General features: G+C 60.8%; 43 protein-coding genes, 5 tRNA genes and 1 pseudogene (2 of these 49 cut by a window edge). 28 read left to right on the forward strand and 21 right to left on the reverse strand.

Annotated elements, in window-relative coordinates; translation table 11 throughout:
- Positions 1-475, reverse strand: the 5' portion of a protein-coding gene (locus GKN89_RS17750) for an MBL fold metallo-hydrolase (protein ID WP_019455702.1). 410 nt of this gene lie to the left of the window's left edge; 475 of the gene's 885 nt are visible here — the first part of the coding sequence; the start codon lies at positions 473-475; the stop codon falls past the left edge of the window.
- 108 nt (positions 476-583) lie between these two features.
- Here GKN89_RS17750 and GKN89_RS17755 point away from each other — a divergent pair, with 108 nt between their 5' ends.
- Both GKN89_RS17755 and GKN89_RS17760 read left to right on the forward strand, forming a co-directional pair.
- Complete coding sequence (locus GKN89_RS17755; RefSeq protein ID WP_019455703.1) at positions 584-1,492, forward strand: LysR family transcriptional regulator; 909 nt, start codon at positions 584-586, stop codon at positions 1,490-1,492.
- 317 nt (positions 1,493-1,809) lie between these two features.
- Positions 1,810-2,964 (forward strand): MFS transporter, encoded by a 1,155-nt coding sequence (locus tag GKN89_RS17760; protein ID WP_154747467.1) that lies wholly within the window; start codon positions 1,810-1,812, stop codon positions 2,962-2,964.
- Here the strand turns inward: GKN89_RS17760 and GKN89_RS17765 are convergent.
- The gene (locus tag GKN89_RS17765; protein ID WP_154747468.1) at positions 2,954-3,877 is read right to left on the reverse strand and encodes a LysR family transcriptional regulator; all 924 of its coding nucleotides are present in this window, start codon (positions 3,875-3,877) and stop codon (positions 2,954-2,956) included. The genes GKN89_RS17760 and GKN89_RS17765 overlap by 11 nt on opposite strands.
- Positions 3,878-4,011: 134 nt before the next feature.
- Here GKN89_RS17765 and lysA point away from each other — a divergent pair, with 134 nt between their 5' ends.
- Positions 4,012-5,274: a diaminopimelate decarboxylase gene (lysA, locus tag GKN89_RS17770; RefSeq protein WP_154747469.1), complete on the forward strand. Its 1,263-nt coding sequence runs from the start codon at positions 4,012-4,014 to the stop codon at positions 5,272-5,274.
- Between the two features lie 27 nt (positions 5,275-5,301).
- On the opposite strand, the gene GKN89_RS17775 is transcribed toward lysA, so the two are convergent.
- The 3 genes from GKN89_RS17775 to galR all read right to left on the reverse strand — a co-directional run bounded on the left by GKN89_RS17775 (position 5,302) and on the right by galR (position 7,132).
- Positions 5,302-5,604: a helix-turn-helix domain-containing protein gene (locus GKN89_RS17775; RefSeq protein WP_025160230.1), complete on the reverse strand. Its 303-nt coding sequence runs from the start codon at positions 5,602-5,604 to the stop codon at positions 5,302-5,304.
- A 5-nt stretch (positions 5,605-5,609) separates the two neighbouring features.
- Positions 5,610-5,906, reverse strand: coding sequence for a type II toxin-antitoxin system RelE/ParE family toxin (locus tag GKN89_RS17780; RefSeq protein WP_230329011.1), 297 nt, complete (start codon positions 5,904-5,906; stop codon positions 5,610-5,612).
- Positions 5,907-6,112: 206 nt separating this feature from the next.
- Positions 6,113-7,132 (reverse strand): HTH-type transcriptional regulator GalR, encoded by a 1,020-nt coding sequence (gene galR / locus GKN89_RS17785; protein WP_025160231.1) that lies wholly within the window; start codon positions 7,130-7,132, stop codon positions 6,113-6,115.
- A 220-nt stretch (positions 7,133-7,352) separates the two neighbouring features.
- Here galR and GKN89_RS17790 point away from each other — a divergent pair, with 220 nt between their 5' ends.
- The 3 genes from GKN89_RS17790 (at position 7,353) to lplT (ending at position 13,299) form a co-directional block, all read left to right on the forward strand.
- Positions 7,353-9,611 (forward strand): molybdopterin guanine dinucleotide-containing S/N-oxide reductase, encoded by a 2,259-nt coding sequence (locus tag GKN89_RS17790; protein ID WP_154747470.1) that lies wholly within the window; start codon positions 7,353-7,355, stop codon positions 9,609-9,611.
- 350 nt (positions 9,612-9,961) lie between these two features.
- On the forward strand, positions 9,962-12,115 hold the full coding sequence (gene aas / locus GKN89_RS17795; RefSeq protein ID WP_154747471.1) for a bifunctional acyl-ACP--phospholipid O-acyltransferase/long-chain-fatty-acid--ACP ligase: 2,154 nt from the start codon (positions 9,962-9,964) through the stop codon (positions 12,113-12,115).
- The gene (lplT, locus tag GKN89_RS17800) at positions 12,115-13,299 is read left to right on the forward strand and encodes a lysophospholipid transporter LplT (protein ID WP_154747472.1); all 1,185 of its coding nucleotides are present in this window, start codon (positions 12,115-12,117) and stop codon (positions 13,297-13,299) included. Before aas ends, lplT begins: the two co-directional genes overlap by 1 nt.
- Positions 13,300-13,333: 34 nt before the next feature.
- Here lplT and GKN89_RS17805 read toward each other — a convergent pair whose 3' ends face one another.
- The 4 genes from GKN89_RS17805 to mutH all read right to left on the reverse strand — a co-directional run bounded on the left by GKN89_RS17805 (position 13,334) and on the right by mutH (position 16,459).
- Complete coding sequence (locus tag GKN89_RS17805) at positions 13,334-14,374, reverse strand: NADP(H)-dependent aldo-keto reductase (RefSeq protein WP_019455713.1); 1,041 nt, start codon at positions 14,372-14,374, stop codon at positions 13,334-13,336.
- Between the two features lie 206 nt (positions 14,375-14,580).
- Positions 14,581-14,799 (reverse strand): YgdI/YgdR family lipoprotein, encoded by a 219-nt coding sequence (locus GKN89_RS17810; RefSeq protein ID WP_019455714.1) that lies wholly within the window; start codon positions 14,797-14,799, stop codon positions 14,581-14,583.
- Between the two features lie 156 nt (positions 14,800-14,955).
- A complete protein-coding gene (locus tag GKN89_RS17815) occupies positions 14,956-15,672 on the reverse strand; it encodes a TerC family protein (RefSeq protein WP_019455715.1) in 717 nt (238 codons plus the stop codon).
- 100 nt (positions 15,673-15,772) lie between these two features.
- The gene (gene mutH / locus GKN89_RS17820) at positions 15,773-16,459 is read right to left on the reverse strand and encodes a DNA mismatch repair endonuclease MutH (protein ID WP_019455716.1); all 687 of its coding nucleotides are present in this window, start codon (positions 16,457-16,459) and stop codon (positions 15,773-15,775) included.
- A gap of 696 nt (positions 16,460-17,155) precedes the next feature.
- Here mutH and rppH point away from each other — a divergent pair.
- The 12 genes from rppH to recD all read left to right on the forward strand — a co-directional run bounded on the left by rppH (position 17,156) and on the right by recD (position 35,799).
- Entirely contained in the window at positions 17,156-17,683 is a 528-nt protein-coding gene (gene rppH, locus GKN89_RS17825; protein ID WP_025160232.1) for an RNA pyrophosphohydrolase, read from the forward strand.
- A gap of 12 nt (positions 17,684-17,695) precedes the next feature.
- Positions 17,696-19,942, forward strand: coding sequence for a phosphoenolpyruvate--protein phosphotransferase (gene ptsP, locus GKN89_RS17830; RefSeq protein ID WP_019455718.1), 2,247 nt, complete (start codon positions 17,696-17,698; stop codon positions 19,940-19,942).
- A 222-nt stretch (positions 19,943-20,164) separates the two neighbouring features.
- A complete protein-coding gene (lgt, locus tag GKN89_RS17835; RefSeq protein ID WP_019455719.1) occupies positions 20,165-21,037 on the forward strand; it encodes a prolipoprotein diacylglyceryl transferase in 873 nt (290 codons plus the stop codon).
- Positions 21,038-21,044: 7 nt separating this feature from the next.
- Positions 21,045-21,839 carry a thymidylate synthase gene (gene thyA / locus GKN89_RS17840; protein ID WP_016929918.1) on the forward strand — a complete coding sequence of 265 codons (795 nt, stop codon included), beginning with the start codon at positions 21,045-21,047 and terminating at the stop codon, positions 21,837-21,839.
- 175 nt (positions 21,840-22,014) lie between these two features.
- Entirely contained in the window at positions 22,015-22,518 is a 504-nt protein-coding gene (locus tag GKN89_RS17845; protein WP_154747473.1) for a prepilin peptidase-dependent protein, read from the forward strand.
- Positions 22,512-23,090: a prepilin peptidase-dependent protein gene (locus GKN89_RS17850; RefSeq protein WP_154747474.1), complete on the forward strand. Its 579-nt coding sequence runs from the start codon at positions 22,512-22,514 to the stop codon at positions 23,088-23,090. The genes GKN89_RS17845 and GKN89_RS17850 overlap by 7 nt, the downstream gene beginning before the upstream one ends.
- Entirely contained in the window at positions 23,087-23,533 is a 447-nt protein-coding gene (locus GKN89_RS17855; protein ID WP_063917945.1) for a YgdB family protein, read from the forward strand. Before GKN89_RS17850 ends, GKN89_RS17855 begins: the two co-directional genes overlap by 4 nt.
- On the forward strand, positions 23,523-23,879 hold the full coding sequence (locus GKN89_RS17860) for a prepilin-type N-terminal cleavage/methylation domain-containing protein (protein WP_156785438.1): 357 nt from the start codon (positions 23,523-23,525) through the stop codon (positions 23,877-23,879). The genes GKN89_RS17855 and GKN89_RS17860 overlap by 11 nt, the downstream gene beginning before the upstream one ends.
- A gap of 32 nt (positions 23,880-23,911) precedes the next feature.
- Positions 23,912-27,283 carry an exodeoxyribonuclease V subunit gamma gene (gene recC / locus GKN89_RS17865; RefSeq protein ID WP_154747475.1) on the forward strand — a complete coding sequence of 1,124 codons (3,372 nt, stop codon included), beginning with the start codon at positions 23,912-23,914 and terminating at the stop codon, positions 27,281-27,283.
- A 232-nt stretch (positions 27,284-27,515) separates the two neighbouring features.
- The gene (gene ptrA, locus GKN89_RS17870) at positions 27,516-30,404 is read left to right on the forward strand and encodes a pitrilysin (protein ID WP_154747476.1); all 2,889 of its coding nucleotides are present in this window, start codon (positions 27,516-27,518) and stop codon (positions 30,402-30,404) included.
- On the forward strand, positions 30,401-33,952 hold the full coding sequence (gene recB, locus GKN89_RS17875; RefSeq protein WP_154747477.1) for an exodeoxyribonuclease V subunit beta: 3,552 nt from the start codon (positions 30,401-30,403) through the stop codon (positions 33,950-33,952). Before ptrA ends, recB begins: the two co-directional genes overlap by 4 nt.
- Positions 33,949-35,799 (forward strand): exodeoxyribonuclease V subunit alpha, encoded by a 1,851-nt coding sequence (recD, locus tag GKN89_RS17880; protein WP_154747478.1) that lies wholly within the window; start codon positions 33,949-33,951, stop codon positions 35,797-35,799. Before recB ends, recD begins: the two co-directional genes overlap by 4 nt.
- A gap of 42 nt (positions 35,800-35,841) precedes the next feature.
- Here recD and argA read toward each other — a convergent pair whose 3' ends face one another.
- A complete protein-coding gene (gene argA, locus GKN89_RS17885) occupies positions 35,842-37,185 on the reverse strand; it encodes an amino-acid N-acetyltransferase (protein WP_154747479.1) in 1,344 nt (447 codons plus the stop codon).
- 221 nt (positions 37,186-37,406) lie between these two features.
- On the opposite strand from argA, the gene amiC reads away from it, so the two are divergent.
- Positions 37,407-38,660: an N-acetylmuramoyl-L-alanine amidase AmiC gene (gene amiC / locus GKN89_RS17890; protein ID WP_019455729.1), complete on the forward strand. Its 1,254-nt coding sequence runs from the start codon at positions 37,407-37,409 to the stop codon at positions 38,658-38,660.
- A 90-nt stretch (positions 38,661-38,750) separates the two neighbouring features.
- Here amiC and GKN89_RS17895 read toward each other — a convergent pair.
- The 5 genes from GKN89_RS17895 to GKN89_RS17915 form a co-directional block, all read right to left on the reverse strand.
- A tRNA-Met gene (locus GKN89_RS17895) sits at positions 38,751-38,827 on the reverse strand.
- A gap of 65 nt (positions 38,828-38,892) precedes the next feature.
- A tRNA-Met gene (locus tag GKN89_RS17900) sits at positions 38,893-38,969 on the reverse strand.
- 65 nt (positions 38,970-39,034) lie between these two features.
- Positions 39,035-39,111: transfer RNA gene (locus tag GKN89_RS17905), tRNA-Met, on the reverse strand.
- A gap of 65 nt (positions 39,112-39,176) precedes the next feature.
- Positions 39,177-39,253, reverse strand: a tRNA-Met gene (locus tag GKN89_RS17910).
- 58 nt (positions 39,254-39,311) lie between these two features.
- Positions 39,312-39,388 (reverse strand) — tRNA-Met (locus GKN89_RS17915).
- 216 nt (positions 39,389-39,604) lie between these two features.
- On the opposite strand from GKN89_RS17915, the gene mltA reads away from it, so the two are divergent.
- Together mltA and tcdA are read left to right on the forward strand one after the other, a co-directional pair.
- Positions 39,605-40,741: a murein transglycosylase A gene (gene mltA / locus GKN89_RS17920; protein WP_019455730.1), complete on the forward strand. Its 1,137-nt coding sequence runs from the start codon at positions 39,605-39,607 to the stop codon at positions 40,739-40,741.
- A gap of 84 nt (positions 40,742-40,825) precedes the next feature.
- Positions 40,826-41,632, forward strand: a complete 807-nt coding sequence (gene tcdA, locus GKN89_RS17925) for a tRNA cyclic N6-threonylcarbamoyladenosine(37) synthase TcdA (RefSeq protein WP_154747480.1) — start codon at positions 40,826-40,828, stop codon at positions 41,630-41,632.
- On the opposite strand, the gene csdE is transcribed toward tcdA, so the two are convergent.
- Entirely contained in the window at positions 41,623-42,057 is a 435-nt protein-coding gene (gene csdE, locus GKN89_RS17930; RefSeq protein WP_019455732.1) for a cysteine desulfurase sulfur acceptor subunit CsdE, read from the reverse strand. The genes tcdA and csdE overlap by 10 nt on opposite strands.
- 19 nt (positions 42,058-42,076) lie before the next feature.
- The gene (gene csdA / locus GKN89_RS17935; protein ID WP_063917941.1) at positions 42,077-43,282 is read right to left on the reverse strand and encodes a cysteine desulfurase CsdA; all 1,206 of its coding nucleotides are present in this window, start codon (positions 43,280-43,282) and stop codon (positions 42,077-42,079) included.
- A gap of 196 nt (positions 43,283-43,478) precedes the next feature.
- Here csdA and GKN89_RS17940 point away from each other — a divergent pair, with 196 nt between their 5' ends.
- The 4 genes from GKN89_RS17940 to rlmM all read left to right on the forward strand — a co-directional run bounded on the left by GKN89_RS17940 (position 43,479) and on the right by rlmM (position 46,549).
- Positions 43,479-43,703, forward strand: coding sequence for a YgdI/YgdR family lipoprotein (locus GKN89_RS17940; RefSeq protein WP_004931891.1), 225 nt, complete (start codon positions 43,479-43,481; stop codon positions 43,701-43,703).
- 385 nt (positions 43,704-44,088) lie between these two features.
- A complete protein-coding gene (locus tag GKN89_RS17945) occupies positions 44,089-45,006 on the forward strand; it encodes a transcriptional regulator GcvA (protein ID WP_004931894.1) in 918 nt (305 codons plus the stop codon).
- 51 nt (positions 45,007-45,057) lie between these two features.
- Positions 45,058-45,453, forward strand: coding sequence for a DUF423 domain-containing protein (locus GKN89_RS17950; RefSeq protein WP_154747481.1), 396 nt, complete (start codon positions 45,058-45,060; stop codon positions 45,451-45,453).
- Complete coding sequence (gene rlmM, locus GKN89_RS17955) at positions 45,446-46,549, forward strand: 23S rRNA (cytidine(2498)-2'-O)-methyltransferase RlmM (RefSeq protein WP_019455735.1); 1,104 nt, start codon at positions 45,446-45,448, stop codon at positions 46,547-46,549. The genes GKN89_RS17950 and rlmM overlap by 8 nt, the downstream gene beginning before the upstream one ends.
- A 39-nt stretch (positions 46,550-46,588) precedes the next feature.
- On the opposite strand, the gene xni is transcribed toward rlmM, so the two are convergent.
- The 3 genes and pseudogenes from xni to queF form a co-directional block, all read right to left on the reverse strand.
- A complete protein-coding gene (gene xni / locus GKN89_RS17960; RefSeq protein WP_063917940.1) occupies positions 46,589-47,347 on the reverse strand; it encodes a flap endonuclease Xni in 759 nt (252 codons plus the stop codon).
- Between the two features lie 55 nt (positions 47,348-47,402).
- Positions 47,403-48,767 (reverse strand): nucleotide 5'-monophosphate nucleosidase PpnN, encoded by a 1,365-nt coding sequence (ppnN, locus tag GKN89_RS17965; RefSeq protein WP_019455737.1) that lies wholly within the window; start codon positions 48,765-48,767, stop codon positions 47,403-47,405.
- A 192-nt stretch (positions 48,768-48,959) separates the two neighbouring features.
- Positions 48,960-49,172 (reverse strand): annotated as a pseudogene (gene queF, locus GKN89_RS17970) (NADPH-dependent 7-cyano-7-deazaguanine reductase QueF); the annotation flags it as partial.
- A gap of 67 nt (positions 49,173-49,239) precedes the next feature.
- On the opposite strand from queF, the gene syd reads away from it, so the two are divergent.
- Positions 49,240-49,788, forward strand: coding sequence for a SecY-interacting protein (gene syd, locus GKN89_RS17975; RefSeq protein WP_154747482.1), 549 nt, complete (start codon positions 49,240-49,242; stop codon positions 49,786-49,788).
- A 609-nt stretch (positions 49,789-50,397) separates the two neighbouring features.
- On the opposite strand, the gene GKN89_RS17980 is transcribed toward syd, so the two are convergent.
- Positions 50,398-51,636, reverse strand: coding sequence for an MFS transporter (locus GKN89_RS17980; protein WP_025160236.1), 1,239 nt, complete (start codon positions 51,634-51,636; stop codon positions 50,398-50,400).
- 178 nt (positions 51,637-51,814) lie between these two features.
- On the opposite strand from GKN89_RS17980, the gene GKN89_RS17985 reads away from it, so the two are divergent.
- Together GKN89_RS17985 and GKN89_RS17990 are read left to right on the forward strand one after the other, a co-directional pair.
- Positions 51,815-52,141 (forward strand): YqcC family protein, encoded by a 327-nt coding sequence (locus GKN89_RS17985; RefSeq protein ID WP_025160237.1) that lies wholly within the window; start codon positions 51,815-51,817, stop codon positions 52,139-52,141.
- 146 nt (positions 52,142-52,287) lie between these two features.
- Positions 52,288-57,671 carry the 5' portion of an alpha-2-macroglobulin gene (locus GKN89_RS17990; protein WP_154747483.1) on the forward strand. Its footprint extends 592 nt past the window's final position, so only the first 5,384 of its 5,976 coding nucleotides appear in the window; it begins with the start codon at positions 52,288-52,290; its stop codon lies off the right edge, out of view.

Here is a 57,671-nt window from a genome sequence, read left to right on the forward strand (position 1 = left end):
CCACTTTTTGGCCGTCGATGGTGAAGCTGTCGCCCTGCAGCGGCTGCGGCACGATCACGGTTTTAGGCGCGTTGTCTTTCAGGATTGGGCCCCAGTAGGCGACTTTACCGTCTTTGGTGGCGTTGATGTCCTTGATGGTGCCCGGCGAAGCGATGATTTTCGCCTCCGGGAAGGCGGCCTTAATCACGTCCAGACCGAAGTAGAAATCCGGATCCGAATGGCTGATGTAGACGGTGGTCAGTTTTTTGCCGGTCGCCTTGATCTTTTTCACCAGCTCTTCGGCATCGTTGCGCTGGAACTGAGCGTCGATCAGCGCCACTTCATGTTTGCCGCTGACGATCTCGGAAGACACCGGGAACACGCTTTTCTCGCCCGGGTTATACACTTCCATGGTCAGGGTGTCGGCAGCGGTGGCGTAAGCGCTCAGGGTGGCAACGCCGGTGAAGGCCAGAGTTAACAGTGATTTCTTAAACATGGGCAGAGGTCCTTAGGTATCGGTTAATGTTGTAATGATGTTAGGTTGCATAAAGCGATAGAAAAACCGGATAATAAGCAATTATTCGTTGCATAAATCGGACTAATCATGGATCGCATTACCGCCGCTGAGGTTTTTGTCACCATCGTCGATCGCGGCAGCATGATCGCCGCCGCGGAAACGCTGGAGATGTCGCGCGCGATGGTGACGCGCTACCTGGCGCAAATGGAGCAGTGGGCCGGAGCGCGTTTACTGCATCGCACTACCCGTAAGCTTAGTCTGACCGACGCCGGTGAGCGCACTCTTGAGCGATGTCGGCAAATGTTGGCGTTGGCGGGGGAGATCGATCTGGTGGAGGAAGGGCAGAGCGATGAGCTGCGTGGCCTGCTGCGCATCACCTGTTCGCAGTCGCTGGGGCAAACGGCGCTGGTGGGGGCCGTCGCTCAATATCTGAAGCGTCACCCGCAGGTGGCGGTCGATCTGCAGATGAACAACCGGGCGGTGAATCTGGTGGAGGAACGCATCGATCTGGCGCTGCGCATCACCAATGAGCTGGATCCCAATCTGATCGCCCGGCCGCTGTCCAGCTGCGCGTCGGTGGTGTGCGCCGCGCCGGCTTATCTGGCGGCGCACGGCACGCCGCGTCAGCCGCAGGATCTGGCGTTGCACAACTGCCTGACCTACTCCTATTTCGGCAAAAGCCTGTGGCATTTCGACGCGCAGGGGGTGAAATCGGCGGTGGCGGTCAGCGGTAACCTGAGCGCCAATGAGTCGGTGGTGTTGATGGCCGGCACGGTGCAGGGCGCAGGCATTTCCATGCAGCCCTATTATTCGGCGGCGCCGCTGCTGGCCAGCGGCGAGCTGGTGGAACTGTTGCCGGGCTATCGGCCGCAGTCGATGGGCATCTACGGCATCTACACTTCACGTCGACAAATGCCTGCTACCCTGCGCACCATGCTGGACTTTCTGGTGGAGTGGTTCGCCAGCGATCCGCAGTGGCAGGCGACGCTTCGCTGATGAAATTAACAATGCGGTAACATTTGCACACATTTTTCATCGTCAGCGCATTCAAGCGCTTAGCGCCCAGCGCTGAATGATTTGTGCGCTGTCCGCCTGTCTCTGCTGGTCTTCGCTCTGCACCGCGTGCTATTTCTGTGGGGCGAAAAGCGAGAATAAAACTTATTAATTATAGGGTTAAGTATTATCCCTCCGCTTGGAACATCTCATCTGACTCCGCTTGTTCGGGCCGCCCTGCGGGTGGCCCGGGATTATGCTTGTTTATTGAATAGCCCTGAGCGTCTGACGCCGGGCTGTGTTGACCGGGAGCGTTACCCATGCCTGTTTCTTTGCTCGCACTGGCATTAAGTGCATTTGCCATCGGCACCACCGAATTCGTCATTATGGGGCTGCTGCCTGACGTGGCGGGGGATCTGCAGGTGTCGATCCCGTCGGCCGGCTGGCTGATCAGCGGCTATGCGTTGGGCGTGGCGATTGGCGCGCCGATCATGGCGCTGTTGACCGCCAAACTGCCGCGCAAGAATACGCTGCTGCTGCTGATGGTGATCTTCATCATCGGCAACGTGATGTGCGCGTTGGGATACAGCTATAACTTCCTGATGCTGGCGCGCATCATCACCGCACTGTGCCACGGCGCGTTTTTCGGCATCGGCGCCGTGGTGGCCGCCAATCTGGTGGCACCCAACCGACGGGCTTCGGCGGTGGCCTTGATGTTCACCGGCCTGACGCTGGCCAACGTGCTGGGCGTGCCGCTCGGCACCGCCTTGGGGCAGGCGCTGGGCTGGCGTTCCACCTTCTGGGCGGTGGCGCTGATCGGCGTGCTGTCGTTGTTGGCGCTGTATGCCAAGCTGCCTGCGTTAAAAGATGAGGCGCCGACCGATCTGAAAAAAGAGCTGGCGGCGTTGCGCGGCGGCGGCATTTGGCTGTCGCTGCTGATGACGGTGGCGTTCGCCGCCTCAATGTTTGCGCTGTTCACCTATATCGCGCCGTTGCTGACCGAAGTGACCGGTGTCTCGGCGAGCGGCGTAAGCTGGACGCTGCTGCTGATGGGCGTAGGCCTGACGGTGGGCAATATCGTTGGCGGTCGCTTGGCTGACTGGCGGTTGGCGCTGACGCTCAGCTGCACTTTCCTGGCTATTGCGCTGTTCGCCGCCTTGTTCCACTGGACCAGCCATGCGCTGGTACCGGCGGAAATGACTCTGTTCCTGTGGGCCGCCGCCGCTTTCGCCGCGGTGCCGGCGCTGCAGATCAACGTGGTGACTTACGGCAAGAAAGCGCCGAATCTGGTTTCCACACTGAATATTGCGGCGTTTAACGTCGGCAATGCACTCGGCGCCTGGGTAGGCGGAGCGGTGATTGCGCAGGGGCTGGGGTTGACCCGCGTTCCTCTGGCGGCGGCGGCGATAGCGCTGCTGGGGCTGCTGCTGTGCCTGGTGACCTTTAAACGCGCCAAGCGCCCGGCTAGCGCCTGATCGCCGCGTCGAGCCGAGCGGGGAAACCGGCCGCCTGCTGATGCAGATGGTCGATAAAGGCCGTGACCAGCGCAGAAGAAGGGCGATGCAGCGGCCGGATCAGGCTGACGGTGAACAGTACCTCGATGCTGAACGGCCGCACGTGCACCCCGCTGCCGGCATAGTCGAGCGCCGTCAACGGGTTGACGATCGATACGCCCACGCCGGCCCTCACCATGGCGCACACCGATGCTGCGCTGTGGGTCTCCATCACCATGCGCCGTTCGACGCCCTGTTCGGCGAACAGCGCATCCAGCAAGTGACGATAGCTGTCGGTGCTCGACAGGCTGATAAAGTTTTGCCCGGCGAAATCCTGCGGCGTCAGCTGGTCTTTCGCCGATAAAGGGTGACCCGCCGGCAGCACGCAAACTTCGTTCAACGTCATCAGCGTCATTCGCTCGGTACCCGCCGGCGTCAGGGCGGTTTCCGTCAGCCCAAGGTCGTGGCGCTGGGCCGACAGCCACTCCTCCAACAGCGGTGACTCCTGCGGGATCACGCTGAAGCTGACTTCCGGATAACGTTCGATAAAGGGCCGACACACCGCCGGCAGCAGCGATTGAGAAAATACCGGCAGGCACAGGATCGACAGCTGCGCCTGCTGAAACTGGCGAATGCCGGCGGCGGCGTTGACGATGCGATCGAGGCCGTAATAGGAGCGTTGCACTTCTTCAAACAGCCGCAGCCCCTGCACGGTAGGGGACAAACGCCCCCGCACCCGGTCGAACAGCTGCAGCCGGATCAGCTTCTCAAAGCGCGCTAGCTCGCGGCTGACGGTCGGTTGCGAGGTTTGCAGCAGGGCCGCCGCTTCGGTCAGGTTGCCGGTGGTCATCACCGCCCGAAAGATTTCGATCTGTCGCAAAGAGATGTTGTGCATGGCGAGGCTGCTTGGCTGGGGAAGAAAGCCATATCATAAATGAATAGACTACGGCTAAATAGATATTTTCCAGTCGATTCAGCGTGCGGCACTATGGCTTTATCCGCCGTTACTTTCGAATTGGGAATATCGCCATGCCACGCCCGTTGCACGACACCTCCACCGCGTTGAACGCCGCTAACCTGCTGGCCTTGCCGCAGCGTTTCGGTTGCCCGGTCTGGGCCTATGATGCCGACATCATCAGCCAGCGCATCGCTCAGCTGCGCCACTTCGACACCATCCGCTTCGCGCAGAAGGCCTGTTCGAACATTCATATTTTGCGCTTGATGCGCGAGCAGGGCGTGAAGGTGGATTCGGTATCGCTGGGTGAAATCGAGCGGGCACTGCAGGCCGGTTTTCAGCCGGGCGGCGAACCGAGTGAGATCGTCTTTACCGCAGACGTGCTGGATCACGCCACGCTGGCGCGCGTCAGCGAATTGAAGATCCCGGTCAACGCCGGTTCCATCGATATGCTGGATCAACTCGGTCAGGTTTCTGCGGGGCACCCGGTGTGGCTGCGCATTAATCCGGGATTTGGCCACGGCCACAGCCAGAAAACCAACACCGGTGGCGAGAACAGCAAGCACGGCATCTGGTATGCCGATCTGCCGCAGGCGGTGGAGAAGATCCGCCGCTATGGCCTGAAGCTTGTCGGCGTGCATATGCATATCGGTTCCGGCGTCGATTACCAGCATCTGGAGCGAGTTTGCGACGCGATGGTGCAGCAGGTGATCGATCTCGGCCATGACATCAGCGCCATTTCTGCCGGCGGCGGCCTGTCTATCCCCTATCAGTACGGCGAAGAAGCGATCGATACCGAGCACTATTTCGGTTTGTGGAACCGGGCGCGTGAGCGCATCGCCGCGCATTTGGGGCACCCGGTGCAGCTGGAGATTGAACCCGGGCGCTTCCTGATGGCGGAGGCGGGCGTGCTGGTGGCCGAAGTGCGGGCGGTGAAAGACATGGGCAGCCGCCACTTCGTGCTGGTGGACGCCGGCTTTAACGATCTGATGCGTCCGGCGATGTACGGCAGCTACCACCATATTTCGCTGTTGCCGGCCGATGGCCGCGACACGTCGGGGCAGCCGCTGCGCGAAACGGTGATCGCCGGGCCGCTGTGCGAATCCGGCGACGTGTTCACCCAGCAGGCGGGCGGCGGCGTGGAAACCCGCGAGCTGCCGCCGGTGCAGATCGGCGATTATCTGGTGTTCCACGATACCGGCGCCTACGGCGCGTCGATGTCTTCCAACTACAACAGCCGTCCGCTGTTGCCTGAAGTGCTGTTCGAAAACGGCGAACCGCGTTTGATCCGCCGCCGCCAAACCATCGAAGAGCTGATCGCGCTGGAGCTTATCTGATAAGCGGGCGGGCGCCTGGCGCCCGCTTCACAGCGTCATGCGGCGGTGCTGGCCATTGGGCAATTGCACGTCCAGCGACAGCGTGCCGCCCATCGCCTCGATATAGCGTTTGAGTGACGACAGTTTTATTTCGCTGCCGCGCTTTTCCAAATTGGCGACGGAGGGTTGGCTGATGCCGAGCCGCTTCGCCAATTCAACCTGAGAGACCGCCAGCTCTTCCCGCAGCATCGCCAGCCGCAGTTCGAAAATTTCCTTGTCCGCTTTTTGCCTGGCTGCGCTAACGACGGCGGGATCGAGCTTGTCGATCAATTGGGATAAAGGTTTAGCCATCTGCACTACCTCCGGGTGGCCAGATAATGTGAAAACTCCATGGCGGCGATGGGCAACATGCGCTGGTAAAAGCGCTTGTCGCCGGTTTTATCGCCACCGCACAACAGCACCGCTTGCCGCTGTGGGTCAAAAGCGAAAAACACTCTGAAAGGGCGCCCGCGATGTTGAACGCGCAGCTCCTTCAACTGCCGGGCCGCGTCGGAAAAATGCAGCGTATCGGCGTGCGGCCGCGCCAACTGCGGGCCGAACGTCTGTAATTTGAAGATCGCCGCCAGGATGCTGGTTTGCTGGGCGTTGTTCAGCGCTAAAAATCAGTCGTCGAACCGTTCGACGGTCACCACTTGCCACATGATTCGCTCCGAATATAGCGTTTATGCTATATAGTGTAAAGGTTATTATTCGAACAATATGCACGAACGCAGGGAGCGGAAAAAATCAACAGTCGGGAAATGTGGAGGGCTGCGCAATATGAACGCATGGGTGACGGCTCACCCATGCAGCGATGTCATTACGGCTGTTCGTGCGCGTTGTTGAGGGTGGCGACCGAGTGGCGGCGCACCAGCGTCGGGCTGAACATGTTGGTGACTTCCGGCAGCGGCTGCCGATTGGCCAGCGCCAGCGCCAGCTCAGCCGCCTGGGTGGCCATCGCCACGATCGGATAGCGAATGGTGGTCAGGCGGGGCCGCAGATAGCGCGAAATCAGCACGTCATCGAAACCGATCAGCGAAATTTGCCCCGGCACGTCGACGCTGTTATCGCTCAGTACTGACAGCGCACCGGCGGCCATCGGATCGTTGTAGCAGGTGATGGCGGAGAACGAGCGGCCGCGGCCGAGCAGCTCGGTCATCGCCTGTTCGCCGCCGATCTCGTCCGGCTCGCCGTAGGCGATCAGCTTTTCATCCACCGCAATGCCATGCTCTTGCAGCGCGTCGAGATAGCCTTGCAGGCGATCGGTGGCGTCGGAAATCTGGTGGGTGGAGCAGATGATGGCAATGCGCTGATGCCCTTGCTGGATCAGATGGCGGGTCGCCAACCAGGCGCCGTAGCGATCGTCGAGCGCCACGCAGCGCGCTTCAAAACCCGGCAGCGTGCGGTTGATCAGCACCATGCCGGGGATTTGTTGCATCCAGTCGCAAAGCTCCCGATCGCTCAGCCTTTTGGCGTGCACCACCAGGGCTTCGCAGCGGTGCCGCACCAGCTGTTCTATCGCCTGGCGCTCTTTTTCGGCGTCGTGGTAACCGTTGCCAATCAGCAGAAAATTGCGGGTGGCGTAGGCCACCTGTTCGACTGCTTTGACCATCGCGCCGAAGAAGGGATCGGAAACGTCGGAGACGATCAGGCCTAGCGTCTCGGTGGATTGCTGCGCCAGCGCCCGCGCGTTGGCGTTGGGGTGATACTGCAGCTGTTCCATGGCGGCCAGCACGGCGGTGCGCGATCCTTCGCTGGCCTTGGGGGAATGGTTTATCACGCGGGATACCGTGGCCACGGAAACACCCGCCAGCCTGGCAACATCCTTTATCGTAGCCATATCAGTCAACACATCCTGGGTAATCGCTTACATCCCCCAGTCTTGCGGAAAAAAACCGGGGCTGCAAGCGGTGTCGTGCGCAACTTGTGGCGGCCGTTGCAGAATCTGTTCGCGGCTGCGCGCATAACCACCACCAGCCGAACGATAGCGCAATTTGTACGTTGGCGCTGGCGACAGGCTGAGGTAACGTCTGTGGATTCCGATTTGCGCCGAGAACGCCATGTCCATTAAACGCTATCCGCAGCTCGCCCATTGGGGCGCCTATACCGCCGTGGTTGAAGACGGCCGGCTTATCCGTTGTGAACCCTTCGTCGACGATCCTGACCCTTCGCCGCTGCTCGATTCCATCGCGCCGATGGTTTATTCCGACAAGCGCATCCGCAAGCCGGCGGTGCGCCGTTCGTGGCTGCAAAAGCGCGAGGGCAGCGATCGCACGCTGCGCGGCAGAGAAGATTTCATCGAGGTGGACTGGGATTTGGCGCTCGATCTGGTGGCGGAGGAAAACCGTCGGGTGCGCGACCGTTACGGCGCTTCCGGGCTGTTTACCGGCTCATACGGTTGGTCATCGGCCGGGCGGCTGCACCATGCGCGTTCGCTGGTGCGGCGGTTCTACTTCAGCGGCGGCGGCGGCGTCGATCAGCAGGGCAACTACAGCTGGGGCGCGGCGCAGTTCTTCCTGCCGTATGTGATCGGCACTTTCTCGCCGCTCACCGGCCGGGTCACCAGCTGGCCGAGCGTGGTGGAACACTGCGAACTGTTTGTGGCGTTCGGCGGGCTGGCGCTGAAAAACGCCCAGGTCTCTTCCGGCGGCGCGGCGGAGCATGCGCTCAAGCCCTGGCTGCAAAAGCTGGCGTGCAAGGGCACGCCGGTGATCAACATCAGCCCGATGCGCGACGATTGCCCCGAGTTCGTCAATGCGGAATGGATCCCGATCCGGCCGAATACCGACGTGGCGCTGATGTTGGCGCTGGCTTACGAAATTCAACGGCTGGGCGCTCAGGACGAAGCCTTCCTGCACAGCCACTGCGTGGGTTATCAGCAGCTGGCGGATTACCTGAACGGCGCCGGCGACGGCGTGGCGAAAACCCCCGTCTGGGCCAGCGCCATCACCGGCATTCCGGCAGCCCGCATCGCGCTGTTGGCGCGGCAGCTAATCGGCGTGCGCAGTTTCATCACTTGTTCTTACTCGGTGCAGCGCGCGCACCGCGGCGAGCAACCCTATTGGATGATGATCGCACTGTCGGCGATGCTGGGGCAGGTGGGGTTGCCGGGCGGCGGTTTCTCGTTCGGCCACGGTTCGATGAACGGTGTCGGCAACCCGCGCGTGGACACGCCCGCGCCGACCATGCCGGTCGGGGACAACCCAGCCGGGCTGGCGATCCCGGTGGCGCGTATCTGCGACATGCTGCTGCACCCCGGCGAAGCCTATCAATTTTGCGGCGAGACGCGGCACTACCCGGATATTCATTTGGTGCACTGGGCCGGCGGCAACCCATTCCATCATCATCAGCAGTTGAATCGGCTGGTGGAGGGCTGGCAGAAGCCGGACACGGTGATCGTCCAGGATATCTGGTGGACGGCGGCGGCCAAGATGGCGGACATCGTGCTGCCGGTCACCAGTTCGCTGGAGCGTAACGATATCGGCGGCTCGTCGCGCGATCGCTACGTGCTGGCGATGCATCAGGCCATTGCGCCGCAGCACCAGGCGCGCAACGATTTCGATATCTTCGCCGATCTGGCGGAGCGTCTCGGCTATCGCGAACGCTTCACCGAGAACCGCGACGAACGGGCCTGGATCGAAGAGATCTACCGGCAATGCGGCGTAGCGCAGCAGCGCGCCGGCGTCGCTTGGCCGGAGTTTGAGGCGTTTTGGCGGCAGGGCTATGTCGAACTGCCCGCGCCCGCCAAAGAGTTTGTGTTTTTCGAAGCGTTCCGCGCCGATCCGCAGGCCAATCCGTTGCAAACGCCCAGCGGCAAGATTGAACTGTTCAGCGAGCGGATCGCCGGTTATCGCTATCAGGATTTCGCCCCGCACCCGCAGTGGCAACCGCCGGTGGAGTGGTTGGGGGCGCCGCAGGCCAAAAACTGGCCGCTGCATCTGATCTCCATCCAACCGAGCGATCGTCTGCACAGCCAGATGGATGCGGCGCCGCTGGCGCAGGGGAACAAAACCGCCGGACGCGAAACCCTGTATATGCATCCGGACGACGCCGCGCCGCGCGGTGTGCTGGACGGCGCCGAAGTGCTGGTCAGCAACGCGCGCGGCGGTTGCCTGGCGGGAGTATCGCTGACCGACGGCGTAACGCGCGGGGTGGTGCTGATGGCGACCGGCGCCTGGTTCGATCCGGGCGTTGGCGCGCAGCGTCAACCGATTGAGCAGGCGGGCAACCCGAACGTGCTGACGCTGGATATCGGCACCTCGCCGCTGACGCAGGGGCCGAATGCCATGAGCTGTCTGGTGGAGGTTAGCGCTCGCTGAGCGAGGCGTACCCGATCGCGTACCTGTAGAGGGGGCTCTGCGGCGATTATTTATCTTTTGGTCGCCGTGAAGGTTTAAGTTTCATTGAGTTATTACAGCCGGTCGCGGGAAATTTACAGCTGGTTGCATTTGGAGCAGAACTCTTGCGATTCGGCGGTAGTTTCCTGCACGGCATCTCTCTAGAGTAGGTGATCCCAGAGGTATTGATTGGTGAGAAATCAGCGTGCCTTGCATGCTGAAGCCATTTTCAATTGCACCAACCTACGCGGATGCGTAGGTTTTTTTTTGCCCGCCATATAGTATTCTTTTCCCTACAACGATTTACGCCTCCATGGCCAAGGGAGAAGGGCATGATATTTTCACTGCTGCGCGCGCTGTTTCGCCTGTTGTTTCGGGTACGGGTCGAAGGGGACGTCCAGCACTTCGAACGGCAAAAACTGCTGATTACGCCGAACCACGTCTCTTTTCTTGACGGCGTGCTGTTGGCGCTGTTCCTGCCGATTAAACCGGTGTTTGCGGTTTACGCCAGCATCGGCGAGAGCTGGTTTATGCGCTGGCTGCGGCCTTACATCGATTTTGTCTCGCTCGACCCCACCAAGCCGATGGCCATCAAGCAGCTGGTGCGCATGGTCGAACAGGGGCGGCCGATCGTGGTGTTCCCTGAAGGGCGCATCACCGTGACCGGCGCGCTGATGAAAATTTACGACGGCGCGGCGTTTATTGCCGCCAAATCGGGCGCCACCGTGGTGCCGGTGCGGATCGACGGCCCCGAATTCAGTCCGTTCGGCCGCATGGCCGGGGTGTTCAAGATCCGCTGGTTCCCGCGAATCAGCATCCGCATCTTGCCGCCGACCACGCTGCCGATGCCGGAGGCGCCGCGTGCGCGCGAACGCCGTGCGCTGGCGGGCGATCGCCTGATGCAGATCATGATGCGGGCGCGGATGGATACGCGTGAACCGCAGACCCTGTTCCATGCCTTGCTGGCGGCGCAGCACCGCTACGGGCGCCGCAAGCCCTGCATCGAAGACATCGCTTTCAAAGAAGACAGTTACCAGACGCTGATCAAGAAATCGCTGGGCGTCAGCCGCATTCTGCAGCGCTTTACCGCCGAAGGGGAGCACGTCGGGCTGCTGTTGCCGAATGCCACCATCACCGCGGCGGCGATCTTCGGCGCTTCGCTGCGCAACCGTATTCCGGCGATGCTCAACTACACCGCCGGTGCCAACGGCCTGAACAGCGCGATGCTCGCCGCCGGCATCAAGACCATCGTCACCTCGCGTCAGTTTCTGGAAAAGGGCAAGCTGACCCACCTGCCGGAGCAGGTGACGCAGGCCAACTGGGTGTATCTGGAAGATCTGAAAGACACCGTCACGCTGGCGGACAAGCTGTGGATCCTGCGGCATTTGCTGCAGCCGCAGCGCGCGGTGTTGCCGCAACGCCCGGAGGATGCGGCGCTGATCCTGTTCACTTCAGGTTCTGAAGGCCACCCCAAGGGCGTGGTGCATTCGCATGCCAGCCTGCTGGCCAACGTAGAACAAATCCGCACCATTGCCGATTTCACGCCGCGCGACCGCTTCATGTCCTCGCTGCCGTTATTCCATTCGTTTGGCCTGACGGTGGGGCTGCTGACGCCGCTTCTCACAGGCAGCCGCATTTTTCTCTACCCCAGCCCGCTGCATTACCGCGTGGTGCCGGAGCTGGTATATGACCGCAACTGCACGGTGTTGTTCGGTACGGCGACCTTCCTCAACAACTATGCGCGCTTCGCCCATCCGTATGATTTTGCACGCCTGCGCTACGTGGTGGCCGGTGCAGAGAAACTGGCGGACAGCACCAAACAGATCTATCAGGATAAATACGGCATTCGCATCCTGGAAGGCTATGGCGTAACCGAGTGCGCGCCGGTGGTGTCGATCAACGTGCCGCTGGCGACCAAGGTAGGCACCGTCGGCCGCATCATGCCGCAGATGGAGGCGCGTCTGATCGCGGTGCCGGGGATCGATAACGGCGGCCGCCTGCAGCTGAAGGGGCCGAATATCATGAAAGGCTATCTGCGGGTTGAGCGCCCCGGCGAACTGGAGCCGCCGGCGGCGGAAGATGCCAACGGCGTGCTGCAGCCGGGCTGGTACGACACCGGCGATATCGTCAGCCTGGATGAGCAGGGCTACTGCACCATTCGCGGGCGCGTGAAGCGCTTCGCCAAGCTGGCGGGCGAGATGGTGTCGCTGGAGAGCGTCGAACTGCTGGCGCAGCGGCTGTCGCCGGAAAAATTGCATGCCGCCACGGTCAAAAGCGACAGCAGCAAAGGCGAGGCCTTGGTGCTGTTCACCACCGATCCCGGCATCACCCGCGAGGCGTTGCTGCGGGTGGCGCGTGAACTGGGCAGCCCGGAGCTGGCGGTGCCACGCGATATCCGCCTGCTGAAAACGTTGCCGGTGCTGGGCAGCGGCAAACCCGATTTCGTCACCCTGCGTCACATGGCCGAACAGCCGGAGAGTGCCTGATGAATCCTTCGACCGAGTCCCCTTTGTTGTCACGCGGCATGATCGCGGTGATCAGCGCGCAGTTCCTCTCGGCGTTCGGCGACAATGCGTTGCTGTTCGCCACGCTGGCGTTGATCAAACAGCAGCTTTATCCGGACTGGAGCCAGCCGATCCTGCAGATGGCCTTTGTCGCCACCTACATCATTCTTGCGCCGTTCGTCGGCCAGGTCGCCGACAGCTTCGCCAAAGGGCGGGTGATGATGTTCGCCAACGCCCTGAAACTGGCGGGGGCGTTGGTGATCTGCTTTGGGTTCAACCCGTTCCTCGGCTACAGCCTGGTCGGGGTAGGCGCTGCCGCATATTCACCGGCCAAATATGGCATTCTGGGCGAGATCACTAGCGGCGAGAAGCTGGTCAAGGCTAACGGCCTGATGGAAGCCTCGACCATTGCCGCCATTCTGACCGGCTCGGTGGCCGGCGGCATGCTGGCGGATTGGCATGTGGTGGCGGCGCTGGCGGCCTGCGCCTTGGTTTACGCGGGGGCGGTGGTTGCCAACCTGTCTATTCCGCGTCTGGCGGCGGCGCGCCCGGGGGCCTCCTGGCGCCCGCGGACCATGACGAACAGCTTCTTTACCGCCTGCGTTACGCTATGGCGCGATGGGCAGACGCGTTTCTCCCTGATCGGCACCAGCCTGTTTTGGGGTGCCGGCGTGACGCTGCGTTTTCTGCTGGTGCTGTGGGTGCCGGTGGCGCTCGGCATCGCCGATAACGCCACGCCGACGCTGCTGAACGCCATGGTGGCCGTCGGCATCGTGGTGGGCGCTGGCGGTGCCGCGCGTTTCATTACGCTGAAGACGGTGAAGCGCTGTATGCCGGCTGGGATCCTGATCGGCGTCGCGGTCGCGGTATTCGCGCTGCAAACCACCATGCTCAATGCCTATGTCTTGTTGGCGATCATCGGCATGCTGGGGGGCTTCTTCGTGGTGCCGCTCAATGCGCTGCTGCAGGAGCGGGGCAAGCATTCGGTCGGCGCCGGCAATGCGATCGCGGTGCAAAATCTGGGTGAAAACGCCGCCATGTTGCTGATGCTGGCGCTGTATTCGCTGGTGGTGAAGCTGGGCGTGCCGGTAGTGGGCGTCGGCGTCGGATTTGGCGTGGTGTTTGCGCTGTCGATTAGCGCACTGTGGTGGTCGCAGCGGCGGTGAAACGGGGCGCAGCGCAGGCTGCGCCCTCGCTGTATTAAGGCGCCGGAATGGTAAACCGGGTATGGATCTCTTCAAGCGCCTGCAGCACGTCCTCATCCAATACCACATCGAGGCTGCCGAGGTTGATTTTCAACTGCTCCACCGAGGTGGCGCCCAGCAGGGTGCTGGCGACGAACGGCTGTTGGCGCACGAAGGCTAAGGCCATCTGCGAAGGATCCAACCCGTGTTTTTTGGCCAGCGCCACGTATTCGGCGATCGCCAGCTGGGTTTGCTGCCCTGAATAACGGTTGAAGCGGGTGAACAGCGTATTGCGCGCACCGGCCGGTTTTGCACCGTTGAGGTATTTACCGCTCAGGGTGCCGAACGCCAGGCTGGAATAGGCCAGCAGCTCCACCCCTTCGTGCTGGCTGATCTCGGCCAGGCCAATCTCAAAGCTGCGGTTCAGCAGGCTGTACGGGTTTTGAATCGACACGATGCGCGGCAGCTCGTGCTTCTCCGCCAGCTGCAGGTAGCGCATCACGCCCCAGGGCGTTTCGTTGGAAACACCGATATAGCGAATTTTGCCGGCGCGCACCTGTTCGGTCAGCGCTTCCAGCGTTTCCAGCAGCGTGACCGTGGCTTTGTCATCGGTGTATTGATAATTGAGTTTGCCAAAGCAGTTGGTGGCGCGCTGCGGCCAGTGCAATTGGTAGAGATCGAGATAGTCGGTATTCAGCCGCTTGAGGCTGGCGTCGAGCGCGGCGCGGATGTTTTTGCGATCCAGCGCCTGCTGCGGACGGATGCTGCTGTCGGTGCCGCGCACCGGGCCCGAGACTTTGCTGGCCAGGACGATTTTTTCGCGGTTGCCGCGCGCCTTGATCCAGCTGCCGATATAGCTCTCGGTCAGGCCCTGGGTTTCCGGGCGGGGCGGCACCGGGTACAGTTCGGCGGTGTCTATCAGGTTCACGCCTGCGGCCAATGCATAGTCCAGTTGCGCATGGGCGTCGGCTTCGCTGTTCTGTTCGCCAAAGGTCATGGTGCCCAGTCCCAGCACGCTCACTTCTAAAGAACTGTGGGGAATACGGTGGTATTGCATTAACGGCCTTCCTTTCTTGTTAGCGCTGACGGGCCGCGCGGCCCGGTAAAACAGGAGCCCAATGTCAGAAGACGGCGCGAAGTCCGTCGGGCGGCGATGTCGCCTTTCCTGACTATAACCAAGCGGTGAAGATGGGGGAAGCGGATTCCGTGCGGACACGAATGAGGGCTACCGCGCTTGAATGGGCGATAGCCGGCGAGCGGTAATTAGCGTTCGATAACCTGAGAAACCTGATCGCCGTTGATCTGGCGGTGATTGCCTTTTTCATCTTTATAGCTGATGAGGCCGGTGTCTTTGTCGATCTCCGGTTTGCCCTGCGTCAGGATCATGTTGCCATCCTTGGTCGCCATTACGTAGTCGCTGGAACATCCCGCCAAACCGGCGGCCATGACCAGCGCAGACACTGCCATTACCCACTTTTTCATCCTGCGGATCCTCGATTGTGCAGAAAACATTGTTATTTCAAGATTAGCAAACTCTCGGCGAAGGGCGTCTCAGATAAGTCTTTATCTGATAAGAAAAAGTGAAATGAGAGGTCAACGAAGGGACGAAAGCCGCCGGGGGCGGCTTTCGTATAGGGTTTATTCCGGCGAGCGGTTTTTCTTGCTGCGCATCAGATTGAGCGCTTCTACCGACATGGAGAAGAACATGGCGAAGTAGATGTAGCCTTTCGGCACGTGCACCTGGAAACTTTCCAGCATCAGCGTGAAGCCCACCAGGATCAGGAACGCCAGCGCCAGCATTTTTACCGACGGATGGCGATTGACGAATTCACCGATCGGCCGGGCGGCGAACATCATCACGCCGACGGCGATCACCACCGCCGCCATCATGATGAACAGGTGGTCGGAAAGGCCCACGGCGGTAATCACCGAATCCAGGCTGAAGATAATATCGAGCAGCATGATCTGCACGATAGCGCCGAAGAAGCTGTGCACCTTGGTGTGGTGTTCTTCCTCCGAACCTTCGATAGTTTCGTGGATCTCTTTGCTGGCTTTCCAGATCAGGAACAATCCCCCCAGCAGCAGGATGAGATCGCGGGCGGAAACGGCGTGATCCAGCACGGTGAACAGCGGGTGCGTCAAGCGGATCACCCAGGCGATAGAGGCCAACAACGCCAGACGCATCAGCATGGCGGCGGCCAGACCTAGTCGGCGAGCTTTGTTCTGTTGCGCTTTAGGCAGCTTGGCCACCACCAGCGACAGAAAAATGATGTTATCAATACCCAGTACGATCTCAAGAATGGTTAGCGTGCCTAACGCTAACCAGGCATTGGGATCCATAATCCATTCGAACATTGCCCGGCACACCTTAATACTTAATAAATGCAAAGCGTGAATTATACGCGTTTATCGTGGCGCTGACAGGGTTAGCTAAACCAGAGTTAAACGAAATCGCTTAGATCGAGAAATGTCTTGCCAGCAATGCGCCGGTAAAACCCTTTTTCAGATAGAAACCGCGCGGCAGCGTCATGATGGGTTGCCCCTGCTCGCCGATGGCTTCGGTGAGCGCCTTGCTGTTGGCCGCTTTGGGTCGCAGTTGCAGCACCTCGCCGTGGCGTGCGGTGATGTGCTCTACGTGGCCGAGTACGATCAGATCCATCAACTCTTCCCAATCGCGGCGCAGCCTCTCTTCTTCTGCGGCGCTCGGGCTCCACAGCAGCGGCGAACCGACGCGGCGTTCGGCCAGCGGGATTTGGCGCTCGCCTTCAACCGGGATCCACAGGACGCGCGCCAGTTTGTGGCGAACGTGGCTGCTGGCCCAGGTAACGCCGCTGTTGCCGGTGAGCGGGGCCACGCAGACGAAAGTGGTCTCCAGCGGTTTGCCTGCGGCGTCGACAGGGATGGTTTTCAGCTCGATGCCCAGTTCGGGAAAATCCTGCTCCGGCTTGCTGCCGGCCATGGCGCCGAGGTACAACTCCAGCAACATGCCCACCCAGCCCTTATCGCGTTTCAGATCCTTGGGGATCGGTAACTGTGCGCGGGCGGCCAGTTCGCCGAAGCTGAAGCCGGCCAGCGCCTGAGCGCGCTCGAACAGCTGCCGTTCATTTTCCGGCGGGGGCGGCAAAGGGGATAAAAACGCCATAAATCAAGCCTGTCGAATTTGGTTGAAAAATGTACTGCGATTATACACGGCGGACGATGGCCGCTATCGCCTGGGGAAAAGAATAATAGTAGCATGATTTTACATGACTTTTTTTCTTTCCCGATGTGAGCGGCAATGCGCGTGCGGGGCTTGTTCACCTGAAGCCACCGACAATAAACAGGATCTTACACCTATTTATCCACAGATTTATGGGATAACCCAAATTTTTACCGATCACTGGTTCAATTTACAGCCTTGACTCGGGCGGGTTTTTACGAATTTGTCCGTTTTGTGCGTAACTTGCCCGGATAATCTGTGGATAAAAACGGCGTTGGTGGATCTTTCGCCAGGGTAAGATCCTTACCGTGCATAGATCACATTTTTGCCCTGTACATAACTGCGATTCATTGGTTAACTTTTTGTTTTTAAACTTAATGTCTGTTTTCGGCGATAAAGGTCGATTTTAGGGTTTGAGAGTTTTACCGGCTTATTCCTCGAGTTCTGCACACACCTATCCACAGAAAAAGTGAATAAAACCGCTCTGAAATGCTGGGGTATGTTTATAACTTTGCCCATATCTGTGAGTTATCCCAATGTTATCCGGCCTGCAGCACCGTAAAGCAGTGGTTTACCGCCTGTAGCTTGTGTGAAACAATCAGGATATCTATGCGAATTTAAGCTTATCGAGGTAGTCCGGTGATCGATGATGATGGCTACCGCCCGAATGTTGGTATCGTAATCTGTAATCGTCAGGGGCAGGTCTTATGGGCCCGCCGTTACGGTCAGCACTCCTGGCAGTTTCCCCAAGGTGGGATTAACCCTGGTGAAACTGCGGAGCAGGCGATGTACCGTGAGCTGTTCGAAGAAGTGGGGCTGAATAAAAAGGATGTGCGCATCCTGGCTTCGACCCGCAACTGGTTGCGCTATAAATTGCCGAAACGTTTGGTGCGTTGGGACACAAAGCCGGTTTGTATCGGCCAAAAGCAAAAATGGTTTTTGTTGCAGCTACTGTGCAATGACGCTGATATCAACATGCAGCGCAGCAGCACGCCGGAGTTCGACGGTTGGCGCTGGGTGAGCTTCTGGTATCCGGTGCGCCAGGTGGTGTCGTTTAAACGCGACGTCTACCGCCGGGTGATGAAAGAATTCGCCGTGACCGTGATGCCGATGCAAGAGCAAGCGGCGCCGCGGCAGGCTCCCGCTTATCGCCGAAAGAGAGGTTAAGTTAAGCAGACTATGCTCACGCGCTTGCGAGAAATTGTAGAGAAGGTGGCCGCGGCGGCCAGTCTGACGGATGCGCTGGATCTGCTGGTCAATGAAACCTGTCTGGCGATGGACACTGAAGTCTGTTCCATCTACCTGGCGGATAATGACCGTCGCTGTTATTACCTGATGGCCACGCGCGGGCTGAAAAAGCCGCGCGGGCGCACTATCGCATTGGCGTTTGACGAGGGCGTCGTCGGGTTGGTCGGCCGCCGGGCCGAGCCCATCAACCTGGCCGATGCCCAAAGCCACCCCAGCTTCAAATACGTTCCGCAGGTGAAAGAGGATCGCTTCCGATCCTTCCTTGGGGTGCCGATCATTCATCGGCGCCAGCTGTTGGGGGTGTTGGTGGTGCAGCAGCGTGAGCTGCGCCAGTTCGACGAAAGCGAAGAGTCATTCATGGTGACTCTGGCCACGCAGATGGCCGGGATCCTTTCACAATCGCAGTTGAATGCTATTTTCGGCCAGTATCGCCAAACGCGCGTGCGCGCGCTGGCGGCCTCGCCAGGCGTGGCCGTAGCGGAAGGGTGGCAGGACAGCAGCCAACCGTCGCTCGATCAGGTTTACCGCGCGTCGACGCTGGACACCGCCAGCGAACGCGAGCGCTTGACGCTGGCGCTGGAAGAGGCCGGCGCGGAATTTCGCCGTTTCAGCAAGCGTTTTGCCGCCAGCTCGCAAAAAGAGAGCGCGGCGATCTTCGATCTTTATTCTCACCTGTTAAACGACGCCCGCCTCAAGCGCGAACTGTTCGCCGAAATCGACAACGGTTCAGTGGCGGAGTGGGCGGTGAAACAGGTGATAGAAGCCTTTGCCGAGCAGTTCGCCAAATTGCAGGACACCTACATGCGCGAGCGCGGCAGCGACCTGCGCGCGCTCGGCCAGCGCCTGCTGTTCCATCTCGACGACACCACTCAGGGCGCCACCCAGTGGCCGGCGCGTTTCGTGCTGGTGGCGGATGAACTGACCGCGACATTGCTGGCCGAGGTGCCGCAGGATCGCCTGGTCGGCGTGGTGGTGCGCGACGGCGCCGCCAACTCGCATGCGGCGATTTTGGTGCGGGCGATGGGGGTGCCGACGGTGATGGGCGCCGACATCCAACCTTCTCTGCTCAGCCAACGGCTGCTGATCGTCGACGGTTATCGCGGCGAACTGCTGGTCGATCCTGAGCCGGTGTTGGTGCAGGAATATCAGCGGCTGATCAGCGAAGAGCTGGAGCTGAGCAAACTGGCGGAAGATGACGTCGAGCAACCGGCGCAGCTGAAAAGCGGCGAACGCATTCAGGTGATGCTGAACGCCGGTCTCAGCCCGGAACATGAGCAGCTGTTGGGCGGCCGAGTGGATGGCGTGGGGCTATACCGCACCGAAATCCCGTTCATGTTGCAAAGCGGCTTCCCTTCCGAAGAGGAGCAGGTCGCGCAGTACCAGGGCATGCTGCAGCTTTACCCGAGCAAACCGGTCACGCTGCGCACCTTAGACATCGGCGCCGACAAGCAACTGCCCTATATGCCGATCAGTGAGGAGAACCCTTGCCTGGGCTGGCGCGGCATCCGTATCACCCTGGATCAGCCGGAAATTTTTTTGATTCAGGTACGCGCCATGCTGCGCGCCAATGCCGGCACCGGCAATTTGGGCATTCTACTGCCGATGGTCACCAGCCTGGAAGAGGTCGACGAGGCCAAACGCCTGATTGACCGCGCTGGGCGCGAGGTGGAAGAGGTGCTCGGCTACGGGATACCGAAACCGAAAATCGGCGTGATGCTGGAAGTGCCGTCGATGATTTTCCTGATCCCGCATTTGGCCGGGCGCGTTGACTTCATCTCGGTTGGCACCAACGATTTAACCCAGTATCTGTTGGCGGTGGATCGCAACAACACCCGGGTGGCTTCGCTGTATGACAGCCTGCATCCCGCGATGCTGCAGGTGCTTAAGCTGATCGCCGAACAGGGGAAGGCGGCGGGGTTGCAGCTTAGCCTGTGTGGCGAACTGGCCGGCGATCCCATGGGCGCGCTGTTGCTGGTGGGCATGGGCTACCGCAATCTGAGCATGAACGGCCGCAGCGTGGCGCGCATCAAATACCTGCTGCGGCATATCGAGCTGTCCGACGCCGAAGTGCTGGCGCACCGGGTGTTGAACACCCAAATGACCACCGAAGTGCGCCATTTGGTGGCGGCTTTTATGGAACGACGCGGCATGGGCGGGTTGATTCGCGGCGGTAGATAACCGCCGCAGGCGGTAATTTTTTTACAGAACTTTTCCCGCTTAGCCGGACCGGACCGCGTTAAGCCTATGTTATGATGCGCAACCTCAGCGCGGCGCATGCTCGTCGCCCTGCAAACCGCAGCGGTCAACGCTGCCGCTTGAAGGGTGCGGGATAACCTGCGTCGCCGTTTGGCACCTGCCGCCCCCGCATGGGGAAAAATAACAGACATGTTGTGGTGATAGATGAGCAATAGCTATCTGGCGTTTCCTAAATTTGATCCGGTCATTTTCTCCATTGGCCCGGTTTCTCTGCATTGGTACGGCCTGATGTACCTGGTCGGCTTCGTTTTTGCCATGTGGCTGGCGGTGCGCCGCGCCAACAAGCCGGGTAGCGGTTGGACCAAAGATGAAGTGGAAAACCTGCTCTACGCCGGTTTCCTGGGCGTATTCGTCGGCGGCCGCGTAGGCTATGTGCTGTTCTACAACCTGCCGCTGTTCCTGGATAACCCGCTCTATCTGTTCAAGGTCTGGGATGGCGGCATGTCGTTCCACGGCGGTTTGATGGGGGTGATTCTGGTGATGTTCTGGTTCGCTCGCCGCACCAAGCGCACCTTCTTCCAGGTTTCCGATTTTATCGCGCCTTTGATTCCGTTCGGTTTGGGCGCCGGCCGCCTCGGCAACTTTATCAACGGCGAGCTATGGGGCCGCGTGACCACCGACACCCCTTGGGCGATGTTGTTCCCAAGCTCGCGCAGCGAAGACGTGGCCCTCGCCGCCGCCGATCCTTCCCTGCTGCCGCTGCTGAATCAGTACGGCGTGCTGCCGCGCCATCCGTCGCAGCTGTATGAGCTGCTGCTGGAAGGCGTGGTGCTGTTTATCATTCTGAACCTGTTCATCCGCAAGCCGCGGCCGATGGGCGCCGTATCGGGCCTGTTCCTGATCGGTTATGGCGCATTCCGCATCATCGTCGAAGCGTTCCGCCAGCCGGATGCTCAGCTCGGCCTGTTTGACGGCGTGATCAGCATGGGGCAGATCCTGTCCATCCCAATGGTGGTGGCCGGTGTTATTATGATGATTTGGGCGTACCGTCGTCGCCCGCAGCAACAAGTGTCGTGAGGGACAAATGAAACAGTATCTGGATTTGATGAACAAGGTGCTCGCCGAGGGCACCCCTAAAGCCGACCGTACCGGCACTGGCACGTTGTCGATTTTCGGCCACCAGATGCGTTTCAATTTGCAGGAAGGTTTCCCGTTGGTGACCACCAAGAAATGTCACCTGCGTTCGATCATTCATGAGCTGTTATGGTTCCTGAACGGCGATACCAACATCGCCTACCTGCGTGACAACAAGGTCACCATCTGGGACGAGTGGGCCGATGAAAACGGCGATCTCGGCCCGGTTTACGGCAAACAGTGGCGCGCCTGGGGCGCGGCGGACGGCCGTCAGATCGATCAACTGAGCAACGTGCTCCAACAGCTGAAGCAAGATCCGGACTCGCGCCGCATCATCGTTTCCGCCTGGAACGTCGGCGAGCTGGACCAGATGGCGCTGGCGCCGTGCCACGCGTTCTTCCAGTTCTACGTGGCGGACGGCAAGCTCTCTTGCCAGCTGTACCAGCGTTCCTGCGATGTGTTCCTTGGCCTGCCGTTCAACATCGCCAGCTATGCGCTGTTGGTGCACATGATGGCGCAGCAGTGCGATCTGGAAGTGGGCGACTTCGTCTGGACCGGTGGCGATACTCACCTGTACAGCAATCACATGGAGCAGACTCAGCTGCAGCTGACGCGTGAACCGCGCCCGTTGCCGAAGCTGGTGATCAAACGCAAGCCGGCTTCGCTGTTCGATTACCGCTTCGAAGACTTCGAGATCGAAGGTTACGATCCGCATCCGGCCATCAAGGCGCCGGTCGCGATCTGACCTTAACCGCATCACACCAGGGGGCGCACGATTGCGCCCCCTTTTTTTATCCGCATTGCGCGCCGCGCCGCATTTTATTGTCGCCACTTGTCGCTACAGAAAAAACCTTGCGCAGCTTGCCGCAAGGCTTGCGCATACGGCTTTACCGCCTTGTGGCCCTCCGTACACTGGCCGCATGAACGAAAATACGCTATCGAACATCGACGATCGCCAGCGCGGCATGACGCTGATTGAGCTGCTGGCGGCGCTCCTGATCGCCGGCATGCTCACCGGTTGGGGCGTCGGCCAATGGCGCCACCATCAGCAAGCGCTGCGGCTGGAGCACACCGGCCAGCAGCTGCTGGCGTTTTTACTGCGATTGCAGGCGGAGGCTAACGGGCGCAACCGCACGACGCTGCTGTGGTTCAAGCACGGCGTCCCCTGGTGCCTGGGCGGTGGTGCGCCGCCGCCGGATTGCGCTTCCGCCGAGGGGCCGGTCTTTTCATCGCCTTATCCCGACGTCGTTTTGAGGGGCTACACCGGCAAAGAGATCGGGTTTTACGGTTTGCGCAATACCGCCCAGGCGGGGCACATTCTTCTCAGCAACGATGCCGGCGGCCTGCGGCTGGTGCTGTCCGCGCGGGGAAGGCTGCGTTTGTGCAGCGAAGGGCATCGGATAAGGGGCATCGGGCAATGTTGACCTTAGAACGCGGTTTTACTTTGCCGGAGGTGATGCTGGCACTGGTGTTCGGCAGCGTGATCGCGCTCGGCGCGGCGAAAACCTACCCGCTGCTGCGCCAGCAAAACGTGGCCGTCGGCCAGCATTTCCGGCTGGAGTCAACGCTGCGGCAGCTGGCGTTCAACATCGAGAAAGACCTGCGCCGCGCCGGTTTTTGCGCCGGACAGTGCGCCGGGCGTCCGCTGTTGATCGGTCAGGCAGCGGGAGAGGCGGCGGGGAGCTGCGTCATCGTCGCCTACGACATCACGCGCAGCGGGCAATGGCTCACGTCGGGTGAAGATGCGGGCTACTTCGGTTATCGGCTGCGTAATGGCGGCTTGGAAGGGCAGCGCGGCGTAAACCAATGCGATGGCGGCGGCTGGGAGCGGTTGCTCGATCGTGACGAAGTGCGCATTGAGCGGTTTCATGTGGCGATCGAACGGGGGGAGCACGGGGCCGTGTTGGCCCGTTTGAGCCTGGCGGGGAGCTCTGTCGGCGATGCGCGTATCGGGCGCAGCCTGAACGGGAGCGTTGAGATGGCGGCGTTGCCATGAACCGGCGTACTCAGCAAGGCGGCAGCACCCTGGCGGCGGTGATGTTGCTGCTGGCGTTGGGGCTGATGTTGCTCAATGCTCAGCATCGGCAATTGGACAACGCTCTGTTGCTGGCGGCCGATCAGCAACGTTACCTCCAGGCTTACAATCAGGCCGCTTCGGCGCTGAGTTGGGGCATGATCCAGCGCTGGCCACGCGCCGATTTGGCTACAGGGGCCTGGTCATGCCGGCAACGCGCGGAACTGACGGCCTGCGCCCGGTTATCTGCCAGAGCGGGCGTAGTGATGGTGCGCGGCCGGGGCGAGATGCGCGGCGGTGAGCCGTTATGGCTTTATCAGTTGGGTGCGTTTGAGGGGGCGGAGGTTGCCAGCAGGATCTTGGCGCAGCCCGATGGCCGGCTGGATTTTTGCCCTGAGAAAAGGCTGGCCGACTGTGACGGCTAATGCTCGCGTACGGCGGATATCCCGCAACGGCTTCAGTTTGCCGGAGGTGCTGGTGGCGGCTTTGCTGTTCTCGGTGTCGCTGCTTGGCTTGTTACAGTATCATCAGGTGCTGTTGCAGTCGTTCCAGCGCCAGTGGCACTACCGGCAAGCCTGGATATTGGCGCACCAGCAGCTTGAAGCGTTTGCCGTCACCGGGCGGCCCGATGCTGAACCGCCGCCGGAAGGCTGGCGACGCGAGACGGTGCTCGAGGGTGCTGATGTGGGGTGCCGCCGATTGACGGCCAGTATACAAACGCCGCAGCGGCAGTGGGCGACGCTGAGCCGCTGGTATTGCACCCGTTTTTGAGCCGGTACGTATCTTGTTTTAAAGGAGCCTTCATGTTCACGGTTTATCATTCCAATCAGCTGGATTTATTGAAAACGCTGACCAGCGCGCTGATAGCCAGAGATCCGTTGGCCGATCCTTTTCAACAGGAAGTGGTACTGGTGCAGAGCCCCGGCATGGCGCAATGGCTGCAAATGCAGCTGGCGGAACAGTTCGGCATCGCCGCCAATGTCGCGTTTCCGCTGCCGGCGACCTTCATTTGGGACATGTTCACCCGGGTATTGCCGGATATCCCGAAAGAGAGCGCCTTCAGCAAGGACGCCATGACCTGGAAGTTGATGTGGCTGCTGCCGGAGATGCTGACCCAGCCGGCGTTCGCGCCGCTGCAGCACTATCTGACCGATGACGGCGACAAGCGTAAAATCCACCAGTTGGCCGGCCGGGTAGCTGACCTGTTCGACCAATACTTGGTTTACCGCCCGCAGTGGCTGGAGAGCTGGCAGCGCGGCGAGCGCATCGACGGTCTGGCGGAGGCGCAGCAATGGCAGGCGCCGCTCTGGGTGCGTCTGGTGGAATACACGCGCGAGCTGGGGCAGCCTGAATGGCATCGCGCCAATTTGTACAGTCGCTTTATCCACGCGCTGGAGCAGGCGACAACGTGTCCGGCCGGTTTGCCGCCGCGGGTGTTTATCTGCGGTATTTCAGCGCTGCCGCCGGTTTATCTGGAGGCGCTGCAGGCGCTGGGGCGGCATATCGATATCCACCTGATGTTCACCAACCCCTGCCGCTACTATTGGGGCGACATTCAGGATTACGCTTTCCTGGCCCGCTTGCAGAGCCGCAAGCGTCGTCACTACCATCAGGCGCGCGAACAGGGGTTGTTTCGCGAGCCTGGCGACGCGGCGCATCTGTTTGACGCCGAAGGGCAGCAGCAGCTCAGCAACCCGCTGCTGGCCTCCTGGGGCAAGCTGGGGCGCGATCACCTCTATTTGCTGTCGCAGATGGAGGGGGCGCAAGAGGTCGACGCCTTTGTCGATATCCCGGCCGATACCATGCTGCACGCCGTTCAGCGCGATATGCTGGAGCTGGAGGACCATGCGGTAATCGGCATTACGGCGGATACGCTGGAAAGCAGCTTCAGCAAGCGCCCGCTCGATCCGCAAGACCGTTCCCTCAGCCTGCACGCCTGTCACAGCCCGCAGCGGGAAGTGGAGGTATTGCACGATCGGCTGCTGACCATGCTGGCGGAGGATCCCTCGTTGACGCCACGGGATATCATCGTGATGGTGGCGGATATCGACAGCTACACGCCTTACATTCAGGCGGTGTTCGGCAATGCCCCCGCCGAGCGCTACCTGCCGTTCGCCATTTCCGACCGTAAGGCACGTCAGGCGCATCCGGCGCTGCAGGCGTTCATTTCTCTGCTCGATCTGCCGCAAAGCCGCTTTACTTCGGAGCAGGTGCTGGCGCTGCTGGAGGTGCCGGCCCTGGCCGCCCGTTTCGCCATTGGCGAAGAGGGGTTACGCCTGCTGCGTCATTGGGTGGGTGAATCCGGCGTACGCTGGGGCCTGGACGACGATAACGTGCGCGAACTGGATCTGCCCGCCACTGGCCAGCATACCTGGCGCTTCGGCATTACGCGCATGCTGCTCGGCTACGCGATGGACAGCAATGCCGGCGATTGGCAGGGCATTTTGCCTTACGACGAGTCGAGCGGATTGGTCGCCGAACTGGCGGGACAACTGGCGGATCTGCTGGCGCAGCTCAGCCATTGGCGGCAAATCTTGAGCGAGGCGCGCTCGCTCGACGCGTGGCTGCCGCTGTGCCGGCAACTGCTGGATGCTTTCTTCGTTGCGGACAGCGACACCGAAGTGGTGCTGGCATTGATCGAGCAGCAATGGCAGCAGGCCATCAATTTTGGCCTGGCGGCCCGCTATCCCGATGAGGTGCCGTTGACCATTCTGCGCGACGATCTGGCGGCGCGGCTCGATCAGGAGCGCATCAGCCAGCGCTTCCTCGCCGGGCAAATCAACTTCTGCACGCTGATGCCGATGCGCTCCATTCCGTTCAAGGTGGTGTGCCTGCTGGGCATGAACGACGGCGTGTATCCGCGTACGCTGCCGCCGCTGGGCTTCGATCTGATGGCGCAACAGGTCAAACGCGGTGACCGCAGCCGCCGCGATGACGACCGCTATCTGTTCCTCGAGGCGATTCTGTCCGCGCAGCAGCGGCTGTATATCAGCTTCATCGGCCGTTCCATCCAAGACAACAGCCCGCGCTATCCTTCAGTATTGGTGACCGAGCTGCTGGAGTACCTCGAACAAAGCTATTGTCTGCCGGGAGATGAAGAGCTCAGCGCGGACGACAGCGCCCAACGGGTTGGCGAGCACTTGTTGACGTGGCACGCGCGCATGCCGTTCGCCGCCGAGAATTTCTTGCCAGGCTCGGAGGAGCAAAGCTATGCCGCCGAGTGGTTGCCCGCCGCCGACGGGCGCGGCGCGGCGCATCCGGCCTTTAACCAACCGCTGCCCGCCGAGGCGTTGCAGCAGGTCTCGTTGGATGAGCTGCTGCGGTTTTACCGTCATCCGATTCGCGCCTTCTTCCAGCTGCGGTTGGGCGTCAGTTTCATCCTGGAAGAGACCGAACTGCCGGACGAAGAGCCCTTCACGCTGGATAATCTCAGCCGCTACCAATTCAACAGCCAACTGCTGAATACCCTGATCGACGGCGACGATCCCGAGCGGCTATTCCAGCGGGTGCGCGCCGCCGGCGGCTTGCCTTATGGCGCTTTCGGCGAAATCTATTGGCAAAAGCAGCAGGAAGAAATGAGCGAACTGGCCGAGCAGGTGCGTGCGGAGCGCACACCGAGCCATAGCCTGGAGCTGGATATCGAGATAGCCGGCGTGCGCCTCAGCGGCTGGTTGCATCAGGTGCAGGATGACGGCCTGCTGCGCTGGCGGCCCGCCACGCTATCGGCGGTGGACGGCATATTGCTGTGGTTGGAGCATCTGGTGTACTGCTGCGCCGGCGGTACCGGCGAGAGCCGCATTTACGGCCGCAAGAACTCCGCCTGGCGCTTTGCCGCGCTGGCGCCTGAAGATGCGCAAGCGCAGCTGGCGGAACTGCTGGCGGGCTATCAGCGCGGTTTGTGTCAGCCGCTGTTGCTGCTGAACAAGAGCGGCTGGGCATGGCTGAGTCAGTGCTATCAGCCGGAAACACAGCAAATCGACTGGGAGGAAGAAGCGCAAATTAAGGCCCGCGCCAAATTGCTGCAGGCCTGGCAGGGCGATCAGCGCATTCCCGGCGAAGGGGAAGATCCCTACGTGCAGCGAGTGTTCCGTCAGTTAGACAATGACTACTTAGCGCAAATACTGGCCGAAACAGAGCGTTATCTGCTGCCGGTGGCGCGACATAACCTGGGGTAACAATCCCCCGGTGGTGCTGTGCGGCGCGAGGTGGTAAAAATAACGAAGGTTATATTCAACCATTGGGGTGATTCCCGGTCTTACATAACGTACAGGCATATACCCGCCGTTTCTCAGGCCGACATACTGGCGGAGAACTCGGCGAGTACAGATTTGGTTATGTGATTTTGATGCACGTCGCCAACGTCAGGGAGTGGGCGTAGCGACGTCGGAATAGGGGTTTATTTTGGATATGCGCAGACAGTTGGCCCGTATCGCCGGGCTGGTATTATTGGCTATGTGTTGGGCACCGTTGAGTTGGGCCGCGCAAGGATGGCAACCGCTGGCGGAGAAGATCAACAAGAGCGAGCACGATCCGCGCCAGTACGAGGCGATCAAGCTGGCTAACGGTATGACGGTGCTGCTGGTGTCAGACGCCCAGGCGCCGAAGTCGCTGGCGGCGCTGGCGTTGCCGGTCGGTTCTCTCGAAGATCCGAACAGCCAACTGGGGTTGGCGCACTATCTGGAGCATATGGTGCTGATGGGCTCCAAACGCTATCCAGAGCCGGAAAACCTGTCCGAATTCCTGAAAAAGCACGGCGGCAGCCACAACGCCAGTACGGCCTCTTATCGCACCGCCTTCTATCTGGAAGTGGAAAATGACGCGTTGGAGCCGGCGGTCGATCGCATGGCCGACGCCATTGCCGAGCCGCTGCTCGATCCGGGCAACGCCGATCGCGAGCGCAACGCGGTGAATGCCGAATTGACGATGGCGCGTTCGCGCGACGGCATGCGTATGGCGCAGGTCGGCGCGGAAACTCTTAACCCGGCGCACCCAAGCGCGCGCTTCTCCGGCGGCAATCTCGACACGCTGAAAGACAAGCCGGACAGCAAGCTGCATGATGAACTGACCGGCTTCTATAAGCGCTACTATTCCGCCAACCTGATGATGGGCGTTTTGTACGGCAATCAGCCGCTGTCGCAGCTGGCTGACATTGCGGCGAAAACCTTTGGCCGCGTGCCGAATCACGACGCCAGCGTGCCGCCGATCACCGTGCCGGCCGTCACGCCGGAACAGCAAGGCATCATCATTCACTATGTCCCGGCGCAACCGCGCAAGCAGCTGAAGATCGAGTTTCGCATCGATAACAACAGCGCCGCGTTTCGCAGCAAAACCGATACCTACATCAGCTACCTGATCGGCAACCGCAGCAAGAACACGCTGTCCGACTGGCTGCAGAAACAGGGGTTGGCGGACGCCATCAATGCCGGCGCCGATCCGATGGTGGATCGCAACGGCGGCGTCTTCGCCATCAGCGTTTCCCTGACCGACAAAGGCCTGGCCAAGCGCGACGAGGTCGTCGCCGCCATCTTCAATTACCTGAAAATGCTGCGCAGCGAAGGCATCAAGCAGAGCTACTTCGATGAAATCTCGCATGTTCTGAACCTGGACTTCCGTTATCCCTCGATCACGCGCGACATGGACTATATCGAATGGCTGGTGGACACCATGCTGCGCGTGCCGGTTGAGCATGCGCTGGACGCGCCTTACCTGGCCGATCGCTATGATCCTAAGGCGATCGCCGAACGCCTGGACGCCATGACGCCGCAAAATGCGCGCATCTGGTTCGTCAGCCCGGATGAACCGCACAACAAGACGGCCTATTTCGTCAATGCGCCTTACCAGGTCGACAAAATCACGCCGCAGCGTTTCACGCAGTGGCAGCAACTGGGCAGCGGCATTTCCCTGTCATTACCGGCGCTCAACCCGTACATTCCGGATGACTTTACCCTGACCAAGCCGTCGCACGAGTTCAAAAAGCCGGAAATGGTGGTGGATAAACCCGGTCTGCGCGTGCTGTACATGCCGAGCCGCTACTTTGCCGACGAGCCGAAGGCCGACGTCACCGTCGCTTTCCGCAACGCCAAAACCATGGATTCCGCGCGCAACCAGGTATTGTTCTCGCTGACGGATTATCTGGCCGGTCTCGCGCTGGATCAACTGAGTTATCAGGCGTCGGTCGGCGGGTTGAGTTTCTCGACCTCACCGAATAACGGCCTGATGTTTAACGCCAACGGCTTTACCCAGCGTCTGCCGCAGTTGCTGACGGCGCTGATCGAGGGCTATTCCAGCTTCACGCCGACGGAAGATCAGCTGGCGCAGGCCAAGTCCTGGTATCTGGAGCAGTTGGACGCCGCCGAGAAGGGCAAGGCGTTCGAGCTGGCCATTCAGCCGGTGCAAATGATTTCACGCGTGCCGTACTCCGAGCGCAGCGAGCGCCGCGAGGTGCTGAAGACGCTGACGCTGAAAGACGTGCTGGCCTATCGCGACAGCCTGCTGGCCGAGGCCACGCCGGAGCTGCTGGTGGTGGGCAACATGAGCAAGCAACAGGTCGATACGCTGGCGTCGACGCTGAAACATCGTCTGGGCTGTACCGGCATCGAATGGTGGCACGGCGAAGACGTGGTGGTGGACAAGGATCAGCTGGCCAACCTGCAACAGGTGGGCAGCAGCACCGATTCGGCGCTGGCGGCGGTCTACGTGCCGACCGGCTACGGCGAAGTGACCGGCATGGCCTACAGCTCGCTGCTGGGGCAGATCATTCAGCCGTGGTTCTACAGCCAGCTGCGTACTCAGGAGCAATTGGGGTATGCGGTCTTCGCCTTCCCGATGTCGGTGGGGCGCCAGTGGGGCGTCGGCTTCCTGCTGCAGAGCAACAGCAAGCAGCCGGCCTACCTGTACCAGCGCTATCAGGATTTCTACCCGAAAACCGAGAAGCGTCTGCGTGAAATGAGCGAGGCCGATTTTGAGCAATACAAACAGGCGCTGATCAATGAACTGAAGCAGCGGCCGCAAACGTTGAGTGAGGAAGCCAGCCGGTTCGCCAACGATTTCGATCGCGGCAATTTCGCTTTCGATACCCGGCAGAAGCTGATCGCGCAGGTGCAACAGCTGACGCCGGCCAAACTGGCGGATTATTTCCATCAGGCGGTGATCCAGCCGCAAGGGCTGGCGGTGCTGTCGCAGGTCAGTGGCAGCGGGCAAGACAAAGCGGATTACGCGGCGCCTAAGGATTGGGTCACCTATCCGAACGCCTCTGCATTGCAGCAGATCCTGCCGCGCAAAGTGGCGACGCCATGACGGAAATCGCCCCGCAAAGGCTGGAGCCGCTGACGTTACCGCTGTTCGGCGAACGCCTGATCGAGGCGTCGGCGGGCACCGGCAAAACCTTCACCATCGGCGCGCTGTATCTGCGTTTGCTGCTGGGGTTGGGCGGTGAAGCGGCGTTTCCCCGTCCGCTGACGGTCGAAGAAATCTTGGTGGTGACCTTTACCGAGGCCGCCACCGAGGAGCTGCGCGGGCGCATCCGCGACAATATTCACGGGCTGCGCATCGCCTGCGTGCGGGGCGTCAGCGCCAATCCGCTGTTTTCGGCGCTGATGGAAGAAATTGACGATTTGAGCGACGCCGCCTCACAGTTGCTGGCGGCGGAGCGGCAAATGGACGAAGCGGCGATCTACACCATCCACGGTTTTTGCCAACGGATGTTGACCCACAACGCTTTCGAGTCCGGCATGCTGTTTGAACAAACGCTGGTGCAAGACGAATTGCCGCTGCGGCGGCAGGCCTGTGCAGATTTCTGGCGCCGTCATTGCTATCCGTTGCCGCTGGGCGTGGCGCGTGCGATCAGCCAGGAGTGGAGCGGCCCGGAAGCGTTGCTGGCAGATCTTGCCGGTTATCTGCACGGCGAAGCGCCGGCGCTGCGTCGGCCGCCGAAAGACGAAGAAACCGTATTGATGCGCCATGAGCAGATCGTTGCGCGCATCGACGCCATCAAGGCGCAATGGCGGGCGGCGGCGGGCGATCTGGAGGCATTGATCGCTCAGTCCGGCGTCGATAAGCGCAGCTACAGCAGCAAGCACCTGCCGAACTGGCTGAACAAGGTCGGCGAATGGAGCGGGCAGGAAACCCAGGATTACCAGTTGCCGAAGGAGTTGGACAAGTTTCGCCAGTCGGTGCTGTTGGAGAAGACCAAGAAAGGCGAACCGCCGCGCCATGCGCTGTTTACAGCGATCGACGAGCTGTTCGATGAGCCGTTGACGTTGCGTGATTTAATCATGGCGCGTGCCCTCAGCGAAATCCGCACCTCCATTCAGCAGGAAAAGCGCCAGCGCGCCGAGTTGGGTTTTGACGACCTGCTCAGCCGGTTGGACGGCGCCCTGCAAAGCGGCGGTGGCGAACAGCTGGCGCAGGCGATCCGCCAGCGTTACCCGGTGGCGATGATCGATGAATTCCAGGATACCGATCCGCAGCAATACCGTATTTTCCAAAAGCTTTACGTCGGCCGGCCCGATTGCGGCCTGCTGTTGATCGGCGATCCCAAGCAGGCTATTTACGCCTTTCGCGGCGCCGACATCTTCACCTACATGCGTGCGCGTTCAGAGGTGAGCGCCCACTATACGCTGGAGACCAACTGGCGCTCGTCGCCGTCGATGGTCGCCAGCGTCAATCACCTGTTTTCTCAGGTAGAAAAACCTTTCCTGTTCGGCCAAATCCCCTTTATCGAGGTCAACGCGGCGGAAAAGAACCAAGGGCTGGCGTTTGAGCTGCACGGCAAGCCGCAACCGGCGATGCAGTTCTGGCTGCAGCAGGGAGAAGGCGCGGGTGTAAGCGATTACCAACAGCTGATGGCGCGCCTGTGCGCCACGCAAATTCGCGACTGGCTTAGCGCCGGGCAGCAGGGGCTGGCGCGGCTGCATGGCGGCAAGGAATCTCGGCCAGTACAAGCCTCCGATATTACGGTGCTGGTGCGCAGCCGGAATGAAGCGGCGTTGGTGCGTGATGCGCTAAGCGCATTGTCCATTCCGTCGGTCTACCTGTCCAACCGCGACAGCGTGTTCGACACCCCGGAAGCCAAAGACCTGCTGTGGTTGCTGCAGGCGGTGTTGGCACCGGAGCAGGAACGCACGCTGCGCAGCGCTATGGCCACCGGGCTGATGGGGCTGGATGCGCCGACGCTGGACGGCCTGAGCCGCGATGAGCGCGCCTGGGACGCGCTGGTTAACGAATTCGATAATTACCGCACGCTTTGGCTGCGCCGTGGCGTATTGCCGATGCTGAGCGAGGTGATGAAAGCGCGCCAGCTGGCGGAGAACCTGTTGGCCAGCCCCGGCGGCGAGCGGCGTTTGACCGATGTGCTGCATCTGGGAGAGCTGTTGCAGGAAGCGGCGGCGCAGCTCGACAGCGAGCATGCGCTGGTGCGCTGGCTGGCGCAGCAGATCGCCCAGCCCAATCGCCAGTCCGACAATCAGCAGCTGCGGCTGGAGAGCGACCGGCATCTGGTGCAGGTGATCACTATTCACAAGTCCAAGGGGCTGGAGTTCGATCTGGTGTGGTTGCCGTTCGTCGGCAATTTCCGCCAGCAGCAGCAGGCGCTGTATCACGATCGCCACAGTTTCCAGGCGTTGCTGGATCTCGATGCCAATGAAGAGAGCCAGGCCTGGGCGGAGGAGGAGCGCTTGGCGGAAGACCTGCGTCTGCTGTACGTGGCGCTGACCCGCTCGGTGTACCACTGCAGCATCGGCATCGCGCCGCTGTTCCAGGGCACGCGCAAGAAGCAGGGCGATACCGATCTGCATCGCAGCGCATTGGGTTATCTGGTGCAGGGCGGGCAGCCCGGCGACGCCGTGTATCTGCAGGAGCGCCTGCAGCAATTGGCGGGTGGCGGCATTGCGCTGTCGCTGGTTGAATCGCCGGACGAGGTGCCCTGGCAGCCCCAGACGGCGTTGGCCGAAGCGCTGGCGGCGAAAAGCTTTACCCGGCGGATCCAGGATTTTTGGCGGGTGACCAGCTATACCGGTTTGCAGCAGCACGGCGCGAGCCTGATGCAGGATCTGCTGCCGCGTCTGGATATCGACGCCGCCGGCGAGCGGGGGGAAGAAAGTGAGCCAGCGCTTACACCGCATACCTTCCCGCGCGGCGCGACGCCCGGCACCTTCCTGCACAGCCTGTTTGAAACGCTGGACTTCACCCAGCCGCTCGACGAACAGTGGCTGCTGGAACAGCTGCAACAGCAAGGGTTCGCTGAACACTGGCAGCCGATTTTGCTGACGTGGATGCAGGTGTTGCTCAACACGCCGCTCGATGGCAGCGGCGTGACGCTGGCGGCGCTAACGCCGCAGCACAAGCAGGCGGAGTTGCAGTTCTATTTGCCGATTAACCGGCTGTTGCAGGCGCAGGAGCTCGATGCTCTGGTGAAGCGTTACGATCCGCTTTCCGCTCGCTGCCCGGCGCTGGATTTCCATCAGGTGCAGGGCATGCTGAAAGGCTTTATCGACCTGGTGTTCTGTTGGCAGGGCAAATACTACCTGCTGGACTACAAGTCCAACTGGCTGGGGGAAGACAGCAGCGCTTATACCCGGCCGGCGATGGAGCAGGCGATGGCGGAGCATCGTTACGATCTGCAATACCAGCTCTACACGCTGGCGTTGCATCGCTATCTGCGTCATCGGCTGCCGGATTATGATTACCGGCGCCACTTCGGCGGGGTGATTTATCTGTTCCTGCGCGGCGTGGATGCGGCGCACCCGGGCAACGGCATTTTCACCTGTCTCCCAGAATTTGAGCTGGTGGCGGGAATGGATCGCTTGTTCAGCGGTGAAGCTGCGGCGGCGGAGGAAGAATCATGATCGCACTGCTGGAGCAGGCGGTGGCGCTTGGCGCGCTGCGGCCGCTGGACGTGCAGTTTGCCCGCGTGGTGGCGAGCGAAGACGAACCCGATATTTTGCTGGCCGCTGCCTGCCTGAGCGCAGAGGCGGGGGCCGGTCACGTCTGCCTGATGCTGGATCAACTGCAGGCGGACACCCTGTTTGAAGGGCGCCAGCCGGCGCTGGCGCTGGCGATGTGGGAAGCCGCCGGGCGACCGGATAGCGCGCGTTGGCAACAGCGTTTGACGGCCAGTGCGGCGGTCGGAGACGGCAGCGGCGCTACGCCGTTGGTGCTGCGCGGGCCGCGTTTATATCTGCAGCGCATGTGGCAAAACGAAGGCGAAGTGGCGGCGTTTATCGGCGGTGAAGGCGAATCGCTGGCGGTGCCGGAGGCGGAGCTGCGTGCCATTCTCGATCGCTTGTTCGGCGCGGCGAGCGACGAGCCCGACTGGCAGAAAATCGCCGCAGCGGTGGCTGCAACGCGGCGCATTGCGGTCATTTCCGGCGGGCCGGGCACCGGTAAAACCACCACCGTCGCCAAACTGTTGGCGGCGCTGGTGCAGCTCGATGAAAGCGCCCGCTTGCGCATTCAGCTGGCGGCGCCGACCGGCAAAGCGGCGGCGCGCCTGACGGAGTCGCTCGGCAGCGCCAGCCGTCAGCTGGCGCTGGCCCCGGCGCAGCAGGCGCTGTTCCCGACCGAGGCGGCGACGCTGCACCGTTTGTTGGGGGCGCAGCCGAACAGCCAGCGCATGCGCTATCACCGCGGCAACCGGCTGCATTTGGATGTGTTGGTGGTGGATGAGGCCTCGATGGTCGATCTGCCGATGATGGCGCGCCTGATTGCCGCGCTGCCCGACCAGGCACGGGTGATTTTCCTTGGCGACCGTGACCAGTTGGCCTCGGTGGAGGCCGGTGCGGTGTTGGGGGATATTTGCCGTTTTGCCGAGCAGGGATACAGCGATGCGCGCGCGGCGGAGCTGAGCCGCCTGACCGGTTGTGCGATCAAAGGGCAGCAGGCTGACGCGGAAGCGGCGGTGCGTGACAGCCTGTGCCTGCTGCGCAAGAGCTATCGCTTCGATGCCCGCTCCGGCATCGGCCAACTGGCGTTGGCGGTTAACGCCGGTGCCGGGGATCGCGCGCTGGTGGCACTAAACGGCAGTTTCGGCGATGTCGCGGGCTATGCGCTGGCGACGAGTGAAGAGTATCAGGCGCTGTTGGATGCCTGCGTAGCGGGCTATCGCGATTCTCTACGGCTGACCGCCGAAGGCGCGGACGCGGCGACGGTGCTGGCGGCCTTTGGCCGTTTCCAGGTGCTGTGCGCGTTGCGTGAAGGGCCGTTCGGCGTCGCCGGCCTGAACGAGCGCATTGAGCTCGGGTTGCAGCGCGCCGGTCTGATCGACCGTAAGCCGGGCGTGCTAGGCCGCTGGTACCGAGGGCGGCCGGTGATGATCGGCCGTAACGACAGCGCGCTGGGGCTGTTCAATGGGGATATCGGCATTACGCTGCCGGATGAACAGGGGGAACTGCGCGTGCATTTTCAACTACCGGATGGCAGCATCAAATCGGTGCAGCCGAGCCGTTTACCGGCGCATGAAACCGCCTATGCCATGACGGTGCACAAGTCCCAGGGATCGGAGTTTGACCATACGGTCCTGGTATTGCCGAATCACTTCCTGCCGGTGCTGACGCGCGAGCTGGTTTATACCGCGATCACCCGTGCGCGCAAGCAGCTCTCGCTGTACGCTACGGAGGCGGTGCTGTTGCGGGCCATTCGCACGCCGACCCAGCGTCGCAGCGGGCTGGCTGAACGGCTGCAGACAGCGGAATAAGCGACAAAAGGGCGCGGCAATGAACGGCCGCGCCCGCAGGGATTACAGATCGGCCAGCAGGATTTTGGAACGGCGCTGGTAGTTGTACAGCGCCTGTTTTTGCATCGGCAGCACGTCGACCTCCGCCGGAGTGAATCCGCGCTCCTGGAACCAGTGGATGCTGCGGGTGGTCAGCACGAACAGCTTCTTCAACCCCATCTGCCGCGCCTGGTTTTCTACCCGCTGCAGCAGCATTTCGCCGCGCGAAGAGCTGCGGTAATCGGGATGCACCGCCACGCAGGCCATTTCACCGATTTTTTCCTCCAGGAACGGGTACAGTGCCGCGCAGGCGATAGTCAGGTTATCGCGTTCGATAATGGTGAATTTGTCGATCTCCATCTCCAGCTGTTCACGCGAACGACGCACCAGGATGCCCTGCTGCTCGAGCGGCCGGATCAGCTCCAGGATGCCGCCGATGTCGTTGATCGTCGCCCGGCGCACCTGTTCGGCACTCTCCATCACGATTTGGGTGCCGATGCCGTCGCGCGAGAACAGTTCCTGCACCAGCGCACCGTCTTCCTGATAGCTGATCAGGTGGCTGCGGCGCACGCCGCTGCGGCAGCCTTTCACCGCGCCGCGCAGGAAACGCACGGTGCCGGAATGGTAATCGCCGCCTTCCTCCAGCTCTTCAAGGCGCTTTTGCGCATCGTTGGGGAACAGCTCGGAAAGGATGTTGCCTTCGGCATCGGTTACGCCCTGCGAGGAGCAGAAACCGATCATTTTTTCCGCTTTCAGTTTGATCGCCAACTGGGTAGCCACTTCTTCTGACGTCAGATTGAAGCTCTCGCCGGTGACCGAAACCGCGACCGGGCCGATCAGCACGATGGCGTTGCTGTCGAGCTGACGGTGGATTGCGTCTTCATCGATGCGGCGAATGCGGCCGCTGTGGCAGTAGTCGATGCCGTCATCGACGCCCAGCGGCTGCGCGATGATGAAGTTGCCGCTGACTACGTTGATATGCGCGCCTTGCAACGGCGTGTTGTTGAGGCTCATCGACAGCCGGGCGGTGATGTCGAGCTGCAGCAGGCCGGCAGCCTGCTTGACCAGTTCGAGCGTATGGGCGTCGGTCACGCGGGTGTGTTTGTGGTAGATCGGCTCATAGTTATGCTGAGCCAGATTGGCGTCGATTTGCGGCCGCGCGCCGTAAACCACCACCAGGCGAATGCCCAGGCTATGCAGCAACCCGATATCGTTGACGATGTTGGAGAAATTCTCGTGTTCGATGGCTTCCCCGCCGAGCATGATGACAAACGTCTTGCCGCGGTGGGCGTTGATATAGGGGACTGAGTGACGGAATCCTTGCACCAGCTCTGTACTACGTTCCTTCACGGCCAAACCTCTTTGCATATTTATACGGTATTTTTGTATTTTTATTCTTTTATTGTGCCGATGGCAAGTGGGAAATCGTCATGAAGAGTGCGCTAAGGGCGCTAAATCGTTAATAAATTGAAAAACCATAAAAAGATTTTCTGATGACAGGGCTGGAATGATTGGTTAAAGTTTTCGGCATCCCCATTTCATTGGTGTTTTTTTCATCTGTTGTAAACAGCTATTACTGCCGGAGCCGCATGCCAAACTCTAATCACAATCTGGGCCGCCGTCGTTTATTACAGGGCGTTGCCGCCAGCTGGTTGCTGAGTGTGAGTCGTACGGGCTTCGCCGCATCATCGCACGTGATCGCCGTGCGCGTCTGGCCATCCTCCACCTATACCCGCGTCACGTTGGAATCCAACGTCGAACTCAAATACAAGCAGTTTGCGCTGACCAATCCCGATCGCGTGGTGGTGGATATTGAAGGCGTTCACCTCAACAGCGTGCTGAAAGGCATCGCCGGGCAGGTGCGCGCCGACGATCCTTATCTCAAGCAGGCGCGCGTCGGCCAGTTTGATCAGAATACCGTGCGGCTGGTGCTGGAGCTCAAACAAAGCGTCAGCCCGCATATTTTCACGCTGGCGCCGGTGCCGGAGTATCGCAACCGTCTGGTGATGGATCTCTATCCGACCAAGGTCGGCAGCGGCGGTGAGGAGTATGATCCGCTACTGGCGTTACTGGAAGATTACAACAAGGGCGATCTGGAGCGCACGCTGCCGCCGGAAGCGCCGCAGGCCGGCAAGGCGGGGCGCGATCGGCCAATCGTCATCATGCTGGATCCTGGCCACGGCGGCGAAGATCCCGGTGCGATCGGCAAGTACAAGACGCGCGAGAAAGACATCGTGCTGCAGATTGCCCGCAAGCTGAGCGCCATGATCAAGCGCGAGCCGAACATGAAGGTGTTCATGACGCGCAACGAAGACGTGTTTATCCCGCTTAAGGTGCGCGTCGCCAAGGCGCGCAAGCAGCGTGCGGACCTGTTCGTTTCGATTCACGCCGATGCCTTTACCAGCCGCGCGGCGCGCGGTTCATCGGTGTTCGCGTTGTCCACCAAGGGCGCCACCAGTTCGGCGGCCAAGTTCCTGGCGCAGACACAGAACGCGTCGGACCAAATCGGCGGCGTCAGCAAGAGCGGCGACCGCTATCTCGACCACACCATGTTCGATCTGATCCAGACCGCGACCATCAACGACAGCCTGAAGTTCGGCAAGGAAGTGTTGAATCGGATGGGCAAAATCAACCGGTTGCACAAGAATCGCGTCGATCAGGCCGGTTTTGCGGTGTTAAAGGCGCCGGATATCCCGTCGATCCTGGTGGAGACGGCGTTTATCAGCAACATCGAAGAGGAGCGCAAGCTGCGCACCAGCCATTTCCAACAGCAGGTGGCGGAGTCGATTCTGGCAGGCATCAAGGCTTATTTCGCCAACGGCGGCGCGCTGGCGAGCCGATAACGGCAGGGCCGGGCGCGAGTCCGGCTATTTTCGCGGATTGCAGATACAAAAAAACACCCGTCAGGGTGCTTATCTGTTGTCATCAAGAGTTGGTTGCGGGGGCCGGATTTGAACCGACGACCTTCGGGTTATGAGCCCGACGAGCTACCAGGCTGCTCCACCCCGCGTCCGTCTTGATGCTGTATTACTACGAAACCACCGTTCATGTTATGCCGCTGGTACGACATTCGGTTGGTTGCGGGGGCCGGATTTGAACCGACGACCTTCGGGTTATGAGCCCGACGAGCTACCAGGCTGCTCCACCCCGCGTCCGTCTTGATGCTGTATTACTACGAAACCACCGTTCATGTTATGCCGCTGGTACGACATTCGGTTGGTTGCGGGGGCCGGATTTGAACCGACGACCTTCGGGTTATGAGCCCGACGAGCTACCAGGCTGCTCCACCCCGCGTCCGTCTTGATGCTGTATTACTACGAAACCACCGTTCATGTTATGCCGCTGGTACGACATTCGGTTGGTTGCGGGGGCCGGATTTGAACCGACGACCTTCGGGTTATGAGCCCGACGAGCTACCAGGCTGCTCCACCCCGCGTCCGTGTAATACTTTGTTATCGAAACCAAACGAAAAATACTGCCAATGCGGCATCGGTTGGTTGCGGGGGCCGGATTTGAACCGACGACCTTCGGGTTATGAGCCCGACGAGCTACCAGGCTGCTCCACCCCGCGTCCGTGGGATGCGCACTATACTCTCCATGCGTTTTGTTGCAAACCCTTTTTGCATTTTATTGCCCTAAACCCGTTTTTCTGCTGAATTTGCCCGCAATTTGCCTTCTTTTTCATCACCATCCTCCGTGCGGGTTTTTTTATTTGCAGCGATTCCTTTATCAATGAGCGTTTGTTATCGTTCAGCCGGTAGATCATATCAGTTTGAGAGTGTGCGCGATGAAAGGACGTTGGGGCAAATACCTGCTTGGCGGGTTGATGGTGGCGGTGTTGGCGGGCTGTTCGTCCAAGCCGACCGATCGGGGTCAGCAATATAAAGACGGCCGTCTGGATCAATCGCTGGAGCTGGTCAATCAGCCCAACGCCAAAGGTTCGCCGGTCAACGCCAAGGATTATTCTGATCAGCTGATGGAGATCAAGTACGCGTCGCCTTCGCTGTTTAATCGCAACAACAGCACTTATCAGGCGGTGCAAAGCTGGATGGCGTCCGGCGCTGACACGCGCATGCTGAGCCAGTATGGCCTCAGCGCTTACCAGATGGAAGGCGTCGACAATTACGGCAACGTGCAGTTTACCGGCTACTACACGCCGGTGGTGCAGGCGCGCTATACCCAGCAGGGTGAGTTCCGCTATCCGCTGTACCGCATGCCGCCGAAGGGCAGGGGGCGCCTGCCGGATCGCGCGGGCATCTATTCCGGCGCGCTCGACGATCGCTATATCATCGCTTACACCAACTCGCTGATGGACAACTTCATGATGGAAGTCCAGGGCAGCGGCTACGTCGACTACGGCAATGGTCAGCCGTTGGTGTTCTTCGGCTACGGCGGCAAAAACGGCCACGCCTATCGCAGCATCGGCAAGGTGCTGATCGATCGCGGCGAAGTGGCCAAGGCGGACATGTCGATGCAGGCGATCCGTCAGTGGGCGGATACCCACAGCGCCGCAGAGGTGCGTGAGCTGCTGGAACAAAACCCGTCGTTCGTGTTCTTCCGTCCGGAAGCTTTTGCGCCGGTGAAGGGCGCCAGCGCGGTGCCGTTGGTTGCCAAAGCCTCGGTAGCGTCCGATCGTTCGCTGATCCCGGCGGGCACCACGCTGCTGGCCGAAGTGCCGCTGCTGGACAACAAGGGTAAATTCACGGGAAAATACGAGATGCGCCTGATGGTCGCGCTCGATGTTGGCGGTGCCATCAAGGGCCAGCACTTTGACATGTATCAGGGCATCGGGCCGGAAGCCGGCCACTCGGCGGGATACTACAACCACTACGGCCGCGTTTGGGTGCTGAAGAACAATGGCGGCGGCCAGCTGTTCAGCGCCAATCAGTCAAACGGCGGCGGTTCGTTGTTGGCCACCCGGTAAACGCACGCGGCGTGAAAAGATTGACCCGCAAGGGCCGGATTTTCCGGCCCTTATCATTTGCATTACGAAGGTAATTAAAGCGTTATGAGCACAGCTTATTCGGAAGCCTATCTGCAGCGTTTCGGCGGCACGGCGCGGTTGTACGGCCAGCAGGCGCTGGCGGTGTTCGCGCAGGCGCACGTCTGCGTGATCGGCATCGGCGGCGTGGGTTCCTGGGCGGCTGAGGCGCTGGCGCGCACCGGCATCGGCGCCATCACCCTGATCGACATGGATGATGTCTGCGTCACCAATACCAATCGTCAAATCCACGCATTGCGTCAGCATGTCGGGCAATCCAAAACCGAGGTGATGGCGGAGCGCATCCTGGCGATTAACCCGGAATGCCGGGTGACCTGCATCGATGATTTCATCACTCCGGACAACGTCGCCGAGCTGCTGGACCATAACTTCAGCTATGTCATCGACGCGATCGACAGCGTGCGGCCGAAGGCGGCGCTGCTGTCCTACTGCCGCCGTTTCAAGATCCCGGTGGTGACCACCGGCGGCGCCGGCGGGCAAATAGACCCGACTAAAATCGACGTGGCCGATCTGGCGAAGACCATTCAGGATCCGCTGGCCGCCAAACTGCGCGAGCGGCTGAAACACGATTTCAACGTGGTGAAGAACGGTAAGGGCAAGCTGGGCATCGACTGCGTCTTCTCCAGCGAGCCGCTGGTTTATCCGCAGCCGGACGGCTCGGTGTGCGCTTCGCGCAGCACGGCGGAAGGGCCAAAAAGGATGGATTGCAGCGCGGGTTTCGGCGCGGCGACCATGGTCACCGCTACCTTCGGCTTCGTCGCCGTATCGCACGCGCTGAAAAAGATGCTGGCGAAGGCGGTGCGTCAGGCGTAACGGGCGGCGATCGCCTGCACGGCGGCGGCCAACGCCGCCAGACCGCTGGCGCGCGTGGCGCTAAGCTGAGCGCGCAACGCCAACCGGTCGAACAGCGCCAGCGGATCCAATGCGGCGATCTGCTGCGGCGTTTTCCCTTCCACTTCGGTCAGCAGCACCGCCAGCAGGCCGCGCACGATGCGCCCTTCGCTGTCGCCATAGAAATGCAGCGTGCCGTCTTCCAGCAACTGGTGTCCCAGCCAGACGCGGTTTTCACAACCGCTCAATTCCATTTCTTCACTGCGTAAGGTTTCCGGCAGCGGCGGCAGCCGTTTCGCGAGCATGATCAGCTGGCGGTAGCGGTCCTCCCACTGTTTCAGCGCGCTGAAGGTGGCGATCAACGCGTCGGCGGTGACCTCTCGGCCAAAAGGATGGGGGGCGAGCATAGCGTCTCCGGGAGTCAAGTCAGTCGGCCAGCAGATCGAGGGCGTGAGTCAACGCGCTGACCAGCGTATCGACGTCCTGCTGCGTATTGTAGGGGGCGAACGACGCGCGCAGCGTGCCGCTGACGCCTAACGCCGCCATCAGCGGCTGCGCGCAGTGTTGGCCCGCGCGCAGCGCAATGCCTTGTTCCGCCAGCAGCGTGACGATGTCGCTGTGGTGTACGCCGGCGATGTCGAACGCCAGCAGGCTGGAGCCGGAACTGCGGAAGCTGCGAAAACCCGGCAGCTGCGCCAGGCGCTGTTCCGCTCGATCCGCCAGTTCGCGGCTGTAGCGCTCCGCCGCCGCCATGTCCTGTTCGCTGAGCCAGGTGAGCGCTGCGGCCAATCCCAGCACGCCGGCGATGTTTGGCGTGCCGGCCTCGAAGCAGTGCGGCGGTTTTTGCGGGGTAAAACCGTCGAACGACGCCTGGGTCAGCATCTTGCCACCGCCTTGCCAGGGCGCCATTTGCGCCAACAGCTCGGCTTTGCCGTACAGTGCGCCGATGCCGGTCGGGCCATACAATTTGTGGCCTGAGAAGGCGTAGAAATCGATGTCGAGCCGCTGTACGTCGGCCGGGCCGTGCACCACGCCCTGTGCGCCGTCGATCATCACGCGCGCGCCGGCGGCATGCGCCAGCGCGATTGCCGGTGCCAGATCCGGGCAACCGCCGGTGACGTTGGACATTTGCCCCAGCGCCAACAGGCGGGTTTTCTCGTTGAGCAGGGCGGGCAGCTGCGTCAGGTCCGGCAGCCGGTCGGCGCCGATCGGCAGTTTCACCACGTGCGCGCCGGTTTGCTCCGCCACCATCAGCCAGGGGATCAGGTTGGCGTGGTGTTCCGCCTCGCTCACCAGGATTTCATCGCCCGGCTGCAGGCGCGGGCGCAGGTAGCTCTGCGCCACCAGGTTGATCGCCTCGGTAGTGCCGCGCGCCCAGATGATGTCATCGGCCGACGGCGCATTGAGCAACCGTGCGACCTGGCCGCGCGCCAGCTCGAAGCGGGCGGTCAGATCCTGTGCCGCCCGATGTTGGCTGCGGTGCACGGTGGCGGCGTCATCGCGATAAAACTGCTGCGTGGCGTCGATCACCGCCTGGGGTTTCAACGCGGTGGCGGCGCTGTCCAGATAGATGCCGTCCTGCGCGAGCGCGGGAAACTGTTGGCGAAAAAGGCTGGGGTTAAAAGGCGTCATACCCTGATTGTCACTGGCTTGAGTCGATGGGTGATCCTGTCCTATTTTGCCGCCTGAGACAAGCGATCCCGTCCATTAGGAGTTATCGCCTGGCAAAATTGGGAAAGTTTGTTATGCTATTAAATGTGCGCTAATTAATCGCATCTATACAGATAAAAGGTATTTATCAGCATTTAAAACTACAAAGGAGTCCTCAATGAAGAAAACAGCCGCAGTTATCTCTGCCCTGATGCTTACGTTCACCCTGGCCGCCTGTTCCAGCAACTACGTGATGCATACCAATGACGGACGCACCATTGTCGCTGACGGTAAGCCTAAAGTGGACAACGACACCGGCATGATCAGCTATAAAGACGCTAACGGCGTCGAGCAGCAGATCAACCGCGCTGATGTGAAAGAGATGGTTGAAAGCAACCAGTAATCGTCAGGCAAAAAAAAGCACCGCAAGTTTTGCGGTGCTGCATAAAATCACTATGGACAGACAGGGTAAATGTACAGGAAGTGAAAAAACAGTAGCCTAGCTACCATGTCCGGAATCGCCGGACAATTTGCAAACACAACATCACAACCACAAGCCAAAAGTTCATCGGCGTCCTCGACACCCACTCCCTTTTCGTTCCGGCCCGGGAAGTGCCGCCACTATAGGTATTTGCTGGCGCATCCTCAACGGACAAATTATAATGGCTCGGATTAAAAAAACTAATGGCAATACGCCGTTAGCGTTTACCGATGGCTTGCCACACAAAGCCGCCCGATTTTCGGCACCGAATCATTCGGATTAATGTTACACAAAAGTAGCTAATTTAATGTCTAAACGCTTACCTCCCCTCAATGCGCTGCGCGTGTTCGATGCGGCCGCTCGCCACCTGAGTTTCACCAAGGCGGCGGAAGAGCTGTTCGTGACTCAGGCCGCGGTGAGCCACCAGATCAAGTCGCTGGAGGACTTCCTCGGGCTGAAGCTGTTTCGTCGGCGCAACCGCTCGCTGTTGCTGACCGAAGAGGGGCAAAGTTACTACCTCGATATCAAGGAGATCTTCTCTTCGATCAACGAGGCGACACGCAAGCTGCAGGCGCGCAGCGCCAAGGGGGCATTGACCGTCAGTCTGCCGCCGAGCTTCGCCATTCAGTGGCTGGTGCCGCGCCTGTCCGGCTTTAACTCAGCTTATCCGGGCATCGACGTGCGTATCCAGGCGGTGGACCGCGAAGAGGACAAGCTGGCGGACGATGTCGACGTGGCGATTTTCTACGGCCGCGGCAACTGGCCGGGGCTGCGCGCCGAGCGTCTGTATGCGGAATATTTGCTGCCGGTTTGTTCGCCGAGCCTGCTGACCGGCGATCATCCGCTGAAAACCGCGGACGATCTGGCTTATCATACCTTGCTGCATGACGTTTCACGCCGCGACTGGCTGGCGTATACGCGCCAACTGGGGTTGCAGCACATCAACGTGCAGCAGGGGCCGATCTTCAGCCACAGCGCCATGGTGGTGCAGGCGGCGGTGCACGGCCAGGGTGTGGCGCTGGTGAACAACGTGATGGCGCAAACCGAGATCGAAGCCGGTCGCCTGGTGTGCCCGTTCAACGATGTGTTGGTCAGCAAAAACGCTTTTTATCTGGTATGTCATGACAGCCAGGCAGAACTGGGTAAAATAGCCGCCTTCCGGCAGTGGATCCTGGCGCGCGCCGCCAGCGAACAAGAAAAGTTCCGCTTCCGCTACGAACAATAAGGCCGGCCGCCGCCTTGCCGCGGCCGGTGATTTTTAATGGGATAGATCACGATGAGCAGCCGTTCCATGCTGATTTTCGCCGCTATCAGCGGCTTTGTGTTTGTCGCGTTGGGCGCATTCGGCGCGCATGTGCTGAGCGGTACGCTCGGTGCCAACGAAATGGCCTGGATCCGCACCGGGTTGGAGTATCAGGGGTTCCACACTCTGGCCATCCTGGCGCTGGCGGTCGCGATGCAGCGCCGCGTGAGCCTGTGGTTTTACTGGAGCGGGGCGCTGCTGGCGCTCGGCACCGTGTTGTTTAGCGGCAGCCTCTATTGTCTGGCGCTGTCGCACCTGAAGGTTTGGGTATACATCACGCCGGTTGGCGGCGTGTGCTTCCTGATCGGCTGGATATTGATGTTGATTGGCGCTTTGCGTCTGAGGAAAAAGGCCGAGCGCCATGAATAAGATTGCGTTGTACTGCCGTCCCGGTTTTGAGAAAGAGTGTGCGGCGGAGATCACCGACAAGGCCGCCCAACTGGAGATTTACGGCTTTGCGCGGGTAAAAGAGCACAGCGGCTACGTGCTGTTCGAATGCTACCAGCCGGATGACGCCGACCGGCTGGCGCGGGAAATTCCGTTCCGCGAACTGATTTTCGCCCGTCAGATGATCGTGGTGGGCGAGCTGCTGCGCGATCTGCCGCCGGAAGATCGGGTATCGCCGATCGTTGGCATGCTGATCGGCGTGGTTGATCGCGGCGGCGAGCTGCGGGTGGAAGTGCCGGACACCAACGAAAGCAAAGAGCTGATGAAATTCTGCCGCAAGCTGACGGTGCCGCTGCGCGCCGCGATGCGCGAGCAGAAGGTGCTGATGGCGCGCGAGAACCCGACCCGCCCGGTGGTGCACGTGTTCTTCATCGCGCCGGGCTGCTGCTACGTCGGTTACTCCTACAGCAATAACAACTCGCCGTTCTATATGGGCATTCCGCGTCTGCGCTTCCCGGCCGATGCGCCGAGCCGTTCGACGCTGAAGCTGGAAGAAGCGTTCCATGTGTTCATCCCCGCCGACGAGTGGGACGAACGCCTGGCCAGCGGCATGCACGCGGTCGATCTGGGCGCCTGCCCGGGCGGCTGGACCTATCAGCTGGTGAAACGCAGCATGATGGTACACTCGGTGGATAACGGCCCGATGGCGCCGAGCCTGATGGAAACCGGCCAGGTGACGCATCACCGCGCCGACGGCTTTAAGTTCGAGCCGAACAGCAGCAAGATCTACTGGCTGGTGTGCGACATGGTGGAGAAACCGGCGAAGGTGACCAGCCTGATGATTCAGTGGCTGGTGAAAGGTTGGTGCCGCGAAGCGATCTTTAACCTTAAGCTGCCGATGAAAAAGCGCTATGAGGAAGTGTCGCAAAACCTGATGAGCATCCGCGAAGCGCTGGGCGCTGCCGGCATCAGCGTCGAAGTGCATGCCAAGCAGCTGTACCATGACCGCGAAGAGATCACCGTGCACGTGCGCCGCATGTGGTCGGCGGTGCCGGGCCGGCGCGACGAGCGCGATTAATCGCGTTAAGCTTGATGAAGGGCGCTGCTTGCAGCGCCCTTATTGTATCGGCAGGCGCAGTTGCTGCAGGTTGCCGTCCAGCGACAGATCGGTGCGCAGCGTGGCGACTCGTTTGCTGACGTAGGCCAGCTCGCGGTGCTGTTCCAGCTTGCCGCGCCATTTCTCCGGCACTTGCTCCAGGTGCTGATACAGCCCGTCCAGGCTGCCCGATTGTTGCAACAGCAGCACGGCGGTTTTCGGCCCGATGCCGGCCACGCCGGGGATCTTGCTGCTGCCAATTCCCGCCAGCCCCCAATAGTCCGGCAGCTGCTGCGGCTGCACGCCGAATTCCTGCTGCACGAAGGGCATATCCAGCCAGCGTTTCTGGAAATAATCGCGAATTTGCACGTTCGGCGCCAGCAGCTGGCAGTAGCCTTTGTCGGTGGAGACGATGGTCACCTGATGGCCGCCGCCGGCGACCTTCGCCGCCAGCGTAGCCGCCAGATCGTCCGCTTCATTGCCGGGGGAATGCCAGCTGGCGACGCCCAACTCGGCGAAGGCCTCGCGCAGCTGCGGCATCTCCTGCTGCAGGTTTTCCGGCATCGGTGAACGCCCGGCCTTGTAGTCCGGCAGAATTTGGTGACGCCAGCTGTCGCTGCGGTCGTCCTCGTCGAATACCGCCACCGCGTGGGTCGGGCGGCTGTGCTGGATCAGCTGCTGCAGCGCATGGCGGCAGGCGCTGACGCAAGGGGAGCCCTGCACGGCGTGAATGCGGCGGATGAGGTTCAGGGCGTCGACAATCAGTAGGTGTATCATCATGGGCTGTCAGGTCGGAAAAAAACAGGGCGGCTGTTACGCCGCCCGGGATTGAGGGTCAGGCTACGATTTCGTAGCAGGGCACATAGGCGCTGCCCGGCAGCTTCATGCGGTGCTGGGCGACAAAGCCCTGCAGCAGGCTGTCCATTTGCTTCATCATTTGCGGTTCGCCGTGCAGCTTGTACGGGCCGAACTGCTCGATGGCGTGGATACCGTTTTCCTTCACGTTGCCGGCGACGATGCCGGAGAACGCGCGGCGCAGCGCGGCGGCCAATTGCTCCGGCGGCTGGTTCGGATACAGGTTGAGGTTTGCCATGTTCTCGTGAGTCGGCTCGAACGGCAGCTGCAGATCCGGCGCGATGCGGATCGACCAGTTAAAGCTGTAGGCGTCGCCAGTGTTGCGGCGGTTTTCCTTCACCAGCGGCATGGCTTTCTTCATTTGCCGCGCCACTTCCGCCGGATCGTCGATGATGATGGTGTAGTGGCGGCGCGCAGCGTCGCCCAGCGTGTTCATGATGAACTCGTCCAGCACGCGGAAGTAGTCGGCGCTCTCTTTCGGCCCGGTCAGGATCAGCGGCAGCACCTGTTCGCTGTTCTCCGGGTTCATCAGGATACCCAGCAGGTACAGCAGCTCTTCGGCGGTGCCGACGCCGCCCGGGAAGATGATGATGCCGTGCGCGATGCGCACGAAGGCTTCCAGGCGTTTTTCGATGTCCGGCATGATCACCAGCTCGTTGACCAGCGGGTTAGGCGGCTCGGCGGCGATGATCGACGGTTCGGTCATGCCGATGAAGCGGCTGTTGCGGTAACGCTGCTGCGCGTGGCCGACCGCAGCGCCTTTCATCGGCGCTTCCATGGCGCCCGGCCCGCAGCCGGTGCAGATGTTCAACTCGCGCAGGCCCAGCTGGCTGCCGACCTTGCGCGCGTAGAGGTATTCGTTCTCGTTGATCGAGTGGCCGCCCCAGCACACCACCATATTGGGATCTTCATCCAGGTGCAGCGTGCGTGCATTGCGCAGGATCGAGAACACCAGGTTGGTGATGTGGGCCGAGTTTTCCAGGTTCAGGTGCTGGAAACGGCCGGCGCTGGCGATTTGGCCGTGCACGAACAGGATGTCGCGCAGTACGGCGAACAGGTTGGCCTGCAGCGAGCGGATGATACGGCCGTCGACGAACGCCTCTTCCGGCGGGTTGACCAGCTCCAGCTTCACCCCGCGTTCGCGGCGCAGCACGTTGATGTCGAAGGTTTCATAGCGCGACAGCAGCTGTTTGCTGTTGTCGGTCTGGCTGCCGGAGTTCAACACGGCCAGCGAACAGTTGCGGAACAGGCGGTACAGGTCGCTGCTGGCGGTGCGCTTCAGCATGTCTACTTCCAGCTGCGACAATAAATCCATAGAGCCAAGCGGGCTGATGTGTGTAATCAAGGTAACTCCTTTGCACCCGGTGCGGGGCGGTAGTAATCCATACGCAGCAAAACAGCATCTCGTTATGGTTGGCGTGCTGCGGCGCAGCGGGCGCTGTGCCCGGCCGCAGCCTCGTTTTAACCTTACCGCCGTCCCCGCGCTTTTACCAACACAAACCGCTCGTTAGCTCAGTTGTTGAGCAATGTTTCGCACTTATTGGCGCGCCAGGCGGCCATGCCCGGGAGTGAACTCGACATGGCTGCGCCACGGGTTGATATCCAGCCCGCCGCGGCGAGTATAGCGGGCGTACACCGTCAGGCTTTGCGGCCGACAATAGCGCATCAGATCGTTGAAGATGCGCTCGACGCACTGCTCGTGGAACTCGTTGTGGTGGCGAAAGGAGACCAGGTAGCGCAACAGCGCTTCGCATCTGCTGTCACCTTGGTCAGAGATAGGTACAATGGCCGCCAGTTTAACGTATGCGAGAAAGAATATGGACCATGATGTATCGCACGCTCTGCGTGAATTCACTCAACGTTATGTCGAGTTGTGGCAGCAAGCGCGCGGCCACGCGCCGGCCAGCCAGGCGCTGTACGGCGTGCCGTCGCCCTGCATCGTGGAGAACCGCGAGGACGAAGTGCTGTGGTTGCCGCAGCCTTTCGAGCCGGCGGCGACGCTGGAGAAGGTCGAGGCCGCGCTGGAGCTGCGTTTGCAGCCGGACGCGCACCGTTTCTACACGCAACAATACGCGGGCGATATGAGCGCCCAGTTTGGCGAGCATCGCCTGAGCCTGCTGCAGGTCTGGAGCGAGGATGATTTCATCCGCCTGCAGGAGAACCTGATCGGTCATCTGGTGACGCAAAAGCGCCTCAAGTTGTCGCCGACCCTTTTCCTGGCGACCACCGAATCCGAGATGACGATGGTGTCGCTGTGCAACGTCAGCGGCAACGTCGTGCTGGAACAATTCGGTAGCGATAAGCGCACCCTGTTGGCGGCGACGCTGGAGAATTTCCTCGATGCGCTGCGCCCCGTGCTGGACTGAAGCGCGTCGGATTCACCGCCGATCGTGTAAGAGATCTCTCACACGGGCTGTGAGAGATCGCTCTTAATTTTTTTCACCTCGCTTCGAACAATGAGATTATTGTTATCCAGATCAATTGGTTAGAATTTCTTTAGGATAACTCTTAGTGTTAATTTAGTGTGAGATGTCTCCCAAACCCTTGTGATTCCGGGGAATTTAAGCGATCTTATCGTTACCGGCATGGAACCGGCGGAGCAGGAAAGCATCAGGATGATGCAGCTTCAGGAAGAAGAAAGGGATGCGCTCAGGCAAGAGCGAAGGATGGCGTCAGGAGATGCCCAGGATGTTTCAGGATAGAAACCAGGGACACCTCCAGGACGGAGATTGAGAGCCGGCACAGGACTGTCGGTGGGTCAGGAAGGCTGAGGAACCGCGTCAGGACGATGCTGCAGGATGATGCAAGGACCACTTGGTCAGGATGGCCGCAGGAAAAGTTTTCAAGGATTGAGCAGGGAGCACGCTGTGTAGCGGGATAGCTATAAAACGAACCGGGGGCACTGTTAACGCAGTGCCCCCAACTTTTTGTTCTATCCCGCCGCGCGTGCGCCCCGCCTTAATCTATCGCCAGCGCTAACCAATTGCACCCAGCGTATCGCCTGCACTCTGCTTTTTCGGCAGCAGGAACAGCGTGGCGTAGATATCCAGCAGGTAAATCGCCGCCAGCAGGCTGATGGCGGCGGTAAACGACACCTGCGTCACCAGCGCACCGATCACCAATGGCCCCAGCCCGCCGACGCCGCGCCCCAGATTGAACAGGATGTTTTGCGCGGTGGCGCGCGCCTGTACCGGATAGGTATCGGAAATCAGTGCGCCGTAGCCGCCGATCATGCCGTTGACGAACAGGCCCATCAGCGCGCCGGCGAACAGCATCAGCATCGGATCGCTCAACTGGGCGTAACCTATCACCATCACCACGGCACCTACCTGATAAAGCACGAAGATCTTCCAGCGGGCGAAGCGGTCGGCCAGGACGCCAAACAGCCAGATGCCGAAGGTCATGCCGACGACCGTCACCGCCGTCCACAGACCGGACTTGGTGAGCGAAAAGCCGAAGTTTTTCGCCAGGTAAGTCGGCATCCAGATCATCAGCCCGTAGTAGCCGAAGTTCTGCACCGAACAGAGTATGAAGATGCCGATGCTGGCCTTGCTGGTGGCGCGATCCTTAAACAACAGACGCAAACGCTGCAGAAAAGAGAGCGGCTGCCCGGCGTCTTTCTGCCGCACGAACTCTTCCGGCTCGCCCAGCGTACGGCGGATCAGGAATGACGCCAGCGCCGGCAGCAGGCCGACCAAAAACATGCCGCGCCAGCCGATATGTTCCAGCAGCAGCGGCGTCAGGAAGGCGGCCGCCAGCACGCCCAACTGCCAGCCCATGCCGACGTAAGCCGAGGCGCGGTTACGTTTTTCCGCCGGCCAGGCTTCGGCGATCAGCGCCATGCCGATGCCGAACTCGCCGCCCAGTCCGATGCCCGCCAGGGTGCGGTAGGCCAGCAGATCCCAATATCCCTGCGCCACGGCGCACAGGCCAGTGAACAGCGAAAACATCAGGATGGTGAGGGTGAGCACCCGGATGCGGCCAAAGCGATCGCTAAGGTGGCCGAAGATCACGCCGCCCAGCACCGCGCCGATCAGCGTCCAGGTGACCAGCGAACCGGCGGCCGATGAGGTTAATCCTAATTCGATGCTGATGGCCGGCAGCATAAAGCCGAGGATCAGCAGGTCAAACCCGTCCATGGCATAACCGGTGACCGAGGCCAGCATGGCCTTACCGGGCGTCGCGTGGTTTTTTTTCTCTGTTATTACGGACATGAATCTTTATCTGTGTGGTGAGTTCGGTGGGCCTATTGTGCCGCGCGGCGGCGAGCGCCACCAGATAAAAACGGCGGCCGGCCTCAGGCGCGCCGAATTTGGGCTATAAAAATGCTATGCTTTGCCGCCTTTCAGCCAGCGTGCTGGATACCATGATGAAAAGAGATCGGGAATGCAGATGAGTATACATAATCAGGTTCGCCGCAGTTTGCAGGCGATTGAACAATCCATGCGCGATCTGGCTTTGTGGCAGGCCGCTCCGCCCGAGCCTGAGGCTTTCTCCAGCACCGAGCCATTCTGCATTGACAGCATGTCGGCCGAAGCCTGGTTGCAGTGGGTGTTTCTGCCGCGCATGTATGCGCTGCTGGACGCCGCAGCGCCATTGCCGACGCGCTTCGCCATCACGCCTTATTTTGAAGAGGCGTTGAAGGAGCGTGAGCCGAGCAGCCTGCCGCTGTTGGTGCTGCTGCAGCAGCTGGATTTGATGTTGAATAAAGAGCCGTAATTCGCCGGCGGCGCGCAGATTTTTGCCGCCCGGCAGTGTAGAGTACTCGCGCGGATGCCGGGCAGGAGAGCCGACGGCGTCTTTCGGCTCGGTTGAACCGCGGCGGTTGACCGGGGGCTGCATTAGGATGATGAGGTACTGCAATAATGGATTTATTAAGGTTTATCCTGCGTTTACCTTTTACCCTGGTTAAGGGCGTGTGCCGCCTGCTGGGGGGCGTGTTGTCGCTGTTGGGGCGGCTGCTGAGACCGCTGGTCGGCAACCTCAGCTGGCGCGCTCCGGCCTGGTGGGCTGCGTTGCCGCGCGGTTTTCTGCGGCTAGAAAGCGGCGTGGATAAACACCCGAAGGCGATCGGTCTGGCTCTGCTGCTGCTGGCAGGTGCCGCGGGCGGCGCGTTTTACGGTTGGCACTGGTGGCAAAACCGCCCCCAGCCCATCGAACCGGCGCCGATGGTGGTTCAAGAGGTCAGCGCCGAGCTGGCTAATCCCGCGCCGATAGATTACGCCGCCGCCCGGCAGGCGCCGCAAACCGTGAGCCTGAGCTTCAGCGGCTCGGTTGCGCCGATAACCGCAGTGGGTAAAGCCGTGAGCGCCGGCATCACCCTCAAGCCGGCGGCGGAAGGGCAGTGGGCATGGAACAATGAGTCGACGCTGGTGTTCACGCCGAAGAAACCGCTGCCGATGGGCGCAAAATATGACGTGACGCTCGAGCCCGCCACCTTGCTGGCGCCGCAGACCAAGCTCGCTAAAACCCGCTATGCCTTCACCGTGCCTGCGTTCGACTACCGTCTGGGGCAGGCCGAATATTACCGCGATCCGCAGGATGCGCAGAAACGCAGCGCGATTTTCAATGTGCAGTTCAATGCGCCGGTCGATGTCGCCAGCTTTGAAAAACAGATTTCACTGGGACTGAAGGAAGGCGGCACCACCTCCGAGAAGAAGCTGAATTTCTCTCTGGTCTATGACGAGAAAAAACTGAACGCCTGGGTGCATTCCGAGCCGTTGCAGGCGCTGGATCAGGGCGGTGCGGTGCATCTGACGGTCGGCAAGGGCATTAAATCGACGGTGGCCGGCAACGCGGTCGAAGAGGCGAAAAGCAACTGGGTCCAGGTACCGACGCTGTACAGCCTGGCGCTGAACGACGCCAGCGCTCAGGTGGTGGACACCGACAGCGGTAAAGGCCAGCGTGCGCTGGTGGTCGGTTTCAGCGATGCGGTGAAGGATGCCGAGCTGGCGAAGGCCACCAAGGCGTGGCTGCTGCCGCAGCACGATCCGAGCGATGCCGAGACGGCCAATGATGCCGAAGACTTCTATCAATGGACGGTCGACAGCGTCGGCAAAAACGTGCTGGCGCAGGCGACAGCATTGCCGCTGACGCTTAATGAGGCGGAGGAGGCCTACCAACCGCAGTTCAGCTTCCGTTTTGAAGCCCCGGCGCATCGCTTTGTGCTGCTGGAAATCGACAACAAGCTGGTCTCCGTCGGCGGTTACAAGATGCCGAAGAAGGTTTACCGGGTGGTTGAAGTGCCGGAGTTCCCGAAATCGCTGCAGTTCATGTCGCAAGGCTCGCTGCTGTCGGTCAACGGCGACAAGCAGATCAGCGTGGCGGCGCGCAACGTGGCGGGCCTGCGGCTGGACATCAAGCGGGTGATCCCGAGCCAGCTGCAGCACATTGTCTCCTTCAAAAGCCGGGAGTACTCGTCCACGGAATTCAACCGGCTCAACGACGAATATTTTACCGAACACTTCAAATACCAGACCGCGCTTAACAACGAGCGGCCGGGGGAAGTGAACTATCAGGGCATCGATCTCTCCCGTTATCTCTCCACCAACGCCAGCTCCCATCGCGGAGTGTTCCTGTTGACGCTGTCCGAATGGCAACCGAACCGGAAACCGGCGGCGACAGAGGCGGGCGACGAGCAGGAGCAGGAACCGGAGGAGAGCACCGGAGAAGATCAGCCCGACGTCGGCGATTCGCGCTTTGTGGTGGTGACCGATTTGGGCATCGTCGCCAAGAGTTCGCAGGATAAGACGCGCGACGTCTTCGTGCAGTCGATTCAAAGCGGTGCGCCCGTCAGCGGCGCTACCGTGTCGGTGGTGGCTAAAAACGGCGTGACGCTGCTCAGCCAAACCACCGGCGCCGACGGCCACGTGCGCTTCCCGGCGCTCGACGTGTACACCAATGAGCGCCAGCCGGTGATGTTCCTGGTGGAGAAAGAGGGGGATGTCTCCTTCCTACCGACCGGCAGCTATAACGATCGCGGGCTGGACTTCTCGCGCTTCGACGTTGCCGGTGAACAAACGCCGACCGATCCGCGCACGCTCAGCAGTTACCTGTTCTCCGATCGCGGCGTCTATCGGCCGGGAGATACCTTCAACATCGGCTTGATCACCCGCGCCGCCGACTGGCGAATCGGGCTGGCCGGCGTGCCGGTGCGCGCCGAAATTCGCGATCCGCGCGACAAGCTGATGTCCACCGTGCCGCTGACGCTGGGCGCCAGCGGTTTTAACGAGCTGAGCTATACCACCGATGAAAATTCGCCTACCGGCGAGTGGAACGTCTATCTGTATCTGATCGGCAAAAACAACGACACCTCCACGCTGCTCGGCCACACCGCGGTCAATGTGAAGGAGTTCGAACCGGATCAGCTGAAGGTGAAACTGGCGTTGACGCCGAATCGCCAGCAAGGCTGGGTCAAGCCGTCTGAGCTGAAGGCCAGCATCGATGTGCAGAACCTGTTCGGCACCCCGGCGCAAGATCGCCGCGTGACGACCAGGCTGACGCTGCGGCCGATGTATCCGAGCTTCGATCGCTTCCCGGATTATGCGTTTTACGAAAACCGGCAAAACAGCGACGGGTTCGAAACCGAGCTGGAAGATCGCACCACCGATGAACACGGCGCGGCCGATATTCCGCTCGATCTGAAATCCTACGCCGACGCCACTTATCAGCTGCAGCTGTTGTCGGAGGCGTTCGTCGCCGGCGGCGGGCGTTCCGTGGCGGCCACTGCCCGCACGTTGGTTTCGCCTTACGATTACCTGATCGGTGTGAAGGCGGATGGCGATCTGGGCTATATCAACCGCGACGCGGAGCGGCATTTGAATGTGATCGCCATCGATCCGGCCCTGAAACAGATCGCCATGCCGAACCTGAAACAGGTGCTGATAGAGCAAAAATACATTTCGGTACTGACCAAGCAGGATTCGGGCGTTTACAAATACCAGTCGAAGATGAAGGAAGTGCAGCTGTCGGAACAGCCGCTGGCGCTGAGCGAGCAGGGCGCGGATCTGCGGCTGGCGACCGATAAGCCGGGCGACTTCGTGTTGGTGATCGAGGATGCGCAGGGCAAGACGCTTAACCGCGTCGCCTACAGCGTAGCCGGCAACGCCAACCTGAGCCGTTCGTTGGATCGCAACGCCGAACTGAAGCTGAAACTGAACCAGGCGGAGTACCAGCCCGGCGAGGAGATTGAGGTGGCGATCAACGCGCCTTATACCGGCAGCGGGCTTATCACCATCGAAAAGGACAAGGTTTACGCCTGGCAGTGGTTCCACACCGACACCACCAGTTCGGTGCAGAAGATCCGCGTGCCGGCAGGCATGGAGGGCAACGGCTACATCAACGTGCAGTTCGTGCGCGACATCAACTCCAGCGAGATCTTCATGAGCCCGCTGAGCTATGGCGTGATGCCGTTCAAGATCAGCACCAAGGCGCGCCAGAACGGCCTCGAGGTGACGGCGCCGGAGGTCATCAAGCCGGGTGAAAACCTGACGATGACGGTCAAGACCGATGCGCCGCAGCAGGTGGCGCTGTTCGCCGTCGATGAGGGCATTCTGCAGGTGGCGCGTTACCGTCTGAAGGATCCGCTGGAGTTCTTCTTCAGCAAACGCGAACTGAACGTGAGCAGCTCGCAGATCCTCGATCTGATCCTGCCGGAATTCAGCAAGCTGATGGCGCTGACCGCGGCGCCGGGCGGCGATGCGGGCGAAGGGCTGGATCTCAATCTCAACCCGTTCAAGCGCAAGCGCGACAAGCCGGTGGCCTATTGGTCCGGCATTACCGAAGTCAGCGGCGAGAAGCAGTTCGTCTATCCGGTGCCTGATTACTTCAACGGCAAGATCCGCGTCATGGCGATTTCGGTGACGCCGGAAAAAATCGGCAAGGCGCAAACCGCCGCCACGGTGCGCGACAACTTCATCATGACGCCAAACGTGCCGGCGATGGTGGCGCCGGGCGACGAGTTCGACGTCAGCGTGGGCGTCAGCAACAATCTTGAAGGGCTGAACGGCCAGTCGGTGGCCGTCAATGTTCTGTTGACGCCGCCGCAGCAGCTGGAAGTGGTGGGCAACGCGACGCAAAGCCTGACGCTGGCGGAAAAACGCGAAGGCGTGATCACCTTCCGCCTGCGCGCCAAAGCCGTGCTGGGCGATGCGCCACTGGTGTTCGATGCCCGTTACGGTGACCAGGCCAGCCGCCGCACCGTCAGCACCTCGGTGCGGCCGGCGGCGCCGTACCGCACCCAGTCGGTGATGGGGCGCATGAGCGGCGGCAGCCAGAACGTCGACGGCCTGCGCCAGATGTTCGACGCTTTCGCCCAGCGTCGGGCGACGGTATCTCATTCACCGCTGGTGCTGACCAGCGGGCTGGCGCAATACCTGGCGGATTATCCGTATTACTGTTCCGAGCAGATCGTCAGCCGCTCTATTCCGCTGATGCTGCAGAGCCGTCATCCGGAGATGAAAAGCAGCCTGAGCCAGACGGAAGTCAGCAAGCAGCTGCGCAACCTGCTGGGCGTGCTGCGCGCCCGCCAGAACGACAGCGGGGCGATCGGCGCCTGGCGTTCGTCGCCGGATGCCGATCCTTTCGTCACGCCTTATGTGGTGCAGTATCTGCTCGAAGCCAAAGCGGCGGGCTATGCCCTGCCGGACGGCATGCTGGACGAGGCCAACGGTGCGTTGCGCGAGCTGGCGGCCAGCGGATTCGACGATCTGTATCTGCTGCGTCTGCGCAGCTGGGCGGTTTACCTGCTGACGCTGCAGGGCGAAGTGACCACCAACTCGCTGGCGGCGGTGCAGGATACGCTGCAAAAACGCTATGGCGAGGGGTGGAAAACCGATCTGAGCGCGCTGTATCTGGCTTCTTCCTATCGCCTGTTGAAGATGGACGACGAAGCCGCCGCGCTGCTGCAACCGAGCTGGCAGCAGCTGAGCAAGGCGTATGACAGCGCCTGGTGGACGCAGAACTATTTCGATCCGCTGGTGCAGGATGCGACGCGGCTGTATCTGATTACCCGCCACTTCCCGGAGAAGGTGGCGTCGATCCCACCGCAGGTGCTGGAGAATATGGTCAAGGCGCTGAAAGAAGAGCGTTACACCACCTACTCCTCCGCGATGAGCATTCTGGCGCTGGAAAGCTATTCGGCCCAGGTGGCGGCGCAGTCCGCCAATGCGGATGCATTAGGCATCGTGCAGGTAGGCAAAGCCGGCGGCGAGCCGCAGCGCATCAGCGAGCTGCAGGGGCTGTTCGTTCA

It is taken from the genome of Serratia sp. YC16 (assembly GCF_009707615.1).
In the GTDB taxonomy this organism is placed as follows: domain Bacteria; phylum Pseudomonadota; class Gammaproteobacteria; order Enterobacterales; family Enterobacteriaceae; genus Serratia; species Serratia surfactantfaciens.

Bases quoted from the DNA above. Each gene is read 5' to 3' on its own strand.
- GKN89_RS17755 (WP_019455703.1), top strand. From the start codon at position 584: ATGGATCGCATTACCGCCGCTGAGGTTTTTGTCACCATCGTCGATCGC.
- GKN89_RS17760 (WP_154747467.1), top strand. From the start codon at position 1,810: ATGCCTGTTTCTTTGCTCGCACTGGCATTAAGTGCATTTGCCATCGGC.
- GKN89_RS17765 (WP_154747468.1), bottom strand. From the start codon at position 3,877: ATGCACAACATCTCTTTGCGACAGATCGAAATCTTTCGGGCGGTGATG.
- lysA (WP_154747469.1), top strand. From the start codon at position 4,012: ATGCCACGCCCGTTGCACGACACCTCCACCGCGTTGAACGCCGCTAAC.
- GKN89_RS17775 (WP_025160230.1), bottom strand. From the start codon at position 5,604: ATGGCTAAACCTTTATCCCAATTGATCGACAAGCTCGATCCCGCCGTC.
- galR (WP_025160231.1), bottom strand. From the start codon at position 7,132: ATGGCTACGATAAAGGATGTTGCCAGGCTGGCGGGTGTTTCCGTGGCC.
- GKN89_RS17790 (WP_154747470.1), top strand. From the start codon at position 7,353: ATGTCCATTAAACGCTATCCGCAGCTCGCCCATTGGGGCGCCTATACC.
- aas (WP_154747471.1), top strand. From the start codon at position 9,962: ATGATATTTTCACTGCTGCGCGCGCTGTTTCGCCTGTTGTTTCGGGTA.
- lplT (WP_154747472.1), top strand. From the start codon at position 12,115: ATGAATCCTTCGACCGAGTCCCCTTTGTTGTCACGCGGCATGATCGCG.
- GKN89_RS17805 (WP_019455713.1), bottom strand. From the start codon at position 14,374: ATGCAATACCACCGTATTCCCCACAGTTCTTTAGAAGTGAGCGTGCTG.
- GKN89_RS17810 (WP_019455714.1), bottom strand. From the start codon at position 14,799: ATGAAAAAGTGGGTAATGGCAGTGTCTGCGCTGGTCATGGCCGCCGGT.
- GKN89_RS17815 (WP_019455715.1), bottom strand. From the start codon at position 15,672: ATGTTCGAATGGATTATGGATCCCAATGCCTGGTTAGCGTTAGGCACG.
- mutH (WP_019455716.1), bottom strand. From the start codon at position 16,459: ATGGCGTTTTTATCCCCTTTGCCGCCCCCGCCGGAAAATGAACGGCAG.
- ptsP (WP_019455718.1), top strand. From the start codon at position 17,696: ATGCTCACGCGCTTGCGAGAAATTGTAGAGAAGGTGGCCGCGGCGGCC.
- lgt (WP_019455719.1), top strand. From the start codon at position 20,165: ATGAGCAATAGCTATCTGGCGTTTCCTAAATTTGATCCGGTCATTTTC.
- thyA (WP_016929918.1), top strand. From the start codon at position 21,045: ATGAAACAGTATCTGGATTTGATGAACAAGGTGCTCGCCGAGGGCACC.
- GKN89_RS17845 (WP_154747473.1), top strand. From the start codon at position 22,015: ATGAACGAAAATACGCTATCGAACATCGACGATCGCCAGCGCGGCATG.
- GKN89_RS17850 (WP_154747474.1), top strand. From the start codon at position 22,512: ATGTTGACCTTAGAACGCGGTTTTACTTTGCCGGAGGTGATGCTGGCA.
- GKN89_RS17855 (WP_063917945.1), top strand. From the start codon at position 23,087: ATGAACCGGCGTACTCAGCAAGGCGGCAGCACCCTGGCGGCGGTGATG.
- recC (WP_154747475.1), top strand. From the start codon at position 23,912: ATGTTCACGGTTTATCATTCCAATCAGCTGGATTTATTGAAAACGCTG.
- ptrA (WP_154747476.1), top strand. From the start codon at position 27,516: ATGCGCAGACAGTTGGCCCGTATCGCCGGGCTGGTATTATTGGCTATG.
- recB (WP_154747477.1), top strand. From the start codon at position 30,401: ATGACGGAAATCGCCCCGCAAAGGCTGGAGCCGCTGACGTTACCGCTG.
- recD (WP_154747478.1), top strand. From the start codon at position 33,949: ATGATCGCACTGCTGGAGCAGGCGGTGGCGCTTGGCGCGCTGCGGCCG.
- argA (WP_154747479.1), bottom strand. From the start codon at position 37,185: ATGCAAAGAGGTTTGGCCGTGAAGGAACGTAGTACAGAGCTGGTGCAA.
- amiC (WP_019455729.1), top strand. From the start codon at position 37,407: ATGCCAAACTCTAATCACAATCTGGGCCGCCGTCGTTTATTACAGGGC.
- mltA (WP_019455730.1), top strand. From the start codon at position 39,605: ATGAAAGGACGTTGGGGCAAATACCTGCTTGGCGGGTTGATGGTGGCG.
- tcdA (WP_154747480.1), top strand. From the start codon at position 40,826: ATGAGCACAGCTTATTCGGAAGCCTATCTGCAGCGTTTCGGCGGCACG.
- csdE (WP_019455732.1), bottom strand. From the start codon at position 42,057: ATGCTCGCCCCCCATCCTTTTGGCCGAGAGGTCACCGCCGACGCGTTG.
- csdA (WP_063917941.1), bottom strand. From the start codon at position 43,282: ATGACGCCTTTTAACCCCAGCCTTTTTCGCCAACAGTTTCCCGCGCTC.
- GKN89_RS17940 (WP_004931891.1), top strand. From the start codon at position 43,479: ATGAAGAAAACAGCCGCAGTTATCTCTGCCCTGATGCTTACGTTCACC.
- GKN89_RS17945 (WP_004931894.1), top strand. From the start codon at position 44,089: ATGTCTAAACGCTTACCTCCCCTCAATGCGCTGCGCGTGTTCGATGCG.
- GKN89_RS17950 (WP_154747481.1), top strand. From the start codon at position 45,058: ATGAGCAGCCGTTCCATGCTGATTTTCGCCGCTATCAGCGGCTTTGTG.
- rlmM (WP_019455735.1), top strand. From the start codon at position 45,446: ATGAATAAGATTGCGTTGTACTGCCGTCCCGGTTTTGAGAAAGAGTGT.
- xni (WP_063917940.1), bottom strand. From the start codon at position 47,347: ATGATGATACACCTACTGATTGTCGACGCCCTGAACCTCATCCGCCGC.
- syd (WP_154747482.1), top strand. From the start codon at position 49,240: ATGGACCATGATGTATCGCACGCTCTGCGTGAATTCACTCAACGTTAT.
- GKN89_RS17980 (WP_025160236.1), bottom strand. From the start codon at position 51,636: ATGTCCGTAATAACAGAGAAAAAAAACCACGCGACGCCCGGTAAGGCC.
- GKN89_RS17985 (WP_025160237.1), top strand. From the start codon at position 51,815: ATGAGTATACATAATCAGGTTCGCCGCAGTTTGCAGGCGATTGAACAA.